Annotated in this window: 14 protein-coding genes and 1 pseudogene; 6 read left to right on the forward strand and 9 right to left on the reverse strand. The window is 60.8% G+C overall.

The genetic code is table 11. The features are described from left to right. Positions 1 to 350: 350 nt before the first annotated feature. Both KQH60_RS14265 and KQH60_RS14270 read left to right on the forward strand, forming a co-directional pair. Positions 351 to 1,757 carry an amino acid permease gene (locus tag KQH60_RS14265; protein WP_237577075.1) on the forward strand — a complete coding sequence of 469 codons (1,407 nt, stop codon included), beginning with the start codon at positions 351 to 353 and terminating at the stop codon, positions 1,755 to 1,757. Between the two features lie 149 nt (positions 1,758 to 1,906). Continuing rightward, on the forward strand, positions 1,907 to 2,674 hold the full coding sequence (locus KQH60_RS14270; protein WP_237577076.1) for a BPSS1780 family membrane protein: 768 nt from the start codon (positions 1,907 to 1,909) through the stop codon (positions 2,672 to 2,674). 2 nt (positions 2,675 to 2,676) lie between these two features. On the opposite strand, the pseudogene KQH60_RS14275 reads toward KQH60_RS14270, so the two are convergent. After that, a pseudogene (locus KQH60_RS14275) lies at positions 2,677 to 2,838 on the reverse strand (IS5/IS1182 family transposase); the annotation flags it as partial. Positions 2,839 to 3,065: 227 nt separating this feature from the next. After that, positions 3,066 to 4,253, reverse strand: coding sequence for a methionine adenosyltransferase (metK, locus tag KQH60_RS14280; protein WP_237577077.1), 1,188 nt, complete (start codon positions 4,251 to 4,253; stop codon positions 3,066 to 3,068). Between the two features lie 247 nt (positions 4,254 to 4,500). Between metK and KQH60_RS14285 the strand changes: the two genes are divergently transcribed. From KQH60_RS14285 to xerC, 4 genes are all read left to right on the forward strand, one after another. Then, positions 4,501 to 5,385: a lipid A biosynthesis lauroyl acyltransferase gene (locus KQH60_RS14285; RefSeq protein WP_237577078.1), complete on the forward strand. Its 885-nt coding sequence runs from the start codon at positions 4,501 to 4,503 to the stop codon at positions 5,383 to 5,385. 22 nt (positions 5,386 to 5,407) lie between these two features. Continuing rightward, positions 5,408 to 6,286, forward strand: coding sequence for a diaminopimelate epimerase (dapF, locus tag KQH60_RS14290; RefSeq protein WP_237577079.1), 879 nt, complete (start codon positions 5,408 to 5,410; stop codon positions 6,284 to 6,286). A gap of 138 nt (positions 6,287 to 6,424) precedes the next feature. Next, positions 6,425 to 7,228, forward strand: coding sequence for a DUF484 family protein (locus KQH60_RS14295; protein ID WP_237577080.1), 804 nt, complete (start codon positions 6,425 to 6,427; stop codon positions 7,226 to 7,228). A 29-nt stretch (positions 7,229 to 7,257) separates the two neighbouring features. Then, positions 7,258 to 8,196, forward strand: a complete 939-nt coding sequence (gene xerC / locus KQH60_RS14300; RefSeq protein ID WP_237577081.1) for a tyrosine recombinase XerC — start codon at positions 7,258 to 7,260, stop codon at positions 8,194 to 8,196. A 60-nt stretch (positions 8,197 to 8,256) separates the two neighbouring features. On the opposite strand, the gene KQH60_RS14305 is transcribed toward xerC, so the two are convergent. From KQH60_RS14305 to KQH60_RS14335, 7 genes are all read right to left on the reverse strand, one after another. Beyond that, complete coding sequence (locus KQH60_RS14305; protein ID WP_237577082.1) at positions 8,257 to 9,027, reverse strand: 4'-phosphopantetheinyl transferase superfamily protein; 771 nt, start codon at positions 9,025 to 9,027, stop codon at positions 8,257 to 8,259. Between the two features lie 221 nt (positions 9,028 to 9,248). Then, positions 9,249 to 10,649, reverse strand: coding sequence for a cytochrome P450 (locus KQH60_RS14310; RefSeq protein WP_237577083.1), 1,401 nt, complete (start codon positions 10,647 to 10,649; stop codon positions 9,249 to 9,251). 145 nt (positions 10,650 to 10,794) lie between these two features. Next, positions 10,795 to 22,542 (reverse strand): beta-ketoacyl synthase N-terminal-like domain-containing protein, encoded by an 11,748-nt coding sequence (locus KQH60_RS14315; RefSeq protein WP_237577084.1) that lies wholly within the window; start codon positions 22,540 to 22,542, stop codon positions 10,795 to 10,797. Then, positions 22,539 to 29,918, reverse strand: a complete 7,380-nt coding sequence (locus KQH60_RS14320) for a beta-ketoacyl synthase N-terminal-like domain-containing protein (RefSeq protein WP_237577085.1) — start codon at positions 29,916 to 29,918, stop codon at positions 22,539 to 22,541. The genes KQH60_RS14315 and KQH60_RS14320 overlap by 4 nt, the downstream gene beginning before the upstream one ends. Continuing rightward, positions 29,902 to 48,804 (reverse strand): SDR family NAD(P)-dependent oxidoreductase, encoded by an 18,903-nt coding sequence (locus tag KQH60_RS14325; protein ID WP_237577086.1) that lies wholly within the window; start codon positions 48,802 to 48,804, stop codon positions 29,902 to 29,904. The genes KQH60_RS14320 and KQH60_RS14325 overlap by 17 nt, the downstream gene beginning before the upstream one ends. Positions 48,805 to 48,806: 2 nt before the next feature. Further along, positions 48,807 to 57,293, reverse strand: a complete 8,487-nt coding sequence (locus tag KQH60_RS14330; RefSeq protein WP_237577087.1) for a non-ribosomal peptide synthetase — start codon at positions 57,291 to 57,293, stop codon at positions 48,807 to 48,809. 78 nt (positions 57,294 to 57,371) lie between these two features. Beyond that, positions 57,372 to 57,614, reverse strand: a 243-nt coding sequence (locus KQH60_RS14335) for a hypothetical protein (protein WP_237577088.1), incomplete at its 5' end; no start/stop codon positions are given.

Raw genomic sequence — 57,614 nt, forward strand, 5'->3', positions numbered from 1 at the left:
GCCCGTCCGGCAGGCATTGTGTCGGCGATGCGTATCCTGCAAAGCCCGAAATGAAAGCATGGAACAGCCCAATTGCGACTGATCCGTCACATGTATACAACGACACGCATCGCAGCGACCGGCCATCGTCCCGGTCCCGCCGGCGCCTGCTGCCATTGTGCCGAATTTGACGCGCCGGTGACCGCCGCCCGCTGGCGCACACTGACTGTCTCGTCGCCCCACGCAACGTACGACCAGCAACGTACGACCCATCAGCGCAACCTCCGACCGGACCGTTTGCACCAGTCAGCTAGAATAGCCGGTTTTACCGAAGTCGGTTGCGCCGCTCCCCGGCTGCCGAATACTGCCTTATGTCACTGTTTCGAAAGAAAGATATTGGTCATATGCTGGCCCGTCGCAATGCCGACGACAGCTTGCACAGGGCACTGGGCCCACTGGATCTCACGCTTCTGGGCATCGGAGCGATCATCGGTACCGGCATCTTCGTGCTGACAGGAACCGGCGCGGTGATCGCCGGCCCCGCCCTGACGCTGTCTTTCGTCATTGCGGCGATCGCGTGCTGCTTTGCGGCGCTCGCCTACGCCGAATTCTCGTCGACGATTCCGGTCGCCGGCTCGATCTACACTTATTCGTATGCGACGCTTGGCGAGCTTGCCGCTTGGATCATCGGCTGGGATCTGATGCTCGAATATGGGCTCGCGACGTCGGCGGTGTCGGTTGGATGGTCCGGCTACCTGCAATCGTTACTGTCCGGCTTCGGCATCACGCTGCCGCAAGTACTGACCGCAGCGCCCGGCACCGTGCCCGGCCACACGACATGGTTCAACTTGCCAGCGTTCCTCGTGATGATGGCCATCACATTCCTGTTATCGATCGGTGTGCGCGAATCCACCCGGGTCAACAACGTGATGGTCGCGATCAAGGTAGCCGTCGTGCTGCTGGTGATCGCGGTCGGCGCGTTCCATGTCCGGCCCGCGAACTGGCACCCGTTCATGCCAATGGGCTGGTCCGGTGTGTTCGGAGCCGCCGCGGTGATGTTTTTCGCCTTCATCGGGTTTGACTCGGTGTCCTCCGCGGCGGAAGAGGTCAAGAACCCGAAACGCGACTTGCCGATCGGCATCATTGCATCGCTCGCCGTTTGCGCAGCGCTCTATGTGACGGTCGCCGCCGTGGTCACCGGCATCGTGCCGTACGCTGAGTTCGCAAACGTGTCGCATCCGGTATCCTACGTGCTTCAAACAATCGGCGCAGACTGGGTCGCCGGCTTTGTCGATCTGGGTGCGGTGCTCGGCATGCTGACGGTGATCCTGGTGATGATGTACGGTCAGACACGCATCATCTTTGCGATGTCCCGGGACGGCTTGCTACCCGCCGCGCTCTCGCGCATCCATCCGCGCTTCCAGACGCCGCTGATCACCACCTGGCTGGTCGGCATCTTTTTCGCGTTGATCGGCGCGCTGGTGCCACTAGACGTCTTGGCGGAGTTGATCAATATTGGCACGCTCGCCGCGTTTTCGATGGTCTCTGTCGCCGTACTGATCCTACGCCGCACGCACCCGACACTGCCGCGCGCATTCCGGTGCCCAGGCGTGCCGCTCGTGCCGATGCTCGCGGTCGCATCTTGCGTGTTTCTGATGGCCCATTTGCAGGCGATGACGTGGGTCGCATTCGTGGCATGGTTGGCACTGGGACTGGCCGTGTACTTCGGTTATTCACGGCGGTATGCGAAGCTCGCATTGAATCCCGAGCACGGATAGCACTCGCGGCGAACCGGATTGTGCCTGCATACGCCCTGTTTCGTGTGTGCCTGCCGGGCGTGCGGTTATGATGCCGACCGCATCCGGCGATACGGCGGCGCGCAGGCCGAGCGCGACGGATACCCTGTAGGATTTCGCGAGGAGGACCCATGAACGACGACACGCTGAACCATCCGCTCGCCCCAGGCGGCTCGGCGTCATCCGTCGAAACGTTGAATCTGGACGCACGCATGGTCACTGTGGCGGAAGGCTTGCGTTGGATCGCAGACGCATGGACACTGTTCAAGCGCCGCCCGCTACAGTGGATCGGCCTAGCCCTGTTGTACATGGTGATCGAGTGCGCGCTGTCATTCGCGCCGGTGTTCAACCTGCTGCCGATGGTGGTCACGCCGATACTGCTGGGCGGGTTGATGTTCACGTGCGAGCAGTTCCGCGCCGACGGCGACGTGCGCATCGGCAGCCTGTTCGCCGGGTTCACGCGCAAGCTGGGCCCGCTAGCGTTGGTCGGCGTGCTCACGTTCGCGATCGTGATCATCGGTACCGTGGTGCTCGCGTCGATCATCGGCTTCGGCACATTTGCTCAACTGGTCTCGCACCAGCCAGGCAACCCACCTGAATGGGGGGCATTGAGCCTCGTCGGGCTGCTGATCTATATCGCGATCGCCGCGGTGGCTGTAGCCGCTGCATGGTTCGCGCCCGCGCTGGTGATACTGCATGACGTGGCGCCCATTCGCGCGATGCGGGCGAGCTTCAAGGGCGTGATGCGAAACTGGCTCGCTGGCATCGTCTATGCGCTGTTGTTGCTCGTGATGCTGGTGATCGGAGCGATCCCTTTCCTGCTCGGCTGGTTGGTCGTGATACCTTTGTTATTCCTGTCGGTCTACGTCGGTTATCGGGACGTGTTTATCACGCGCTGAGACGGCTGGCTATCATGCACCGAGGCGGGCGTCACGTGCGTGTCAGTGATGATCGCGTGCTTGGCCTCTACCGTGCGGTGATCCAAATAGAAAAAGCCCTTGGGCTTATCGTCGCGTACCCTGTAGCCGCTGTGCGGATCAGTGCAGCTAACGTTGATCTGCTTGCTCGGCAGCGGTAGATCGTCGTCATCGCACTTTAAGGGCTTTCGGCACAAGCCTCTCGAGCGTCGCCCTCTCGAGTTCTGATTGGGCGGGTATCGTCTTCTTGAGCATGCCCCCATAACGACAAATCCCCGGCCAAAACCGGGGATTTGTCGGCAGTCTAACCTAGCCGAGGTTTTTTATGGCGTGCCGGCGGCTCCGACACATCTGCGCGGCTATGCCTGCGCCGTCAGGCGACGGCGGCAATCGGCTCGATGCCAGCCGCGTCGGCCAGCGCAATCGCCCTGTCGGTTGCTTCCCACGAGAATTCGGGCTCCTCGCGACCAAAGTGACCATATGCGGCGGTCTTTTCGTAAATCGGCCGCAGCAGGTCCAACATCTGAATGATGCCCTTCGGGCGCAGATCGAAGTGCTGCTGGACAAGCTCGGTAATCACCGAATCCGGCACTCGGCCGGTTCCGAAGGTGTTGACCATCACCGACGTCGGACGCGCGACACCGATCGCATAGGAGACCTGGACCAAGCAGCGCGACGCAAGGCCCGCGGCGACGATGTTCTTCGCGACGTAGCGGCCGGCATACGCGGCGGAACGGTCCACTTTGGACGGGTCCTTGCCCGAGAACGCACCGCCGCCGTGCGGCGCGGCCCCGCCGTACGTATCGACGATGATTTTGCGGCCGGTGAGTCCACAATCGCCTTGAGGGCCGCCGATCACGAACCGCCCGGTCGGATTAACGAGGAACTTCAAGTTGCCCTTGATCAGCTCGTTCGGCAGCACCGGCTTGATGACTTCCTCGATCACCGCCTCGCGCAACGTGGACAGATCGATATCTGGCGCATGCTGCGTGGAGAGCACGATCGTGTCGATCGAATCCGCACGCCCGTCAACATAGCGCACCGTTACTTGCGACTTCGCGTCCGGACGCAGCCACGGAAGACGACCGTCGCGCCGTAGATCGGCTTGCCGCTCGACGAGCCGGTGCGACAAATGGATCGGCAACGGCATCAATTCGGGCGTTTCGTCGCACGCATAGCCGAACATCAGGCCCTGGTCACCCGCGCCCTGATCCAGGTTGTCGTCGTGCGCATTGTCCACGCCCTGCGCGATATCCGGCGACTGCTTGTCGTAAGCGACCAGCACCGCACAGCCGCGGTAGTCGATGCCGAAATCGGTGTTATCGTAGCCGATGCGCCGGATCGTGTCGCGCGCGATCTGGATATAGTCGACGTTTGCATGCGTCGTGATTTCGCCAGCCAGCACCACCAGGCCGGTGTTGCATAACGTCTCGGCCGCCACGCGCGAATGCCGGTCCTGCGTCAGGATCGCATCGAGAATCGCGTCGGAGATTTGGTCAGCCACCTTGTCCGGATGGCCTTCAGATACGGATTCGGAAGTAAAGAGATAGTTGTTCGCCACTTCGTTAGCTCCAGTGAGTGAAGTCGGTCGCGTTTTCACGTTGCCGGCTTCGGATCGAAGCGGCGACGCTTTAGCGGATTACCTTGTCCGGGCGCCGCTTCGCTGGATGCCGCGCCCGATATCGCCCCGCAAGTTGTCCCATTAACTCGGCGATGCTCGTATTATATCGACTTCTGTCATGTTGTATAGAGGCTGAATTGCCGTTTGCTTCACCCCACCCGCCGCTGCGGACACTGCGAGCTCCACGATGTTAGGCCGCGCCGGAACCCACCTCGCCATCCTGCTGCTCAAGCTGTTCGCACTATTGCCCTATGGTTGGATCGCCCGCTTCGGCGATGCGATGGGCTGGTTGCTGTACCGGATTCCGAACAGTCGCCGTCGCGTGGTCCACACCAACCTGAAGCGCTGCTTCCCCCAGTGGAGCGAGGCGCGGCGCGAGCAGGTCGCCGAGCAGCACTTCCGCCATGCAATTCGCAGCTACGTCGAGCGCAGCGTGCAGTGGTTCGGCTCGGCACGCAAGTTGGAGAAGCTGATCCAACTCGACAGCGCGATCGACCTGCGCGATCCGAACCTGCCGCCGACGCTGTTCCTCGGCGCGCATTTTGTCGGCATTGAGGCCGGCTCGATTTTCCTGAACTACCAGTTGCGCCGGCAATGCGGCGCGCTGTACCAGCCGATATCCAACCCGCTGCTGGACAAGGTCGCGGTCGCCGCGCGCGCGCGCTTCGGCGCCGACATGGCCAGTCGTGCCGACAGTGCACGTATCGTGTTGCGCTGGCTGCGCGAGCGCAAGCCGGTGATGCTCGGCGCGGACATGGACTACGGCATGCGCAATTCGGCGTTCGTACCATTCTTCGGCGTGCCGGCGTGCACGCTAACCGCGGTGGGCCGGCTTGCGAAGGCAGGACGTGCCCAGTTGGCGCCGTTCATCTGCGAGGTGCTGCCCAATTACAAGGGTTATCGGCTCAAGATCTTCGCGCCGTGGCAAGACTATCCAAGCGGCGACGACATAGCGGACGCGCGCCGCATGAATGCGTGGCTGGAGCAGGAAATTCCGCACATGCCGGAACAATACTACTGGGTACACAAGCGCTTCAAAACGCGCCCACCGGGCGAAGCGGGCTTTTACTGACGCTCGACTACAATACGGTGCCATGAAGCTCAAATTCACCAAAATGCATGGCGCCGGCAATGACTTCGTGGTCGTTGACGGCGTGCGCAACACGATCTCGCCCACGCCCGCGCTGGTGCGCTACGTCGCCGACCGCCACTTCGGCGTCGGCGCGGACCAGTTGCTGCTGGTCGAGCGGCCCACGCTCGATAGCGCCGATTTCAAGTACCGGATCTTCAACTGCGACGGCACAGAAGTCGAGCACTGCGGCAATGGCGCGCGCTGCTTCGTGAAGTTCGTGCGCGACACCGGCCTGAGCCAGGCGCGCACGATTCGCGTGCAGGTGCAGCACGGCGTAATCACGCTGAGCATGCAGGACAACGGCGAAGTGCTCGTTGACATGGGTGCGCCGGTGCTGGCCGCGCCACACGTGCCGTTCGACGCGTCGGGACTGACACCCGCGCGCGATGGTGACGACCTGCTATGGCCGCTGGACGTGAATGGCTCGACGCAATGGCTCTCAGTGGTCTCGATGGGCAATCCCCATGCGGTGCAGATCGTCGATGACGCCGACGCCGCGCCGGTGCTCAGGGACGGGCCGGTAATCGAGTCGCACGCACGCTTTTTAAATCGCGTGAACGCTGGATTCATGCAAATCGTCTCGCGGCACGAAATCAAGCTGCGTGTCTATGAGCGCGGCGCGGGCGAGACGCTTGCGTGCGGCTCCGGCGCTTGCGCGGCGGTCGTGGCCGGCATCCGCCGAGGCGTACTGGACTCGCCGGTGCGCGTGCACACGCGCGGCGGCACGCTGACCATCTCGTGGGACGGCCGGCGCGACAACGACGCCCCGGTCATGATGGCCGGTCCGGCAACCACCGTGTTCGAAGGCGAAATTAACGTGCCCGACGAGTTGCCCGCATGAGCGCGATCGCCGCCCTAGGCCGTCCGGCTGATTGACCCCGATGCGGCGCTGCCTTTACTGTGTGGTATCCGCGGTGCCGCCCTCTCGGCCGGCCTGCCCGACGCGCGCCGCCCTCTTGAGTTGAAGCTGAAAACAATCATGAACGATCGCGAAGTCGCCGATTACCTGCTGGCCAACCCGCAGTTCTTCGAACGCCACGCCGAGCTACTTGCCACAGTCCGGCTGTCCAATCCGCACGGCAAAGCGGCGGTGTCGCTGCAGGAGCGACAAATGGAGCTGCTGCGCGACAAGTACAAGCAGCTCGAGCGCAGGCTAGCGGAACTGCTACGCTATGGTCACGAGAACGACAGCCTGGCCGCGAAGTTCCAGCGCTGGACACTGCGCGTGATCGCCGAACGCGATCCGCATGCACTACCCGCCACCATCACGTCGGGCCTGCGCGAGATCTTCGACGTGCCGCAGGCAGCGCTGCGCGTCTGGGACGTCGCGAGTGCCTATGCGCAAGCACAGTTTGCCCGCAGCGTCGGCGAGGAAGTCCGCATTTTTGCCAGCAGTCTCGTCGCGCCTTACTGCGGCGCGAACGCCGGATTCGAGGCCGCGCAGTGGCTCAACGCCGCCCCCGCGCCACAAGGGGGGGCGGGGGTGGGCCTGTCGCTCGCCGTCACGGCGCCGGACAGGGTGAGCGGTGCCGCGGCCGCACCGTGTGCCGACGCGCAGTCGGGTAGCGCGGCGGGGAACGACACCAAAGCGTCGCAGCAGACCGCGTCGATTGCGCTGGTCCCGCTGCGCGACGCGCAGCAGGCCGATGCGGAAAACGTATTCGGCTTGTTGGTGCTTGGCTCGCCAGACCCGCGCCGCTTCCACGACGACATGGCCACCGACTTCCTATCGCAGATCGGCGCGCTCGCCAGCGCCGCGCTGAGCCGGCTGCGTGCGCACTAGCGCGACACGTTGTCACCGCAACCTGTCCGATGTCGCCCTCCCCCGATCCGATCGCGCGCTACCTCGATAGCCTCGCCCATGAGCGCCGCCTCTCGGCGCACACGCTGCGCGGCTACGCGCACGAGTTGGACATGCTGCGCCAGTTGGCCGGCACCCGCGAGCTGGCGCAACTGACGCCCGTTGACGTGCGAGGCGCGGTGTCGCGAGCGCATTCGGGTGGACTTTCGTCCCGCTCGATCGCGCATCGTCTGTCGGTGTGGCGCAGCTTCTATCGCTGGCTCGCGCTGCATCAGCCTCTGGCCATGAATCCGGTCGCTGGCGTGCGCGCGCCGAAACGGGCGAAAATGCTGCCCAAGGCGCTGTCGGTCGACGACGCTGTCACGCTGATGGAAGCCTCGTGCATCGAGACACCTGACGCGTTGCGCGACCGGGCGATGCTGGAGCTGCTTTACTCGTGCGGGCTGCGCTTGGCCGAGTTGATCGGCTTGGACATCGCCTTTGTCAACACCGCGCAATATCGCTCGGCAGGCTGGATCGACCTGGGTACGGCCGACGTCACCGTGCTCGGCAAAGGGGGCAAGCGGCGCACGGTGCCGATCGGCAGTAAGGCGCTCGACGCGTTGCATCGCTGGCTTGCCGTGCGTGATCAACTGCTCAAGCATGATCCGCATCCGCTGTTCTTGTCAGCGCGCGGCATGCGCATGTCCGCCGGCGTCGTGCGCGAGCGGGTCAGACGGGCCGCGCTCGCAGCGGGCGTTCCATCCCACGTGCATCCGCATGTGCTTCGGCATTCGTTCGCGACGCATCTGCTGCAATCAAGCGGCGACTTGCGCGCGGTCCAGGAATTGCTCGGCCACGCGAGCGTCGCTGCCACGCAGGTCTATACGTCGCTGGACTTCCAGCATCTTGCGCGCATCTACGACCAGGCCCATCCCCGCGCAAAGAAGCGCGATCCAGGACAACAGTAGCCCCAGCCGGCGAATCGCCGCGCCGCGTGCATGCTCGCCGGTGGGCTATTTGCAACGTAATCATGTTTGGGCACAATCGGCATGAACCTGCTCCAGCACAACTTCGCGCACCCAGATTGTGAAGGGCGTCGACGCGCTACGAATCGCAATGGCCATTCGATGATATGCGTCAAGCTCGAGCGATGAAAACTGCCAATCGCGCGTGTCGTCGAGCGCGCGTGGATCGAACGATACGGTGATCGACTCGCCGGATAAATCAAACGAGAAGAGATCAAGATCAATCGAAAGACCTACACCGCGTGCTTTGATGTAGGCTTCTTTGAGTGTCCATAGCGTAAAAAATCGGTCTCGCCACTGCTCGCTTGGTAGCGCATAAAACGAGCGTCGCTCTTTAGGCGAAAAATACGACGTGACAACACCTTCAAAATCACCAATGCGCGTTATATTTTCAACGTCGATCCCAACATCGGTGGAGTGTGTAACGGCACAAGCCACGATATTGCGCGTGTTTGAAAGATTAAATCGCAGCGACGACGTGAGCATGCCGGCGTCTATCTCCGGTTTGCCATACGCGTTTGTGGTGAACCGCCATTGCTCAGGACGAACGCCGGGCTCGAAAGCGGAAAGCATGGTGCGGCACAATGCTCGCGTCGCCAAGTACTCAAGCTTCAAATGATCGAAGACAAAGCGATCCAATCTTTTTAACTCATCCGGCGCCAACAGCAAGCGGTATGCGGCGCGCTGCTCAGGGGAATCACACGCCGCCGTATGAACGTACCAGATATGCGCTTCGTGCTCGCGCAACACAGTCGCAGTGGGTTTGATTACCATCTTGACACTGATACATGCTGCATATCGTCAACTACTGTCACGCCATCCTCGCAGCAGCCAGCGCGTGACCCGCACCGACTCAAAAAAGAGCTTTTAAATCAAGCGACCACAATGGCGCGGGAGCTGGACGGTCCAATTTGACTTCGACCGTCCCCCAAAGGGGCGACACAAACGCTATGCTTACGTCTAACGTTTTGACTCCCCGTCTCGCCCAGCGTCGACTAGGCCGCCTTGGCAGGCGCGTCCTGCAATGCCACCGCTTTTATCCGCAGGTTGTCAGGCACAGCAGACGTCATATACACTTCTTCAACCGCTTCTTTGTCAACGATCTCGAGTTGAAAGCTCTTCACGAGCATCGCAATAACAATTTTCATTTCAAGGTTTGACAGCGCTGCACCTGGACAAACACGGGGCCCGTATCCGAAAGGAAATTGCTTTTGCCGTGCATCCCCCAGACTGATCAACCCTCCGTCGTCGTTCAACCATCGTTGCGGGTTAAACACCATGTCAGTCTCGGGATCCTTGATGCCGTCCACCCGCGTCAGCGCGAAAATACGGGTGCCTTTGTCAACCTGAAGATGGTCAACGGCGGTATCTTCGAGCGCTTCCAGTACGAGCCCTGGAACGGTTGAGCGGATACGGAACACTTCCTCGATCACGGCCTCCGTAAGCGGCAGGTTTTCGAGCGCGTCGTAGTTAACGGTCTCGATATCGAAGCCACTGACTTCATCTCGCAGCTTTGTCTGAAGCGCTTCAGACTGACTCAGATAGAAGCAGAGCCAGCTCAGCATCGCTGCGGTCGTCCCTTCGCTGCCCAACACAAGAATCATCATGTTGGCAAACAGCTCTTCGTCGGTAAGCACCCGGTCTTCGCCCTCGACCGCTTGAAGCATCGTGTGAAGGATGCAGTGTTCGCCGACATCTTCTTTCCGTTCCATTTTACTTCGAACGTCGCGTGCTATGCTGATCACCATGTCCTTCAACTCTTGGATCGATTCGTCGAACCTTCGGTCAACAGGCAATTTTACAATCCGCCAATAGGGCACAATCTTTCGCAAACGTTTGTTCATGGTATCCACGACGTTATGGAACGTGTGGAGAACATGATGATCCACTTCTTCAATATTCTTCAGATCGATGCCAAAAACGAGTAGACAACCGACATCTACTGAGAAACGTCGGAAATCGTGTCGAATTTCTATCGGCTCACCCTTATAATTTTGTAGTCGCTCGCGTAGACGAGCTGCCTTTCGAGCGATTTGTGGGATAAATGAGGTGAGGCTCTGCTTCGTGAACGCAGGCACGATCATGGGCCGCTGACGTCGCCATTCTTCGCCCTCTTTGGTAAAAACACTGCTGAATCCCACTTCATCAAAGATCTTTGACATTTCACGCATACGGCGAAAGTCAGACGGCCGTTTTTTCAGCACGTGTCGCACATGATCTGGTTTACTGAGCACCACAAACTTCAAACTCCCAATCTGGAACCGATAAGGTTCAAAATTGTATTCTCTCGCCCATTTTTCCAGCGACAGATGCAGCGCTTTCTTGTTGAGCTTGTGCGCATGGCCCAGTATGGGCAAGCTAGGCGGCATGGGCAAATCTTTGAATGTCTTCATCATGGCGTTTCAGCTCCTATCAGGGTTAAAGCACTCCACGCGCTGATCCGGTTCTTCAGATCCATGGAGATCGTTAGCAGTTTAACTTTTTACATCTCTTAGTATATTTATTTTAATTTCCTCCACAATAAAATATGAATACAGTCACCTATGAAAGCGACATCGTAGACACGTCCGTCAGCGTTTCGCTGACAAACGACACGACATCCTTCATGCATTGATTCGCGTCCATGAAAAGGTGGTTTCCGTCAAAGCAGCGCAGCGTGAACCCGGCGCTGCCCAACTGATGCCATGCACGCACGTCGCGTTCCAACACTTGAAGGTCGTGCCTGCCATGAAGACCCGATATCGGAATAGGCAGCGGCTCGACCTCTCGCATCCTGAACGATTCAACCATCTCGAAGGTCGAGATGAGCGCGGGCAACTGAGCATAAATCAGGTCCCGGCTGAAACTGAACAAACCGGCCTTGCGCATCGCGTACTCGAGCGCGTCGATGAGTGTCGTAATCAACGGCCCGGCATTCGGATCACAGATGTCGTCGAGCACAGGTAGCCGCTTGATTCCATAACGGCGATAGGTGCCTCGCATATCACGGATCACCGGATTTTCGCCCGTGCCAGGCGCCGCATAGGCGGCTGCAAAAAGATGCTTTGGTAACGGCAGGCCGCACATTCTCAAATGCAAACACCAAACATAAGCCATCAGCGCGCCTGCACTATGCCCGTAGAGCGCGAACGGCCGGTCCAGCTCGTCACCAAGCAATTGCGTGAGCGTCGAAGCGATAGTCCATACATCATGCAGCGGCCGTTCACGCCACCGATCGCCTCTGCCCGGCAATTCGATCGGCCGTACCTCGACATGGTCGGGCATGTTCGCCTGCCAACCTTTGAATACCGACGTCGACATATGCGCATACGGAAAACAATAAAGCCGCATACTTGCCCGCTTACGCGTCTTTCCGCGAATCCAAGCCGCTTTGTCACGCGACCAGGACTGCAGAGCGGTGAACGGCGCATAGTCGACAGCCGGCGCATCGACACGCGAAGGCTTTTCGTCGGATGATGACGCACCCGTTGCGGGGGGCTCAATGAGATCACGCAGCTTTGCCTGAAACAGATTGTTGATTTTCAGGTTGTGGTGCTCCAACTGCTTTTGCAGCTTCATCAACATGAGAGAATCCATGCCTAACTCAAGCAACGCCTTGTCGACATCGATGTCCTCTGGCTCACAATCAAGCAGGTCCGCGACGCTTGCAAGCAAGCGGTCTTGCGTCAGTGCATCGGTGTCGGCAAGCAACGCGTCAAGCTTTTGCGACCTCGCGCCGTTACTGTCGCCGAGCTTGCGCAAGTCGGCGCGCGAGCATGCGAGTACGCTCTGGCCTTGACTGTCGACAATTGACCATGCGGTGGAAAAGCACTGCGGGTCCTCTTTCGCGCCAGCATCGCGCGGCAATAAAATATTGACGAGTTGATAATCGCCTCCCCGCGCGAGCTTGCCGTAGAGCCGAACATCCTCCATCACTGTCGTCATGTAAGGCGTAACGCCGTCAGTATCCGCGAGGAGGATCGACGGCTGCAGCGCTGCATCGATGAAGCCGGGGTGCGCGCCCAGCCCATAGTCGTCGCGTTCAAAATCGAGCCGTAGCGACGCAATGCTAAATCCGTCATAGAAACGGCAATCGTGTACCGCCCGCACAAAACCGTTTGCCGGAAAGCCCATTTCCGTGTAGCGACCGTAGAATGCTGCTTCGTCGAGCCCGCGACGCAGCACACCGGGGCTGCTCAGGATCGACGCCACCTGTGCTTGTTGTGGCTCCGGTTGCTGTGTGTGTGGTGTGGCGTCGACGAGCGCAATGGCCGTCGTCGTCCACGATCCACTGGCCGGGGCGTCAGCATCGGATGCATCCATGCGATATTGGAATGTCGCGCGATAGCACTCAGGCCCGTCGTCTTCGACAATGATCTGAATCCGTGTATCGGCGCGCAGTGAAACGAACAACGGCAATCGAAACTCGAAGCGCCGCACGATGACTTGAGTGCGCTCGAAGTAGTCGCTAAACATGCGATAGATCGCATCCAAATAGAAACCCACGTGGAAATTGCCCGTATCGGCAATCCCCGGATCATCGGGCCGCACGATCAACTCGACACATAGCGCGTGGGACACCGAATTTTGTCGGGACAATGCAAGGAACGGTTTTACGGTAACCTGCGATGCAGTGGCAATGCGCACCGGCGATTGCATCGCCGCTTCTTGACGCAACCAATACGACTTGAGCGTCAGGTCAAGCGGCGGATACGACGCCAAAAAGCACTGCTCCCTGTCTTGGCCGCCGGCTCGACCACCACCCTCTACTTGTGCCGGCTCGTCATCAACCGATGTCAGTACGACGTGGCCGTTCACGCCACCGAAACCAAATGAACTGACACCCGCGATCCGCTCGGGCCCGCTCCAGCGAATCGACTCATCAGGAAACTTAAAGCCTGGCTCGACAATCTTGAGCAGCGGATTGATCGTATCAAGATGATTATTGGGCGGAATCGCCTCAAGATGCAAACATAGCGCCGCCTTAATCACGCTTGCGATGCCAGCCGCAGGTTCAAGATGGCCAATATTAGTTTTCAGGCAACCGAGCACGCACGGCTTGTCGGCACTTCGGCCTACATTGACCACGTTGCCAAGCGCTTCGATCTCCACCGGATCACCGAGATAGGTGCCCGTTCCGTGCGTCTCGATGTAGCCTGCCTGCGACGGCGCGAGACCGGCGTGCCGGAATGCGGTGCGAATCACCGCTTCCTGAGCTAAGCCATTTGGCGCGGTCATGCCGTTGCTCTTGCCATCTTGGTTGATCGCCGATCCCGCGATCGCCGCATAAATTCGACACCGTGCATCGCGAACGCGACGCGCGCGGGCTTCATCTAGCCTCTGCAATACGATCACGCCAACGCCCTCGCCCGGTACGTAGCCGTCAGCCCGCTTGTCGAACGTATGACAGCGGCCGGTAGCGGACAACATACCGGCGTCCTGAAGCAGGCGGGTCGAATGCGGATTTAAGTTAAGACTGACGCCACCAACGAGTGCAAAATCAATCTGTCCGCTGCGCAAATACTGGCAGGCGATGTCGAGTGCAACGAGCGTTGACGAACATGCGGTGTCGAGCACGAGGCTGGGACCATTGAAGCCATAGTGATAAGACAACCGGTTTGCCGCGATCGAGCTTGCGTTGCCGGTGGCAATGAAAAGCGCATTATCCTGGTTGTAATCGTTCGCGAACTGCATATACTCGCTCGCGTACTGCGCGATGAATACACCCGTGTTTTCAAACTTAGCGTCGCCGCGAATGCCCGCATCTTCGATTGCGATATGAGCATTCATCATCAACAGACGCTGCTGTGGGTCCATCAGGCGCGCCTCGCGGGGCGATATGTTGAATGCGCCTGCATCGAATAAGTCGATGTCATCGAGATAGCCGCCCCACACGGTCTTGAGGTCATCGTCGCTCAATACATGTTGAAGCCCCAGCAAATCTCGTCGAGCGCACGGATAATGCCCGATGCCGTCAAAGCTTTGCATCAAGCGCGACCAGAACTCGGGCAGGTTCCGGGCCTGCGGAAACTGGCCGGCCATCCCAACGATGCCAATACGCTCATCGGCGATACGCGCAGCCGGTTCAGCACATGCCGCCACCTGCGCTCGCGTGAGCGCGCCTACCGTCGTCTCGGCCGCGGCCGATTTGTGCACCACCGATGCGTTGACCTTCGCCGCTGAAGCCGGCGCGCTGCGATGCGCATCGATAAAAGTCGCGAGCCCGCGGATGGTCGGATAGCGGAAAATGGATGAAGGCAGGATCTCAAACGACAGTCTTTCGGACAGGCTCGAAAAAAAAGTCAGCGAGTTGATCGAATTTAAACCGATTTGATCGAACGTTTGATCCGGATGCAAATCGTCGTGTCCGAGCAGCGCGCTGAGTTCGCCAAGCAATAAGGACATGACATCCACCTCACCCGCATCTCCCGCGCGCGCGCGCGAGCACGCCAATGGTGCAGAGCCTACGGCCGGCTCAAGCGCGTTGGTACGCTTCGCATAATACGCAAAAACCGGCAGCCGTTGGACGCCTCGATTGACGCGCGCGTACTTCGCCCAGTCCGCATTGAATACGGTCGCCTCTCCCACATCGTCGGCAACGATGCGCTCGAGAAAGAGCACACCTTGTCGCGGCGTAAGCATTGACATGCCAAGCGCATCGAAGAATGCGCGGTGGTCGTGTTCGACTGCCATACCTGCACCGTCCCAATCCGTCCACTGTACGACTTGCGCGCGACGACCCGATTGTCGCCTAGCGGCTGCCAGCGCAACGAGCGCCGCATTGGCAGCGCCATACGCGCTCAGCCCATTGCCCTGCATACCCTCAACCGACGAAATCGACGAGAACAAGCAAAAGTATCGGATCGGATCGTCACGCGTGAGCCTATCAAGCAAATGCGCGCCAATCAGCTTTGGCTGCGAGACCTCGGCAAGAATCGCAGCCGTCGTGTCGCGGATCGGAATCGCGTCAGTGGTGACGCCCGCTAGGTGAAATACCCCTGTGATTGGCGAGCCAAGCCGCTCACGCAGCGCGCCGACGCGCTGCATGAGCGCCGCTTCATCGCGCAAGTCGGACTGGATATAGTGAAGCGCTACGCCGCGCGTGCGCGCCAGTTCATCAGCAAACGTGCCAATCGTCGTCTCAGCGGACAAACTTGGATGGCGCAGCGGCGCGGACATCGGCTTACGACCAATGACAATCAACGATTTCACGCCTTTGTCGATTAGCCAGTGCAACACCGTGAAGCCCACGCCACCGAAGCCGCCCGTCACAATCATTGTGCCAGACGGGTCAAATGCACGTCGCGCACTGTCCATTGGCAATGGACGCAAGCGCTGGCACAAACGCCGGCCCTCTAGGAAGCGCACGCGCGTATCGCGCTGCGCGCAATGCAATTCCCGATGCACGCATGCCAGTGCTCGCGGTTCGAGTGAATCGACGTCGACGACCAGGCTACCGAGTTCCGGCACCTCGAAACGCAGGAAGCTAAAGTACTTTGACAAGGCCTCCTGCATCGGATCGACTTCGCCGCGATCCGTGACGTTGATGAGCACAAGTTTAAGCCCGTTGCGCTTGTCCGCCGCATCCACTGCACGTACGACCCATTCGACAAGCTGCTCCGCGCGCTCACGAAAGAGGGTATCAAGCGTCGTACCATCCAGCACCGCGTCCTTTTGCACAAAACGCAGATGTGGCTGGACAAACACGAAGGTATCGTATTCGCCGGCTTCGAACATCCGGGACAGCTGTTCGCCGAAAACACCATCACGCTCTTGTGTGATCGTGACGTAGCGATGTGGCCAGCCTTGCGCCCAGCGGCGCAGCACCTGTTCGTCACCGCACCATAATGCGAGGTGTTCGGGCACACGCCGTTCATCCTCCGCGACACCTTCGATTTCGTCCCAACACGTTTGCATCAACCATTTGTCGAGGTCGACTTGCGTAGCAGCATCGTACTCCGGCACCGGCGCTGACACACGCGGCAACACATCGCTGATCCAATGCCGCTTGGTGTCAAACGGATAGCCGGGCAGCGGCACACAACGTCCAACGGGCAACTCGCCAGCACGCGTTGTTGCACCAGGCCATTCGAGCAGCGCGCCTACCGACCAGGCTCGCGCGCATTCCTTCAAATTTGCCTGTTCCGAGATCGTGAGCGGCTTGCTAACAGCGTCGAGGCTGTCGCCTTGATACGGACCGTCCGGATACGCCGCATCCGGCTGCGCGAGCCAGTCACGCAGTTGCCGCACCGCGTCAGCACGATCGCGTGCGACGAGTGCAAGCCGGTGGCGAAATGCCGGTCTGCGATGCTGAAGCGTGAAAGCGACGTCGCGCAGCGAATAAAGCGTCCCGGCTTCGCTATCGAGGAACTCGGCGAGCCGCCTTGCCTGCTCTGGCAATCGCGCACGCGCCGGAGCGCAAATCGGCAGAATCTGCGCATGGACATCATCGGCCGCATCAGGTGCGCCGCCGTGCGCGTTGAGCACCGGCGCCTCTTCGACAATCACGTGCACATTGACTCCGCCCGCGCCGAACGAGCTAATGCCCGCGCGGCGTGGCAACGCCCGTCCGTCACGCTCAATCTCGGACCAGTGTGTTGCGCGCGTTGACACATGGAACCCGGCCTTGGCAAACGGAATGTCCGGATTAAGCGGACCGTGCAGCAACGTCGGTGCGAGTGTCTTATGCTGCAATTGAAGAACGGTCTTCGTCAATTGGGCGATGCCGGCCGCCGCCTCGCTGTGGCCAATGCTCGCCTTGACCGAACCGAGCGCACGGGTCTTGCCCGGCTGCGCCGGATAAGCGTCCATCAACCCTTGCATTTCAATCGGATCACCGAGCGCTGTGCCCGTACCGTGCGCCTCAACATACGTAATTGTGTCAACTGGCACCCTTGAACGCGCCAGCGCGGCCTTGATTGCTTTTGTCTGACTGACCGGGTTCGGCACAGTGAAGCCCTGAGTCTTGCCATCGTGGCTCACGCCTGTGCCGCGAATGAGCGCAAGAATCGGATCGCCGGATTTGAGCGCATCGGCATAGCGCTTGAGCAGAACGACCCCTACGCCCTCCCCGGGTACATAGCCGTCGCCACCCGCCGCGAACGCATGGCAGCGGCCGTCGCTTGCGGCAAAGCTCGACGCGCACAGCGTCAGATACTTGCTTGGATGCAGTGTCAGATTGACGCCACCCGCGATCGCCGCCTCGGTTTCGCCACGCCACAAACTCTCGCATGCCAAATGAAGCGCATAGAGCGATGACGAGCACGCGGTATCGATCGCAACGCTTGGACCCGTAAAATTGAAAAAAAACGATATGCGATTGGCAACCGAAAACGTTTGGGACCCCGCTGGATAGAAAGGTGCGCGCAAAGCGAGCGCGTCCGCGCCGACGAGCTGATAATTATTGAAACTCACACCGACGAACACACCAACGTCACGCGGCTGCGATTGCCAACGTGGGCCAAGATAGCCGACGCTCTCCAAGCATGTCCATGCTGCTTCGAGGAACAATCGCTCTTGCGGATCCATCAGGGCCGCATCCTGCGCTGACAAGTTGAAAAACGGTGCATCGAATTGCGCAATGTCGCCAAGAAAGCCGCCCCACTTACAGTAGATTGAATCAGTCTTTCCCTTTGCGCCCGGTTGATAAATGTTGCGATAGTCGAAACGGTCGCGCGGAATCTCCGTGACGCAGTCGACACCTGCGACAAGGTTCGCCCAAAACGCGTCGAGCGTATCGGCTTGTGGATAGCGTCCGCTCATGCCGACAATTGCAATGGCGTCGTCGTCGGCACTGTTTGTCCCGCTTCGCAGCAGAGCCGGCGCGGCGATGTCAGCACGAACGTGCGGCGAAGCATTGCCGGTGACGCCGGACAACTCGATAGGCTGCTTAACGATTTGGGTATCGAGATGCGCCGCAAGTGTAGCGAGTGTTTTATATTTAAATAACAAAGCAGCGTCGTGCTCCCCCGTCCACTCTGAGATCCGCTGGTGCAGCTTGGTGATCATGACAGAGTCGAGCCCCAACGCTTCGAAATCCGCTTGCGGATCGAGGCGATCGGCCGGAAAGCCGCAAATTTCGGCAAGTGCGCCAGTCAACCGAGTGAATGCCGTATCGCTCAGCGCATCGCCTTCCCACGTACGAGCAAGCGCCGCGCACGGCTGAAATGATTCAGACGATGAAGCGGGCACTGCCGGTGCAAGTGAAGAAAGCGGCATCGACCGCATGGACGCGTCCACGCGCGACGTGGCGCGCTGTGATGGCACCCAATGTCGCTCATTTGCAAACGGATAACCTGGCAAGCTCACACGCCGATGCGCACGCTCGCGCGACTGCTCCCTCGGATATAGCCAACGCCAGTCCAACGCGCCACCCTGGCACCAGAAGCGAAGCAACTGAGCCGCCTTACCGTCGCGAATCCATGAAGACACCAAAAGCTCGACATCGCCGGCAGCCAGCTCTGAGAGCGCGCCGCCATGCTTGGCCTCACCCGCGTAAATGCCCTGCTCAGCCAATTGCCGTAACGCGGCGGCCTGGTCGCGCCAATCGACCATCACAAATGCATTGAGCTGATCAACAAACGCTTCAAGTGATGCTACAAGCACGCCGAGCCGACAGCGGCGCGCTTCACGCCCAACCTGCAGCGTATAGCCGGCATCGGCGAGAAGCAAACGACGTTCGTCCTTGTTGGGTGTATTGTCAAGCCAACTGCCAACGCGCGCGGCGGTGGCTCGCGCGAGCTCGTGCACTTGCTCCCAACTTTCCGCGGACAACGGGAGCATGACGAGATCGTGCAAAGCGGGCCGGCGTACCGACAGCGTCGGCTGATATTCTTCAAGCACGACGTGCGCGTTGGAACCACCCGCGCCGAAAGACGACAGGCCCGCAATGCGCGGTGCGCCGTCTTGGCCAGCAGGCCACTCGGCAAGGCGGCGCTGGACCACAAAGGGGGAATGCTCGAACGCGATTGCGGGATTGGGCTCGTCCGCATGTAATGACGGTACCAGCCTACGATGTTGCATCTGTAACAGCACCTTGGTGATACCGGCCACGCCAGCGGCACTTTCGCAATGTCCGATATTCGACTTCACCGAACCGATCGCGCAAAACTGTTTGTCGCCGGTGGCACCGAATACCGTCGAAAGTGCGGCAATCTCAATCGGATCGCCAAGCGACGTTCCCGTGCCGTGCGCCTCAACGTAGCTGACTTGGCGCGGCTGCACGCCAGCGCGTACATACGCACTTTCGACGACGTCGGCCTGCGCTCGCAAACTCGGCACGGAATAGCCGGCCGAGCGACCACCGTGATTTATTTCGCACGCACGGATCACGGCATAAATATGATCGCCGTCGGCTTCGGCGCGCTGACGCGGCTTGAGCAAAAGCGCGCCTACACCTTCACCCGGCACATAGCCATCGCCGCCCTTGCCAAACGCCTCGCAGCGGCCGCGGCTCGACGCAAAGCGCCCTTGCGCGAGCATCAAATACTTGTTTGGATGCAACGACAAATTCACCCCGCCCACGAGTGCAAGCGCACAGTCGCCTCGTTCGAGTGCGCGGCAGGCCAACGCAAGCGCAGTCAACGACGACGAGCACATGGTGTCGATCGCCATGCTCGGTCCGGTGAAGTTGCAGAAGTACGACACGCGGTTGGCGATCGTCGACGCGCTGCCTGACAACGCGATGGGATCGCCCTGCGCAGCCTGCTCGACGCCATACAGCTGATATTCTTGATACATCACGCCGACATACACGCCGACCGACGCGCTTTTTTCGTCGCGGCTAGGCGCGCACTCGGCAAGGCCAGCGCGCGTGTAGCCGGCGTCTTCCAGTGTGTGAATCGCACATTGCAGGAAAAGACGCTCCTGCGGGTCCATCAGTTGCGCCTCACGCGGCGTGATGCCGAAGTAGTACGGATCAAACCGATCAACGTCGTCGAGAAAACCGCCCCACTTGCTGTAGGTCTTACCCAGTGTGTCCTTGTTCGGATCAAAGTAACGCGCATGATCCCAGCGGGAAAGCGGAATTTCGATGATACTGTCTGTGCCGCTCTCCAGGTTGCGCCAGAATTGATCGAGCGTGGCCGCGCCCGGATAGCGGCCCGCGAGCCCGATGATCGCAATGTCATTGCGTTGATTGTCTGCGCTGCCCGCTGGCACGCTTCGCCGCTCGGGCGTACCTACGACCTCCACGGACGGCCCGAAGCAGGCGTTTGCAAATGTCTTTGGATCATCGACTGCACGAATCGATGCATTGACGATCCGGCCAAGATGCGCTCCGTCAATCGACACAATATCGGCGTCGAACGCTACATAGCCTGCCTGCTTGGTCCGTATGCGATTGATGACATATACATCGGTCGGCAATGGTTTTGCGATATCAATCCGCTCAATCATGAGCGGCACGTATATTGGCGACGGCTCGTCGCCAGACGGCGGATCAATGAAAAAGCAGCTGTTCAATAACAACGGATCGAACGCATAGTGAATCCGTCCACCCTTGCACGCATCATAGGCAACACTGACGCGACTCACCAACAAACCCGCCCGGTTAGTGTACGCGGCGCGTACAGTTCGCAGCATCGGCCCCACCGAAAACTGCGGAATACGCGTGTACCAGGCTTCAATTTCGGCAGCGGACAACTGCGTCAAACCAGCGACAAGCGTTTTGACGTCGTGGTACTCGGGCGTGAAAGCGTGTGCGCTTTCGACCAACCCATGACAACACATTGGATCACTGCTGTGCCCATCGCGCTTGAACCGAACCTCAAACGTACGCGCGTTATCGTCTTCAGGCAGCGCGACAGTGAGATCAACCCCTTCGCCCGCTTCGAGCGTGATCGGCCCACCTTCCATTCGGATTCGGGACAACACAAGCGGAAAACAGCGCTCACCGTTGCGCGCCACGCAAGCTTCAATCACAAGGCAAGGATGAGACACCCCCATTAATGCCGGCTTGCCAAGCACTTTGTGGTCCTGAAGAAATGATTCTTCAGCGACAAAGCGGTAGCGTTGCGACGCGCGGCTGGACATGGGTGCCGCGCTCCATGCGGATGTGCCTGAACTGGGATCAGCGGTCTGCATGGGCGGGCGTTCGGTCCCCACGATACTCGTGCCGCTGCCGCTTTGTCCCGCGACAAAGTCGTCCAGTTCAGCCAGTGTCGGATATTCAAACATCAAGGTCGGCGATAAATCTTGCGCAAGCATGCGTGTCGCCGCAGCAACAAGATCGAGCAAGTCCGCCGATTCCAAACCGAGCTCGTAATAGCCTTTATCGAGCGGGACTTCGGCGATGGGCACGCGCAGTTTATCGGCGACCATCGAGCGCAAACTCTGGACGACGGTGCTCAGTGGACGGCCAGCACTTAGCGCAGGACGGGACGGTGTGTCTTTTTGTGGCGGCAGCTTTCGTACGTCGAGTGCGCTCGCTTGCGTCGCACCGTTCGTGACATGTCCCATGCTGGCATCAGCGTGCACCCGCGGCTTAAACGATTGCTCGTCGCGCACCCGCTTTGCTGCGAAACCACGTATCTGGGCAAGCTTGCTGCCGTCCGGCGCAAAAAACTCAAGCGGCATCGTGACAATTTCACCGCGCACACTCACCGCATCAAGCGGGATGCGAACAACGCAAGCGCGCGTGATCGGTGCAATTGCGCTGAAAGACTCAATTAACAGCGGCAGGTACAGATTGCTGTCGCGCGAGGCTTCGTCCTCGACTGCGCGAGATGCGATGGCCGCTGCGTCGAGCAGCGACGGGTGGAACATGTAGCGTTCGGCGTCCGGTAGCGCACTTGCGCCAAGCGCTAAGCGGGCAACGAGCTCTGCGTCGCCGACCGCAATATCCCCTTGCGCCCGCATATAGTCGCCATGCACGAGTTGGCTATCGCGGCAGCGCGCATATAGGGCATCCATCGACAGTGAATGTCCGTTATGCGGCAACTGCACAAACGGCGTCGCGGAGCAGGAATGAAAAGTGGTACCACCACGCTCGAGTGTGGCACTTGCATATGCTTTTCCATCGTCAGCGCCGGGATCGTCGATGAAGACCGCATAGCGACCGTCAGCTGGACTCAAAACGCGTATACGAACCGGCAAGCCGTCATTCGGGTGCACAACAATGAGTGGCCGGTGAATACGCAGCGTATCGAGTGCATACTCGCGAAAATCGATACCGTGCTGGCCACAAAATTGATAGATCAGGTCGATATAGGCCATGCCGGGAAATACCGGATTGCCATAGACTCTGTGTTCGCTGACAGCTGGGTTGCGAGAAGATAACGTGATGATGCGCTCGGCGATCAGCTTTGTCATTGGAACTGCTCCCAAATCATGGTGGTGGCGCGCATGTTTGGTGTATGCGCGTCGCGCGCGCGCGCAAATTCGATAAACGGCGTGTGCACGGCCTGCGCTTGCCGGCGTAATGGCGGCGGCGTGAGTGGACTGTGCAGTGGCGCGTGCGCAGGCACGTCGGCGCGCTGCAAAATCGCGTGTGCATTGGTGCCACCGTCGGCGAAGCAATTGATCGCGATGGTCAACTCTTGGCCATCAGGCAACACGGCCATGTCACGCGGGAAATAGAATGGCGACGCATCGAGATCAAAATGACGCAGCGCTTGCTGGCCCGACAAGAACGGTACGACACGTCCGTGATACAACATCAGCACGGCCTTGATGAAGCTTGCGATGCCTTCCGCGCACAGCGGATGACCAATGTTCGGCTTGATCGAGCCGAGCGCGCACGGTGGCCGCCATGCAGCGCTCGCTGTAGCCGCGCCCCGTCCGTATATGGCATCGATTGCTTTGAGCTCGAGCAGATCAGTGACCTTCGTGCCCGAGCCATTGGTCTCAATGTAATTGATTTGGCTTGCGGTCAGGCCCGACTGCGCGAGCACCTTGCGCATCAATGCCATCTGCCGCTCGAGATTGGGTGTGGCAGGCCCGGCTGTGCGACCATCGTTATTGCATGACAGCGCCGAGATGCGTGCGTAAACGGTATCACCGTCGAGTCGCGCTTGCTCGGCGGTTTTCAACAACACGAGCCCGACACCTTCGGAAACAATGATGCCGTCCGCCCGCTCGTCGAACAAATGAAATTGATCACCCGCGCTCAATAGGCCGCGCTGCTCGAACACCCCATGCGTGCTTTGCACGTCGAGCAGATGAATGCCGCCCACAATCGCCGCGGTGATTTCACCTGCACGCAATGCCTGAGAAGCAAGCTGCATACCAACGAGTGCGGACGAGCATGCCGTATCGATCACAAGGCTTGGTCCGCTCAAATCGAAAAAGTGCGAGACGTTCGCCGCCAGGTAGTTCTGACCTGCAACGACGATTGGGTTGCGCGCGGCCTGCAACGCGACCGGATCAAGCGACGCGCGGGCGCGTCCACCCAGAAACACGCCTGTCGCACTGCCCTTCACGTCGTCGTGACAATAACCCGCGTGCGCCCACAGGTTCACACATTCCTCGAGCACCATCAGCGCCTGCGGATCCATCGCGTCAAAGTCCTCGACCGGGATGTGAAACGTCTCGCGGTCAAACTCTCCCCGATGGTCAAGCGCACCGATGAAGCGCGACGGACCGGCTCCGCCCGCGCCAGCCTGCATAAGAGAAAACGCGCTGTGGCCTTCCGACAGTAGACGCCAGTATTCGGTCAAGTTCGGCGCGCCCGGAAAACGCGCCGACATGCCCACGACGACAATGTCGTTGACAACTTCCCGAGGCGGGTTGCCGGATGCAACCGGCCGGCGTCCTACATCGCTTTCGGGTAGCGCATTGCGCGTTGTGTGAACCGCTGCGGCTCGAACCGCGTTGTCTATCGCGCCGGGCACATGATCAAGCGCATCCAACGACGTCGCGTCAGGCGCCACATCGGCCGCCGTTTCCGGCACGTCTGCGCCGGTCTTTGTGCTGGTCTTTGTGCCGGCAACAGCATCGGCGAAGTAGCGAGCAAGCGATGCTTGCTCGTTTTTTAAAAACCATGCGCTCAGCGCAGCGAGATTGGGTTGCTCGAGAATCAGCGATGGCGCGAGATCAAGCTCGAGCTCGACATTGATCGTGTGCAAAATCTGCGCCATCAGAATCGAGTCAAGGCCGTAGTGCGAAAAGTCAACGCTCGTGTCGAAATCAGCCAAACTCATCTTCAGTTCAGCCGCAAATAGCGCACGCAGCCATGTCTTGGTGCGCTCGGCAAGCGCGTCATCATCCGCTGCGGACGCGGGCAAGTGCACCACCGACGGCTCACCGGCGCCACCATTTGCAGCGCGCACGACGCCGCGCTGGAACGGTTCGCTCGCATTTGGCCACATCGCGGGATCAACGAGCGCGGGCATGACGACCGCGTGGCGCTTGAGCGCCAGTGCACGGTCGAGTAACGCAAGACCTTCTTGATTTGTCAATCCCACGAGGCCCGTCGCACGATAGACGTCGGTGTCCATCGCACCCATGCCGGTCTGCGTCCAACTCGGCCACTGCAAGCTCATGATGCCGAGCTCTGGCCGATGCTGCGCGAACGCATCCATGTATGCGTTCGCCATCGCATAGTCGATCTGCCCCGTAGCAAGGCTCGGCAGTGCCGCACATACCGACGAGTAGACAATAAAGAACGACAGCGGCTGTCCGCGCACCGCGCGACACAGACCGTCTAGCCCCGCAACTTTCGGCGCGAACACCGCTTGCATGTCGGCCGCGTTTTTCCGAATCCACGCCGGATTCGCATCGCCCACGCCGGCGCAATGAATCACGCCGCCGATCGGCCCAAGTTCACGGACGATCGTTGCGCACGCGTCATCCATCGCACGCCCGTCGGTGAGTTCGACATTGAGCGCCAACACCTTTGCGCCGCGTCGCCGCAACGCGTCAATGGCAGCAATCTTTTCACGCACAGCGGGGGACACGCTCGCATCATGCGGATTTGCCAGGATCTGGGGCCAGCGATCGGTAGGTGGCAACGACTCACGCCCGCTCAATACGAGCTTGCGCACGCCGTAATGCTCGACGAAATGTTGCGCACACAGCAAACCGAGCCCGCGTGTTCCTCCTGTGATCCATAACGTGTGCGTTTCCGGGAACTCGAACGATTGCGCACTTTCACTCGCCTGCAGTGGCACGAAGCGGGGTAGGTATGTGAGGCCGTCGCGCATGCATACCCTCGGCTCGAGCTCATCGCACTCCAGTTGCGCAAGAATCTGATGGGGCAATGCTGACGCATCGTCATGCAAATCGATGTCGAGATGGCCACTTTCCAGCCTCGGGTATTCAAAACCGAGCGAACGGTACAGGCATGCGACGAGTGCCGCGTGCGGCGTGGGCTCAGCTGATTCAGGCCGTGCCAGTGCCTCCAGATAACGGGTCACGCTAAGGAACCGCGCGCCGCTCGAGCGCAAATGTTCAACGAGTCGCTGCAGACCGGGCAGCCAGCGTTCAACATAGGTCGCGCCGCGCTGCGCATGCGCAGCGTCAAGCGCGGTAAGATCGACCACGTATGCAAGTGCGTGGCTATTTGGCTTGCAAAGCTGCTCGACTTGCTCCGCTAAGTGATCAATATGCGCGAGCCGTGCGCCTGGCCGCAACGCCGCAATGCGTTCGCCCAACGCGCGCGTGTCGTCCGTCGTCAAGATCAGAATGAAGCCATGCTGTACGTTATGGCGCGGTGAGCGCGCCACTTCCGGCACCGAGCAAGGCCGCCACTCGGTCATAAACAGCTCGGCGAGGGGCGAGTGCGACTGTCGCGTTGCCGATGTGCGTGTCGAGGCGTCGGCAGGCGCGATCCAATAGCGCTCCGTCTTAAACGGATAGCTTGGCAACGACATGCGCCGAGGCGGCTTGGCGAAGCCAGCGGCGGGCCGGTACAGTCGACGCCAATCCAGCGTTACCCCTATTATCCACACCTGCGCGAGAGCATGCAGATTCGCCTTATCAAGCCACGCGTGAAGGAGTGCCTGCGCATCGGCATCGCCATACAGTCGGACAGCGTCTCGGTTCGCGCTTGCGACGCCACAGTACCAGCCCTTGCCAGTTTGCGCGTCGGCAGGCAGCGAGCGCAACCTGTCGCACAGCTCTTGCATGGACCGCACGACCGTGGCAACGCGATGCTCCATCGCCTCGCGCCCAATTTGCAGCGTATAAGCCAGGCTGGGCAGCGCGTCGTCTTTCAGCTGCCGGCGCTCGATCATCGCCAGCAAATCAGCTGCAATCACTGGCAGCCGTGCCCATTCGCGCGCTGACAACGGAATCAGCCAACGGGCGTCAGCGGATACACGATGCTCATCGACCGGCATCGAATAGGATTCAAGGATCGCATGCGCGTTCACGCCGCCTGCGCCGAAGCTGCTCACGCCAGCCACACGAGGCCGCACGTTGCCGTCCGAGTCGCGGTCGGGCCATGGGATGAGCGCCTGGTTGACTGTAAACGGCGCTGCGGAAAAATCGATCGCGGGATTCAGCGAACGCGAATGCAAGGACGGCACGATCACACCATGCCGCATTTGCAGCAGCACTTTCAACACGCCCGCTACGCCCGCTGCACCCTCGCAATGGCCGATATTGGATTTGACTGAACCGATCCGGCACGAGCCCGCTGGTATCGCGCGACGCGCATCGTCTTCGTGAAATGCCTTGGTCAGACCAGCGATCTCGACTGGGTCGCCAAGCTTCGTGCCAGTGCCATGCGCTTCGACGTAGCTGATGTCGGCCGCATGGACACCCGCCTGCTCGATCGCGCTGCGAATCACTTGCGCCTGCGCAGCTGGATTCGGTACGGTGTAGCCGCTTGCTCGCCCGCCATGGTTGACGGCGACCGCCCGAATCACGCCGTGGATCATGTCGCCGTCGCGCTGCGCATCGTCAAGGCGCTTCAACATCAGGACGCCAACGCCCTCGCCCGGAATGTAGCCGTCGCCACCCTCGCCGAAACTCTCACAATGCCCTTTCGACGAGATAAACTGCCCGCGTGACAACATCAAGTATTTGCTCGGATGAAGGCTCAGATTCACGCCTCCCGCAAACGCGGCGTTGATTGCGCCCGAGGCGAGCGCTTGGCACGCGGAGCCAATCGCCACGAGCGAACTTGAGCACATCGTATCGACAGCCATCGCAGGGCCGTTGAAATCGCAGAAGTAAGACATCCGGGTCGCCACCGACGACGTGCCGCCGCCCAGCCCCATGCGCTGCGGCGCCTCGAGCGCGAAGAGCGGGTACTCCTGACCCATCACGCCGGCATACACACCGACCCGGCCGTTTGCACCGCCGTCTTTACACGGTGCCCGCAGCGTGTCCCGCGTGTAGCCGGCGTCCTCCATCGCCATCCAGCAGTGCTGGAGAAATAGGCGTTCGAGCGGATCCATCACTTCGGCCTCGCGCGGCGAGATCTGGAAGAAGAGTGGATCGAACGCATCGGCGTCGTCGATAAAGCCGCCCCATTTGCTTACGATCGTACCGGGTTCACGACCCTCGCTATAGTAGTCACGCCAGTCCCAGCGCTCGGCAGGAATTTCAGTGATGCAGTCGCGACCTTCACGCAAGTTGTCCCAAAATGCGTCGAGGTCCCGCGCCTGCGGAAAACGGCCCGCCATGCCCACTACCGCTACCGCGCCCGGATTCATCGCAACAGGCCGCGCATGCGTGCTGTGCACCATGGCGCCTTCCCGGCGCACGAGTTGACACAATGACGCATTCGTCAGCGCGGCGACGCACCGGCCCGCATCATCGTAAATCGTCGCATCGAGCGTGATGAAGCTGGAATTGAGCTGCCTTGGCCGGGTCACCACGACCGCGCGCTCTGTCATCGGACGCCAAAGTGCCAGACGCTCGATAACGAAAGGCACGAAAGTCGGCGCCGCATCGTGCGAAACGTCGCCCGACAAATCGAATTGGTAACAAACGTTCAACAGCAACGGATCGAGATACAACCCCAGTGCATGCCGCTTGCCCGTCAAATCGACTTCGCTGACGAGCGCGCCGTCGTCAAGGACAAAAGCACGCTGAATCGAGCGCAGCGCGGGACCGATCGTAAACGCCGGCACGGTGTCAAACCATCGTTCGATTTCGCCGCGCGGCAGCTCCCGCGCGTCTTTGACGATCGCGTCCCAATCCAGCGGTGCGGGCTCGGCTGCATGCGCGTACCCAATCTGCCCCTCGCAGCACGGCGTCCAGTCCGTCGTGCCGTCAACGCGCTGCTGCGCCAAAAAGCGCAGCTGCCCGTTCGCATCGCGCTCAAGACGAATCTCGACCCCGACGCCTTGTCCGGATTCAAGCCTCAGCGGACCACCGTGGAACCGGACTTCTTCCAGGCCGACGGGGTACTGTTGCTCAGCGGCCACGCAGGCTTGCAGCGCAAGACACGGATAAGTCAAGCCCATCAGCGCGGGTTTGCCATCAACGAGATGATCCGCCAGATGGGGCTCGACCGCGTCAAATCGATAGCGCGCGGGTTCAGCTGCGCCGCGCGCCTGCGTGAGCGGTGTGGATTCGGATGTCGAGGCGGCCGTCCAATTCTGGTCCGCACGTACGGGTACAGTATCCCGGAAATGTTGAAGCAGTTCGTCGATCGTGTTGTACTCAAACAGCAGTGTTGGATTGAGACGCCGGGACAGCAAACGCTCGACGTCCTTCAAGATCATCAGCATCTGCGCGGAACTCAAACCCATGTCGAAAAAGCCGCGATGCACGTCAATCGATTGCGGCGCGACGCCAAGATGGACAGCGAACACGTCGCATAAATGCTGCTCCAGCCCAAGCGCGTCACCCTCATCGGCCACACGCTCATGCGAAGGCGAGGTGGCCGTGCGTGCGCTGCGAATAGACGCGTCGCGCGCGCGGCTGGCGTCGCTATGGGCCTGCAGTGGCATCGGCGACGCACCGATCCCACCTCTCACACGCTTGCCGGTAAGCTCGGCCAGCGATGCGAGCCAATGCCCCGCTTCATCGTAGAAATCAATATCGAGCTTGCGGATGTCGTGGCTGACCTGGATACGATCGAGCCGCACCCGCGCAATGCATGCGTCGCGAAGCGGCGCGCGGGCGCGAAACGCACCGTAGTGCAACGGCAGGTACAGCGCGTCGTCTGCAGTCACTTGTTCATCCGCAACGGATGCTGGAAGCGCCGTTTCAAGGATCGACGACGCAACGGCTGCGCCGTCGATGAGCGTTGGATGAAACGTGGCGTGTGCGAGCAGATGTCGCTGCGCCGGCGGCACGCTCAGCTCAATCAGGCAGCCCCAATCGAATCGGCGCGCAACGCCGTGCGCATGCATTAATCCATCGTGTGACAATCCGCGCTCACGAGCTCGCCTGTAAAGTGTCGCAAGATCGAACCGGCGTTCAGGCGCAGCACCAAACTCGGCGAGGTCGAGATCAGGTTCGGTACGCGCCGCGCTCGGATGCAGCTCGGCCGTGCAGTAACGCTCAGTGGGCATGCCGTCGGGCGCGACGTCGATTGCATAGGCGCCGCCATCGAGGCGGCTCACACCAATCGTCAAGGGCACATCGTCACTAGCAACGATGAGTGGCCGATAGATGACCACGTCGCGCAATTCCGATCCGAAGCAATCGATCTGCAATGCATCACGCACGACGGTCATGAGCAGATCGATGTACGCGAGGCCAGGCAGCACCGGCTGGTCCTGCACCCTGTGATTGGCAATGACTGGGTGCGAAGCAGAGATAACGAGGTTAAATTCTTTTTTCATGAATCGCGCCCCAGCTCGACTGAATCGGTAAGTAATTGGCATGCATTGCGCTGTTCCGAGCGGCTACACGATACAGCGGCGCATGCGTGTTTGGCGGCTGCGTTCTGGCAAAGGTCTGACGCCGCAGTTCGGGTGGCGGCAGCGCGTGACGACGCTGCACATACCCCGCATTCGGCACGAATTCCTCGACGATAACGTGGCAATTCGTTCCCCCATCAGGAAAGCAACTTTGTGCAGCGACTCTCGGTGCGCCCGCTCCTCCTTGCCAGTCAAGCGGCTCACGATTGAAGCGCACACGCGACGAACCAAAGTCGTAATGCTCGAACGGTTGCTCGGCGCATAAACTCGGCGGAATTTGGCCGTGATGCACACTCAGTGCGCAGCGCACGAAACCGGCAAGCCCCGCCGTTAGAAGCAAATGACCGACGCTCGGCTTGACCGAGCCAAGCAGACACGATGCAAGCCGCATGTCGTCGAGCTGATAAACTTGTGCGAGCGCCTTGATTTCAACCGCATCGACAACCGCCGACCCACCGCCGTTAACTTCGATGTAGCCGATGTCCGTCGCGGACTTGCCCGCCACTTCGAGCGCTCGCCGCATCACGTCACGCTGCGCATTTAAGTTCGGTGAGCCCGGGCCGAGCGTACGTCCGTCGTTATTGACCGCCAGCGCCTTAACGACCGCATAGACGCGGTCACCGTCCGCTTGCGCCCGCTCAAGCGATTTGCACACGAGCGCGACGACACCCTCGCCGAGCACGTCACCCGCTGCATCGCGGTCAAAAATGCGAAACACGCCGTCGGGGCTCAGGATGTTGCGCGCTGCGAACAGGTCATGCGCTTGTGATGTCGTCAGCAGGCTTGTCGCGCCGACCAACGCCATGTCGATCGAGCCACCGCGCAGCGCATCGAACGCGAGCGACATCGCCGTCAAACCAGACGAGCACGCGGTATCAACGACCATGCTTGGGCCCGTGAAGTTAAAAAAGCGCGAAATGTTGCTCGCCAGATAATTCTGGCCCACACCGAGAATGGGATGTGCGGCCGCCGCAAGACCCTGCGCATCTGCGGTAACCTGCAGCCGCCCACCGATGTATACGCCGACTGGTCTGCCAGATAACTCGTCGCGCGCATAGCCAGCGTCACACAGCGCTTTCAGGCTTTCTTCCATCATCAGCCGCGCCTGTGGGTCCATTACCGCCGCATCTGAGGCGTGCAACCCGAAGTACGTCGAATCGAAACCGCTAATATCGTCGAGCCAACCCGCGTAGATTGGTTTCCCATGGCCGCTTGGCCAACGAGCGTCGCGCATCGGCGAGATCGCCGAGCGTCCACTCGTCTGCAACCGCCAAAACGCATCGACGTCCGATGCGCCAGGCAAACGAAGCGCAAGACCAATGATCGCGATATCACTCGTGCGCACATGGGATTGTGCCGAGCTCGGACTGACGACTTCGACTGCCGCTTTCTCAGCTGTCTCGGTTTGGGTGGCGGTGGTCCGGGCGTTCAACGCTGTAGCATCGCCCACCTCCTTGGCATCACCCACCTCCTTGCGTACGCCGTGCTCGAGTACCGCACCTGCATCACCAAAGTGGTGAGTAAGCGCCGCCTCATGCGCGCCGACCAAATGCTCGCAAAGCGAGCCCAGCGTTGTGTACTCGAGCATCAGCGATGGATCGAGCTTCTTGCCCGTTAGCGCACTCATCCGTGCAATCAACTGCAACACCATCACAGACTCAATGCCGTAGTCGGCAAACGACACATCGCGGTCTGCCACCTGCTCGGCAGTGAATTTCAGTTCGTCGATCAGCATCTCGCGCACCCAAGCTTCCGTCGCCACAAGCAAACGTTCGCGCGCCGCGGCATCGGGTGCTGCGACATCGGGTGCTGTGACATCAGGCGTCGGCTGTGGCCGTACGGCGGATGTAGCGGTGTGCGCAAGAACGGGGAGTTCAGCGATGAGCGCGTTCGGGTCGAAGCGATCCGCATCGACTCGGCACGGCGCCAGGACAGCCGGCCCGTCAACGCTCACCGCCAGGGCGACGCAACGGTCAAGCAGCGCCAGCCCACTGCGTGTCGGAATCGGCTTCAGCCCACTCATGTCGAACGCGGGCATCGCATTGCCCACTGCCATGCCAGTCTCTGCCCACGCGGGCCACTGCAGCGAACGCACACCTACGTCCCCTAGCGCATGACAATGCTGTGCAAAGCAGTCCATGTACGCATTCGCCATCGCGTAGTCACTTTGTCCGGCGGCGAGCCGCGGCGCCAACGCGGACACCGATGAGAACATCATGAAAAAGCGCAGTCGGTCGCCCTTGACGCGCTCATATAGCGCCGCAAGACCTGCCATCTTTGGCGCACAGACGGCCGCGATCTCCGCTGGTGGCTTGCCGACGAACGCCGGATCAGCGCTCGTCAAACCAGCACAATGGAATACGCCCGTAATAGGACCCAGCGTACCTTCGATCGATGCAATGGCGGCAGCAACGCCAGCGTCGCCGTCGAGCGCACAGGCTGCGTAATGCACACGCACTCCGCACTCAATGAGCGCTTGCAATCGCGCGACTTTCTCAAGCGTGCGCACACCGACTTCGGCCACGTTGTGCGCAGCGAGCAAACGCGGCCAATTGTCGGGAGCAGGCAACACTTCGCGGCCAATGACAGCAATGGCGCCCACGCCTGCGCGCGCGACATGCTCTGCCACCGCCGCGCCGAGACCGCCCGTGCCACCTGTGATGAGTACCACATCGTCGGACCGGTAGACGGTCGCTGATTCCACGTGCAATGGGGTGAGCGTACGCATCGCTGGCATAAAACGCTCGCCGCCGCGATAACAGCACTCGGTGACGGGCCCCGTCCGAAATTCGCGCTCAATTTGAGCAACAAGCCGGTCGGCCGTACGCAGGTCTTCGTCGGTGTCCATCATGCCAGAGCGCACAGACCGGTACTCCGCCGTCAGCATCCGATAAAGCCCCGTTATACGCGCGCCCTGCAAGGTTGCCGAGCCGCGCCACGCCGCCAACTGATACGTCACCTGCAGCAAGCTCGGGCCGTGCGTGCGGTGCGCTTTCAAGAAAGCCTGTAAAAGCGCGATTTTGCCGAGCTCGGGTACAGCCGACGCTTCGTAGCCAGCATCGAGGGCGGTCACATCAATCACGCCCAACGGCCGTCGCGACAGCCGCATCGAGAACGACTGGTAGGCAGCCAATCCGCTGTCTTCGCTGTCGAAATCGACGTCCATTGCCGATGCGTCGAGGGCGTTTGCGCCATGCACGGCATAATGCTTTTCGATGTGCTCGCCGGCTCGCACGAAGAGCGCGCGCGCCAAGTCGTACGTCGCAGGCGTGCAAAGGATCAGCAGCGCGCCCTCCTCCGGTCGAGGACCGGACTCCGGTACGAGGTTGTCCGGCGTACGCCGCCAGGTGCGCGCCAGGATCGTGTTGTCGTCGCTCGTCTGCGAAGCCGCGCGGTGCACATGGGCGTCTAAGTCGACGGGCGCCCAGTAACGCTCCTTCGCGAACGGATACAGCGGCAACCTGACCCGGCGTGGCGCGGCGCCCGTGCGATACTCGGCCCAATCGACGGCCGCACCGCCGACCCACGCGTGCAACACCGCATCATGACTAGCGTCGGCGGGCATGGAAGGACCGCCCACCTTGGCTTTCGCGCGATACAGCACCGCATCGGTAGGCATACGCCACGCGAGCACGGCGCCTGATCCCAGGTCGGCAAGCGCAGCCTCGATCTCGTGCCAACCGTCGCGCACGGCGCGCAAGCGGCGTGCTAGCTCGTCAAGTGAATCAGCCGAGAAGGCGAGGCGCTCGCGCATCGCTTCACGTCCGACCTGAAGCGTGTACGCGATACCCGCACAATCGCGCAGCGTTCCTCCATCGATGGCCGCGATCAATTGCTCGACGTTCGTGAGAAGTTGTACGGCGGTGCGCGCTGATAGCGGCACGAACCACGGCGCACTCGCGTCGGCACGTGCTGGCGGCACATCATCGATGTGCTCGCGCACGATGAGATGCGCGTTCGAGCCTCCCGCTCCGAATGACGAAATAGCCGCGATGCGTGGCTCCCCTATCGGGGTGGGCCAGTCGGCAAGTTCGCGCTGCAGGCGAAACGGTGTTTGATCAAAGTTGATGTTTGGATTCGTCACGTCCACGTGCAACGACGGCACCAGCGTGCGATGTCGCATCTGCAGCAGGATTTTCGTGAGCCCAGCCATGCCGGCAGCACTTTCAGCATGCCCAATGTTGGATTTGACCGAGCCGATCGCACAACGCGCCGATGCAGGGTCGCGGCCCGCGAATGCACGCGTCAGTCCCGAGATTTCAATCGGATCACCCAACGCCGTGCCCGTGCCATGCGCCTCCACGTAGCTGATCGCTTTGGGCTCGACGCGTGCGCGCCGCAATGCATCCGCGATGAGCGCCGCCTGCGCGTTCGGATTCGGCACTGAATAACCATTGGTCTTGCCACCGTGATTGACCGATGACGCGCAAATGATGCCGTGAATCAGGTCGCCGTCAGCCAGCGCATCGTCCAGCGGCCGAATCAGCACAGCGCCAACGCCTTCGCCAGGAACATAACCGCTGCCGCCTTCGCCAAAGCTGCGGCACCGCCCGTCCTCGGACAAGAAGCGCCCCTGTCCGAGTACAAGGTACTTGTTCGGATGCACAGTAACGTTGACGCCACCTGCGATCGCGAACGCGCACTCACCGGCCGCAATGCTCTGGCACGCAAGATGAATCGCGCTCAGTGATGACGAGCACATTGTGTCGAGCGTGACGCTCGGCCCGTGAAAATCACAAAAGTACGACACGCGGTTGGCAATCGACGCGATATTGCCCGGAATCGCGAGCGGCTGGCCAAGCGCAGTCTGCTGCGCACCGTATAGCTGATACTCGTTGTACATCGTGCCGACAAATACGCCGACGGCCGCCCCGTCAAGTCCTTGGACACCTCCGTGCGGCATACGCCGGCGCGCCGCAGCGGCAATCGACGCTCGCGTGTAGCCCGCGTCCTCGAGTGCGTGATACGCGCACTGCAAGAACAGTCGCTCCTGCGGGTCCAGAACTGCTGCCTCGCGCGGTGAAATGTTGAAGAAGACCGTGTCGAAGCAATCAACGTCGTCGATGAAACCTCCCCACTTACCGTACGTCGTGCCCGGCCGGTACTCACCCGTGTGGAAATAGCGATCGTGATCCCAGCGCGCACGCGGAATCTCCGTGATGCAATCACGGCCCGCACATAGATTTGCCCAAAATTCGTCAAGATTGCCGGCTTGTGGATAGCGGCCACTCAGCCCAATGATCGCAAATGCGCCCACCGATTCTGCGCCGTTCGATGGCCCGTTGGCCCCAGCAGCAGGTGCGTCGTCTCCATCGGCCGCTTTCGGCGCGACCGCCGTACGCCCGGCACGCGTCGCTGGTTCGGATGATGCCTCGCCCGGTGCAGTGGCAACGTACGACGGCGCGAGCACGCTTGTCAGCTGCTCGGTATGTTGCTCAACGAAATAGCTGCATAGCGCGCCAAGTGTGCGGTACTCAAAGAACAATGTCTTTGACAGCGGGCCGAAAACCGTTTCCAGTTTGCCGGTCAGCCGGACCACCATAATCGAATCGATTCCGTAGCGCTCGAGCGGCTCGTGCTCGTGAATCCGATGGGGCGGCAACCCAAAGATATCAGCGAGCAGTTGCTTAAAGTAATCGATCGTCGCCACCAGAAGGTCACCGGCCGCGTGCGGCGACGCAACGTGCGTGTGACTATCGACATGCGCTGGTGTGCGATGCTGACTGGATGAGCGTGCTGGCTCGACCGGTTCGGCAAGCCCAAAGCGCGCGAGCGCCGCGCGACGATCGCCTTCGGCAACAAGCATCTGTGTCTCGCCACCGTGCAACCCCGCATGAAGCGCCGTCAGCGCTGTACGCGTGCCAAGCGGTCGGATCCCATGCTCGCGCCACAGTCGTGCCTCGGTTTGCGAATCGGGACGCATGCGCCCTGCTTCCCAAAGCGACCAGTCGACAGACAACGTATGGCCACGCCGCTCGCCGCGCGCCACAAGCGCGTTGCGGTAATGCGCAAAGCCGTCGAGGAACGCGTTGGCGGCAGCATAATCCGCCTGGCCAACGTTGCCCGTCACGCCACTCGCTGATGCGCACAGCACGAACCAATCGAGTGCCAGATGTCGGGTCGCGTGATCGATGCACGCGACACCCGCGACTTTTGGCGCGAGCACACGCGTGAACTCGGTCGCACGCTTGTTGACGATGAAATTATCCTCGATCACCCCAGCACAGTGAATCACGCCGTCGAGCCGACCGTGCGCAGCCTCGATCGCAGCAACGAGCCCCTGCGCCTCATCGAGCCGGGACACATCGGCTTGCCGGTATTCAATGCGGCCGCCGAATGGCTCGAGCGCGGCGCGCTCCGCCTCGCCAAGTGCGGCACGCCCCGCAAGCACGACACGCGCCTCGGGCGCCGCCTCGACAATATTGCACATCAAGAGGTGCCCTAGCTTACCCGCGCCGCCCGTGATGAGATAGCACGCGCCGTTACGCCACACGGGGCGCGCATTCTCCTCTATCGCGGCAACGGACCAGACTGGAATTTTGCGGCGTGTGCCGTCAAGCCAAACGACCTTGTGCAGGGAATCAGCCGCCGCCCGTGCAACCTCCTGTAACGCCGCTCGATCAAGGACATCCACCGCGACGACCTGGCCGCGCAGCCGTGGATTCTCCTGCTGAGCCGTCTTCAGTAAGCCGTCGAGCGCGAGTACGAGTGGATTGGCGGGCCAACCGACCGCGACAACCTGTAAATGAATGGGCGCCCGCCCACCCCCCTCGGCGAGATACGTGCGAATACGCTCAAAGACAGCGACCGCCGCCACCTCAAACGCTTTCGCGAGTGCGAAACTGTCCGTGCCGTCCACCGGCACCGACAAAACTTCCGAGCGCGTATCGGGTATCTCGCGTGCCCGCTCGATGAGCTCACGCTCGTCGCCGTTTGCGGCGACGATCAACATGTCGCGACGCTCTCCAGCAATGGGCGCCCCTTCGTGCGGCTCGGCATGCGCTTGCTCAAGCCAGCGGCAAGACAACCGGATTGGCTCGCGCGCTGCGTCGCCTGCTGCCGTGCCAACCTGATACTCGGGTGCAATCTCGCGCGCTGACAAGCCACTGAGCCGAATGCGAAGCTTGCCATCGGCATCGTATAACTCAGCATTGAGCTTGCGCGTCGCTGCCTCACCCGACATCGTCAGCCGTGCCCACATGCGCGCACTCGTGGGACCCAAAACGTCGGCCCGCTCGAGCGCAAACGGCACGTGCGACGGTACCGCACCCTCGCGCTGCAAGAACCATCCGGCGATAGCCTGCAACGCGCCATCGACAAGCGCCGGATGCATCACGTGACGCAGCGTGCGTTCACCGTCTGTCACCGCCTCCCCGACGCGCCCCGATCGCGCGAGCTCATCAGTCGACACCCCTGCGGGCAGGTGCAGCAGCGCAAGACACTCTACCTCGCCGCAATGCACCCACTCGATCGCACGATAGCCGTCCCCGTATGCGAGACCGGCCACGCCAAACGCGTCATAGCATGCGGCGGCATCGACAGTACGCGGGCAACGCGCCTGAACAGCAGCGAGGTCGAGCGTCTCGACCAACATGCCATCGTCGTCCGCCGCCATTCGCGCAGAGATGACGCCCTGGCAATGGACCGTCTCGGCCGACATGCCACCCTCGTCCGGCCGGCTCGCGATCGTAAAAGAAAAGGCATCTGTCGCGCCGGGCGCGTGTGCATCGAGCCGTTCGACGCGGGTCTCGAGCGTTCGATGCTCGGTGTCATTCGATATAAAAGGCGCTATCCAGCCGATTCGGCTAAGCGATACAACGGAAACATTCGCCCGCCGATGCGGCGGTAGCGCCCGCACGGCCGCTACGAGCGCCATTTCCAGATAAGCAACGCCCGGCAAGATGCGGCGGCCGTGGATGAGATGGTCAGCAAGCACGGACTCGCGGCCGGTAAAAGACGACACGAAGCTCGGCGATCGTGCATCGTCGCGCCCTGGTGCATGGAGTAACGGATGCAATGGCGTCTGCGTCGGCTGTTCTGGCACGGCCACGCGAACCCAATAACGCTGTCGCTCGAACGGATAAGTCGGCAGCGCATGGCGATCCGGTACGCGATCCCGGTAACGCAAGCGCCATGGGATCGTATAGCCCTGGCGATAAAAATCGGCAAGCGCGTACAGTGCTGCTTCGTGGCCGTCGGCGGTCAGATCACCGCTGTCGTCAGCGAGGTCGTCACCGAGCTGCTGCACGAGCATCTCGACCATCCGTTCAATGGCCGGTTGCCCGACATCGCGCCCGTCGTGCTTGCCGATGAACGCGCGGCCCTCAAACACTTCAGCGTGTAAGTCATCACTCAAGTTCGAACGCGCGTTCGCAGACGCGAGACGCTCGGCCAACAACCGCTGTAACAGTGCCGCTGCGGCAACGCGATCAGTCGTGACAATCGCACAGCGATACTCGAAGTGATGGCGGCCTTCCAGCAGCGTGTACGCAAGCGCCGACATATCGACCGGTACATCACTGTTCAGGTAGTCGATCAACTGCCGAATGCGCTCACACAGCGACGCAATGGAGCGCGCCGACAACGCGAGCAGGTAGGCCGGCGCGGTTTGAAAGCGCTGCACCGCGCGCTGCTCGTGGGCAGCAAGATCGCGCATCACGACATGCGCGTTCGTACCACTCATGCCGAATGCGCTAACCGCGCCGTAGCGAAGCCGCTGCGTGTCAGCGGGCCAGGCGCGCGCTTCGGTGTTCACAAAGAGCGCGCTCTCGCTCCAGTCGACGAACTCATTTGGCGTATCAAAATGTAGGCTAGGCGGAATCACGCCATGGCGCAGCGCCGACATAAGGCACAGCGCACTGACAAGGCCTGACGCTGCAAGCGTGTGCCCGAAGTTCGTCTTGGTCGACGTGAGCGCGCAATGCGGGCCGTCAGCGCACTGACCGAATACCTCGGCAAGCGCATTGACCTCGACCGCATCGCCAAGCGATGTGCCCGTTCCATGCGTCACGATATAGTCGATTTGCCGTGGCGATAACCCACAAGCGGCATAGGTGTTCCTGAGCAATTTGACTTGCGCAGCGCCGTTCGGCGCAGTGATGCCGTTGGTCTTGCCGTCGTAGTTGATTTGGCTGCCGGCGATCACGGTCAGGATCGGATCGCCATCCGCACGCGCAGAGGACAACGGCTTGACGACGAGCGTCACGACCGCCTCACCCGGTACCATGCCGTTCGCGCGCCGGTCGAACGTGCAGCAACGGCCGTCTGCCGACAGCATGCCGGCTTCGTCCAGGCGCGTGAATGCGTCCTTCGTCAACATTAAATGCACGCTACCCACCAGTGCGATGTCGCACTCACCCAGCTGCAAGCTTTGGCATGCTTGATGCAGTGCGACGAGCCCGGACGAACACGCAGTGTTGATCGTCATGACGGGACCGTCGAAGTTGAGCAGATACGCGAGATGCGACGCGGTGATTGCGCTGTGATGCGCGGTAATCGAGCCGCCGCCGCCCAAACGGAAGTACTCGCCTTCTTCCAGACCGACGAACACACCAACGCGCTGCGATGCAAGATGCCCCGGACCGATCGCCGCATGCTCGAGCGCGCGCCACGACTCTTCAAGGAGCAAGCGCTGACGCGGATCCATCTCCTCGGCCGCGCGTGGCGAAATGCCAAAGAAAAGCGGATCGAAATCACCCGGGCCACGTAAGGAGCCGCAGTGATAACCAGGCGGCGCGTTCTCGCTTGTCACCGCGTCGTGGCCGTTCAGCAAAATTTGCCACATTTCATCGACCGAGTCGGCTTGCGGGAAACGGCCACTTACCCCAATGATTGCAATAGGCTCACGGGCAGCGCCCAACACGCGTTTTCCCGTGGGTGCATCTTGTGTGGCTTGTGTGCCTTTGCCGTGTGTGCCTTGCGCGCGCTGATCATCGGGTGTCGGCCGCAAACCTTGAGTGTCGCGCTCACTGTGCGCAGCGGTAGACGACGAAACGTAACGCGCCGTCAAATGTGCATGATGCTCATGCGCCAAATGCGCGGCAAGCTTGTCGAGCGTCGGATAGCTGAAGAACAGCGCGGGCGTGACCGGCACGGTGAAACGTTCATGCATCTTTCTCGCGAGCCGAGCAAGTCCAATAGAGTCGAAACCATACGTACTCAAGGCCGCATGCGACGCAATGTCCTCGACTGGAATCTGCGACAGCTCGCTCGCCAACACCTTCAACTCTTGCAGAAGATTGCGCGTAACGCCGCGCACGTCATGACCGCTTGTCGCCACGCGCGCGGCGTCAAGCGCTTTCTCGACGCGATTCGGCATCGCGTCCTCACGGGGCGGAATGGAGGCCACCGGCGCCGCGACAGGCTCGCCGATGGCCGGCTCCAGCGTGAGTAAGCGATCGATGCGATGCGCGTTGCCATACAACAGCGCGACCTGCTCAACGCCGCTCTCCAACACAGCCTCAAAGGCGGACAAGCCCACATCGGCTGTCAGCAACGCAAACCCGCTGCTCTGCAGATAGAGTGCGAGACCACTCGCCTCGTCCGAATCAGCTGCGGCTCGCACAGCGCCCATGCCGCCTTCACGCCATAGCGGCCAACCGATGCATACGGTACGCCCGTGCCGCTTATGTTGTGCGACCAACTGGTTACGATACGCTGCATGCGCCATCAGGAAACGGTTAGCGACACTGTAGCTACCCGCCCCCATGTCGCCGAGCAACGCCGCCGTGGAACCGAAATAGCACGCGTAAAGAAGCGGATCTCCCGCCGTCAACGCATCGACGATCTCAATCCCCGTTGTCTTCGCAGCCAACACACGGCGAAACTCATCGACACTTGCTTCCAAAATTGGGCGCCCTTCTTCAACGCCCGCCGCATGCAGCAACGCGCTGAACGGACCCAAAGCCGCTCTCGCCTCGTGCACCGCCGCCTGCATCGCGACGCGGTCTGTCACGTCCGCTTGGAAGTAACGCACTTGTGCGCCGTGCGCGCGTAATGCATCGAGCCGTGTGCCGAGCTGCGTGGTCAGCGGGGAGCGGCCCATCAACGCTAGCCGGACAGCCGCGCCATGCGTACGCGCAAGATAGTCGGCAAACAGCATGCCGAGGCGCCCATTGCCTCCCGTGATGAGCCAGGTTCGCGCGCGCGCCGATGGCAGTGCCTCGCCCGCCAAAGAGGCGTCCCAAACGGGCAGTGCGACGCGTGCGCGGACGAGCTCACAACGCGCATCGCCGTCGTATAGGACACTTTTCGCATTCGACGCAAGCCATTCGCTCAGCACGCGTTCAAGCGCCACGCGTGTCGTGTGGGCGTCGAGCGGCACACTGCCTTTGAGGATCACCGCGAATAGCTCACTGTCCGGCATTGACTGACGCGCCGAACGCTCGAGTCCAACCCACGCTTCTACTTGACACCGCTCGAGCGCTGTTCGGCACGCGCCCGCGGCAAGCACCCGCGCGGGCGGACGCTGGACTTGGCAAAGTCCTTGAAGCACCGTGGCGATCGCGTCCGTGCGAGCCGTGAACGTCGGCTCCTCGAGCGGCCACAGAAACAGTATCCCGTCCACCTCGCCGTGTGTGCGAACGACGTTTGCACAGCTCGTCGCCATCTGTTCCGGATCGTCAAGATCCACGACATAGCCACCGTCGGATGTACTCGCGTATCGTGAGAGGAAGACCAAGCGGGTCTGCGGCATCCACTCAGCGGCCAATTCAACAAGCTGCGTCTGCCATTGGACATTTGAAAGGCAGCAAAGCACGACACGACGCGCATTCGCAATCAGCGCCGGCGGGCGCGCATTCGCAGCGGTCCAATGCTCAGCGACACCCACGAGCATCGGCTTGTCCCTAGGCGCGTCGCGCGACTCAATGGCCCAATGGCGAACCCGTGCAAACGGATAGGTGGGCAACGGCACACGCCGCACGTACGGCGCGCGGGGTAACGCACGCCAGTCCATCTTCTCCTCGGGTCGCGCAGTCCAGCGCTGGGCGAGCGCGGTGAGATCACCCGCAGCAAGTGCATTGCGCCCGCCGACATCGCTGTCCGGCGCGTTGCCGGCGTCATCGTCCGTCGCATCTGACGTATCGCGGCTGAACCACACGCATGTCGGCGGGAACGGACGGCCCGCCAACACATCGTTCAAACGCTCGGACAGCGTGCTGATGCTGTCGGCGACGATCGCGATACGCTCGCTGTGTTGATCGCGGCCGACCTGCAACGTATAGGCGACATCGGCGAGTGATAGCTCGGGGGTCGTTTCGAGACACCGCGCGAGACGGCGCACCGACTCCATCAAGCGGTCACGGCTGCGCGCCGATAGCACGATCAATTGCGCCCCATGCGGTACCGCGCGTGGGCGCCGCTCAACGTATTCTTCCAGCACGACGTGCGCGTTAGCACCGGAAAAGCTGAGGCTGCTGACGCCGGCGCGGCGCGGAATCAGCTGGTCACCATCGTGCAATGCATTCCACGGCTGCAAACGATCGACGACGTAAAAGGGGCTATCGTCCAGCCGCACATAAGGGTTTACTTCATCAAAATGCAGATTCGGTGGCAATGTGCGATGCTGCATCGACAGGACAACCTTGAAGAGGCCCGCCATCCCGGCAGCGGCTTCAAGGTGACCGATGTTGGTCTTCACAGAGCCGAGACCACAGCGATGCGCATGCTGCGAGCCGCCATACTGCGTTGCAAGCTTGGCGAACGCGTTTTTGAGCGCGTTGACCTCGATTGGATCACCAAGCGGCGTGCCAGTACCGTGCGTCTCGATGTAAGTGACCGTGGCAGGATCAACACCCGCGCGGGTATAGGCGTCGATGAGCAGCGCCGCCTGCGCGGCGGGGTTAGGCGCCGTCAGTGACGACGCGCGGCCACCGTGGTTTTCCGCCGTCGAGCGAATGATCGCGTGGATCGTGTCGCCGTCTTCGAGCGCCTTCGCAAGCGGCTTAAGTAGAACGGCTCCCGCACCCTCACCGCGCACGTACCCATTCGCCCGCCGGCTGAACGTTTTACATCGGCCATCTTCGCTCAACATGCCCGCGTTGCTGAACGACAACGTGAGAAACGGGCTCAGCATCAAGTTGACGCCCCCCGCAATGGCCATCTCGCAACCGTGATGGCGAATCGCCTCGACTGCACGGTGCAGTGCAATCAGCGAGCTCGAACACGCAGTATCGATAGGCTGACTCGGCCCATGAAGGTCGAGCAGATAGGAAATGCGATTTGCGAGCACCGAATGAGACAATCCGGTCGATGAATAGGCGCTGACGCTTTGTCCAGATTCAACGAGTAAGTTCAGGTAGTCAAGCGCACCGACACCCATATACATCGCCGTATGGGTGCCGGCAAGATCGGCCGCCGCGTAGCCAGCGTTGCCGATTGCATCGAACACGACTTCCAGCGCGATGCGCTGTGCCGGATCCATTAACTTCGCTTCATGCGGCGAGATGTTGAAGTAAAGACTATCGAACTTATCAACGTCTTCGATGAAGCCGCCCCACTTCGCGCGTGTCTTGCCGCCTTCGCCCGGGTCGCCGTACAACTGCTGCCAACTCCAACGATCAGGCGGGACTTCAGAAATCAAATCGTCACCCGCCTCGAGATGCGCCCAAAACCGCTCGAGATCAGGCGAGCCCGGCAATATGCCCGCCATTCCAATTATCGCGATCGCTCCATCGTCTGGCACAGGCGGATACCCGGAGCGCACGCCGACAGGGGACGGCGCGAATGCAGGCTGGGTCGGGTCAGCCGGCGCTGTGCGATCCAAATCGTTGTGATTGGACTCAGCGGCCGCGTCGGTGCGCGCGGTGGCCTTGGCGGATCCGAAGACGACGGCCGGCTCACTAGACGCGCTCGATTGGGCACCTTCGGACGTATCTTCAGTGTGATGCAATGCGCTGGGCACCGTTTCGACCAACGCTTGCTCCACAGCGTCGCGATGCGCGTCGGCGAGAAATGCGCCAACTGCGCCGAGCGTCTTGTGTTCGAAGAACAGCGCCGGCGTGACGTCAACGTCAAAACGTGTGTTCAGCTTGTTCGCGAACTCGACGTATGTAATCGAATCGAAACCATAATCAGCAAGGGCGATTGCCATATCGAACCGCTGCGCGTCGCGCTTCAGCACTTCGCCCGCCAGCGCCTTGAGCGCGGCATCGAGTTGAACACGCACGTTTGCTAGTGCGACAGGCGCAGCGGCGGCCGCCGCGTCGCGTTCGCCCGGCGCCTGGCGCCACTGCGCGAACTCGTACGCCTCATTGAGATGACGGATAAGCGCCGCTATCGTCTTATGCTCAAAAAATAGCGCGGGCGTGATGTCGATATCATATGCCCGGTTGATGCGATTTGCGAATTCGACATAGGTGATGGAATCGAATCCATAGTCGGCGAACGGCGTGTCCACCAAGATCGTACGCGGCGCGCGTCGCAAAATCTCCCCGGCCATCGCGACCAGCTCGTCGTCTAACTTCGGCACAGCACTCGTTAGCGCCGTACGAGGCGCAGACATGGGTGCACTGGCGGCCTCAGCGGTTACACCGATCGTCTTCGCGATCTTCGCAAAGTCGCCTGCCGCAACACAAAACGACGACGGGTCCGTCTCGGACAAGTCAAACAAAACCTCAATGCCCTGCGCAAGTGTCAAGGGCTCGACCCCCATGACGGTTTTCATCAGCGTCTGGCTCTGCTCATCGAGGCGCAGACCACCGTCTCGCCAATAAGGCCAGTTGATCGAAAGCGTTTTGCCCGCACGCCGCCCCTGTTCACGCAACGCGTTGCGCCAATCGGCGAAGTGGTCGAGAAACTCGTTCGCGTACGCATAGCCACTTTGCCCAATCGTGCCAGCAAGCGATGAGATCGATGAAAACAAGACCAAGACATCCAGTGGATCATCTTGCGTCATCTCATCAACAAGCATTGCACCACGTATCTTCGGATCCGTTACCGCATCGAGCAACGCTGGGTCCTGCTTCGCGATCAAGCTATCACGAATACCGCCCGCCGCATGCAGGACACCGTTGATCCGTCCGAACTCCGCGCGCGCGACGCGGCACAGGCGTTCGACATCCGCGGCGTTGCAGACGTCGGCCTGTACATAGCGAAACGCGCCCGGCAGCCTCGCCAAGCCCGCCCGTTCGATTGCGTGCTCGACCCTGTCGGGTGCTGATCGGCCACATGCAACGATCTTGGCTGCGTAGCGGCGCTGCAATTCAGCGGCAATCTGCAATCCGAGCCCACCCGCACCGCCGGTGATCAAATAGACGCCGCCGTCGCAGAACAATTTGCCATGGGGCGTGGACGCCGGCCGGTGCCAGCGCTCGATGCCCCTGACGACGCGCACGCCGTCGCGGTACTGTGCAAGCACGTCGGCCAGCCCCGGCGTGTGTTCCAGCTCCTGCACAATCCGCTGCGCCGACTGGACCGCATACGGATCGCGCAGCGCAAGCACACTGGCGACGAAGCCCGGCTGCTCGCGCTGCAGCACGCGCGCGAAGCCAGCGAACGCGAACTGGCTGGCACGCGTCGCGTACATGTCGTCACGCGCGACGAACAATATCCTTGCGCGCTCCACATGATTGCCGCGCAATGTTTGAAACAGCCTATAAAGTGATTTGAGCAGCGCCGTGCCGTCGCCCGGATAAGCATCCGGCAAAAATACCAAACGGCAGCGCGCATCGGTATCCAAACGCGCCGCCAGGCCCTCCCATGCGGCGTGTGATTCAGGACCAATGTAAATCGCTTGCCCGTCGGCATCATGCGCCGCCTGATGCTGAACAGCATCGGACAGAATGACATGCAGCGGCTCATGGCCGATCGCTGCCGCAAGCGCCGTAATAGACGTGCGGTGTGCTGCAAACACGACAGTCTGGATACGCTGCGCTCCGGCACTCGAGGAAGCGAGCTCGGCTGCCCGCCACGTCGGCGCAAATCGGTGCAAACTGGGCTTATTGCGCCTGGTGTAGGGACGGTACGAAAGTTCACGTAATGCGGCGAGAATACGCCCTTCGTCATCGACGATATCGATATCAAAACGTTTTTCCGCAAACTCCGTCGCCCCATGATTGCCGGCCACACGTGCATACGCATAGCAATGCGCGATCAGCGGTGCATAGACCGTGATCTCGCTAAGCGCGTACGGAATATAAAGTCGCTCATCACCCGACGGATCACCGAGCAAGCCAAGCAGGCTTTGTAATGCGCCATCCATCAGCGATGGATGCAGCGTGTACGCGTGGAGATCGGCGCGCAACGGCTCGGGCAGGATAAGTCGCGCGAGCGATTCGGCTTCGTTCCACCATAACGTTTCGACGGTGCGCAACCCCGGCCCATAGCACAGCTCATTGCGCTCGAAGATCCGATAGCAGTCGGCCGCTGTCCACACGTTGCCACACCGCGCCTTGACGGCGTGCAGCTCCACAAAGGGTGCACGCGCTGGCGCTGGCACAAAGCGGATGCGCCCCTGCGAGTACAGCTCAGCACGGGTATCGTCGCGGCCACTCACGCGATACGCGAGGCCGCGCGACGTCATCTCGCACTCGATCTGCATCGGCTTCGGCTGGTCGGTTACGATCAGCGGCTTGATCCAAGCGACATTGTGAACTTGTATCAACTGGTCCGCCCGCGCAGCGCGATCCTCGCCGCGTGCGCCGCGTGACAATGCCTCCGCCACAATCGCCATTTCCAAATGCGAAACGCCGAGAAGCGTCGGTGCGCCGGACACGACATGGTCCTTCAGATAAACTTCATCGCCCGTGAAGCGATGGCCGAAGCGTGGCTGGCCCGCCACAGACAAATCAACCGACAGCAGCGGATGCAACGCGCTGTCATTGTGCGCACGCGCATTCGCCGCGTGCGATGTGACGACCGTCTCCGATCGCTCGCGCGCCGTCCCGTCCGCTTTCGTAACCGACGGCCAATATCGATCACTTGCGAACGCATAGCCAGGTAACGGCACGCGTTTTCTCGCGCCTACGTCATGGTAAGCAGCCCAGTCAACGGCCGCGCCTGTCACCCAAGCACGCGCGATGCGCGCAGCGCCGTCGCCGGTTTGCGACCGAAGCGAAGATGCGAGCGCATCATTCGACGAGTCCTGCTGCGCGGACGAGCTGCCGACAAAGAGCGCATCACCATCGTGCTCACCGGCAATGAAACGGCGAAGTCCGAGCTCGAGCTCGGCGACAGTACGACACACAATGGCAAGGCGTGCAGACATCGCTGTGCGCCCAACTTGCAGCGTATAGACGATATCGGCAAACGCGGGCGGTTCGCTCGTCGTGCGTATCCAGTCGAGAAGACGTGCCGCCTGCGCGCGCAAGCGCTCAGGCGTGCGTGCGGACAGCACGGTGAGCGTCTCGCCTACCATCGCGGGCGATGGAGATGCAGCACGTACGGCATGCCCGTCAACGTATTCTTCAAGCACAAGATGCGCGTTGGTGCCGCTGAACCCGAGCGAGGTCACCCCGGCACGTCGCGGATAAGCCGCTGCGGCAGGCCACGACTCCAGCGCCGCTATGGTGCGAAACGGGCTGTTCTCAAAATCGATCAACTGATTGGGCTGCTCGAGATGCAGCGATGGCGGCAATTGCTTGCGATTGAGACAGAGCACCGCTTTGATCAGCGATGTGATGCCAGCTGCGATCTGAGCGTGGCCGATATTGGTCTTGACCGAGCCGATCGCGCAAAACTGCTTTTTCTCGGTCTGCCGACGAAACACGGCCGTCAGTGCTTCGAGCTCAATCGGATCGCCAAGCCGCGTGCCCGTGCCATGTGCTTCGATATAGCCAATCGTTTCCGGGTGAATGCCTGCGCGCGTCTGCACGTCAGCAATCAACGCCGCCTGCGCGTACGCGCTCGGCACGGTGATGCCCGGCGTTTTGCCATCCTGATTAATGCCCGAGCCCCGAATCACCGCGTGAATGGTGTCGCCGTCACGTTGCGCATCCGCGATACGCTTGAGCACAACGACACCCACGCTCTCGGAAAGCACGATACCGTTTGCGCGGTTATCGAAGGTCTTGCAAAGCCCGTCTGGCGACAGCATGCCCAGCCGCGATGCCTGCACAAACAATTCTGGCGTGCTGAACAGCATCACACCGCCTGCGATCGCGATGTCGCATGTGCTGCTCAATAGACTCTCGCATGCCATGTGTACGGCGACGAGCGACGACGAGCATGCGGTGTCGACTGCGACGGCCGGGCCCTTTAAGTTGAGAAAATAAGATAGCCGCGCGGCAAGAATCGACCCCGTGTTGCCCGTCAAGTGATAGGCATCGACCGGCACGGCTTCGTCTCGCAAGCGAGTCAGGTAGTCGCCCGCAACACAGCCCACAAATGCACCACACTTACGGTCCGACAAACTATCAGGCGCATAACCCGCGTGCTCGATCGCACGCCATGCCTCCTGCAAAAAGAGGCGCTGCTGCGGATCCATCAGCAGCGCCTCACGCGGACTGATGTTGAAGAAATCAGCATCGAAGCCCGCAATGTCGTCGATGAGACCCGCCCATTTGCTGTAACTTTTATTGGCAACCGTGCGGTCCGGATCGTAGAAATCGGCGCAGTCCCAGCGAGTCGACGGAATCGGGGCGACGCTATGCCGCGCGTGCGCGAGATTGTCCCAAAAGGCGGCTATGTCATTCGCGCCGGGAAAGCGGCCCGACAGACCGATAATCGCGATATCCGCCCCTCTGGGCGAAGCGTTGGCCAAGCGCGCGGGCGCGCGGCTGGCCGACGTCGCGAACAGTTCGCGCGCATGCTGTGGCGCGAGTCGACCATCCTGAACGAGACGCAGGATATCAGCGGGGGTAAAGGTCATGTTCACTGGATCTCATCAATTAGACGGGTGGCATGATCGACACTCAGATGGCCGTGTCGGACGCGCTCTAAAATTTCAAGGAGCGGGTCGTTCGCGTCGGCCGCAGGCGGCACGGCAGGCATCAGCACGCGCACCTGTCGCGAGAAATCAGCCAGCGTCGGATGTTCAAACAGCAGGCTAACTGGAACGGTGATGGCCAAATCGCGACGCAGCAGATACATGAGCCGCGACGCGCTAAACGACGTACCTCCCGACACAAAGAAATGGCTGTCGGCCGGCGCGTTATCCAGTTGTAGAACTTCGCACCATAGTTTCTCGATGCGCGCATCGTTTTCCACGGTACCGTCACGGCCAGCGGGCTGCGCATGGGATGCGTGCGTGAACTGCACGCTCAACGCATTGGATGGACTCACCGCATCAGGCTGTGGCAGTGCCTTGCGGTCAACTTTGTTGTTAGGCGTGAGCGGAAAGACGTCAAGCACGACGAACACCGACGGCACCATATACGCAGGCAGCGCGTGGCCAATGCGTTCGCGCAACTGCGCTTTGATTGCATCCGTCCAAGACGTGCGCTGCTTCATCACAAGATAAGCGGTCAGAATCCCCTCAACACCGCTTTCGGCAGAACGGTTCCAGACTGTCACCACGCAATCGGCAATGCGTTCGTCCGAGCGGATCAAATGTTCAATTTCGGCCGCTTCAACGCGAAACCCGCGGATCTTGAGTTGATGGTCGGTACGCCCGTGAAATTCCAGCTTACCGTCATGCGTGAGCCGCACAAGATCACCCGTACGGTAGAGTCGCCCCCAGCGCGTCTGGACAAACTTTTGCACGTTCAACTCAGGGCGGTTCAAATAACCTGTCGCGACGCCGTCACCACCAATGCACAGTTCGCCGATCGTCCCAGCCGAGACAGGCTGTAGCGCGTCGTCGACGATATGCAGACTCGTGTTACGGATCGGCTCGCCGATCGGCTCGACCGCCTGCTCGCCATCGTCCACGACAAGACCGATGCATGACCAAATCGTCGTTTCGGTCGGTCCATAAAGATTCCACACGCGTGCGCCGCATCGTGACAATCGCTGCGCAAGCACACGCGGTAGCGGCTCCCCACCGCAGAGGATCGTGAATCCAGGCGCCCCCTGCCAACCCGACTCGACAAGCATCTGCCAGGTGGTCGGCGTTGCTTGCATCATGGTGATCCGATGTTCAGCCAATCGACGCTGCAATGCTAATCCGTCCATCGCGTCATCGCGCGACGCGAGCACCACGACCGCGCCCGACACGAGCGGCAAATACAACTCGAGCCCAGCGATGTCGAACGAGATGGTGGTCACTGCAAGCAACCGATCTCGCGCGGACATGCCAGGCTTATCGCGCATCGACAGCAAGAAGTTGGTCAACGCCGAATGTGGAATCTGCACGCCTTTCGGACGCCCGGTCGAACCCGACGTGTAGATGACGTACGCGATACTATCCAAGGGCACCGTGACGGATACAGGGGTCGCCGGACAAAGGGAAATTTCGTCCGATTGCGCGTCGAGGTCAACAAGTGCCGCACCGCCGAGTGTGAGGCTGTTAGGCAGCGTTGCCTCGTGATCGGTAACAACCAAAGCTGGCGCTGCATCATCGAGCATCAGTTGCAAACGCTCAACCGGAAATGCCGCATCCATCGGCACGTAGGTTCCGCCCGCTTTCATTACGGCAAGAAGTGTCGCGACGACATCGGCCGAGCGTCGCATACACAGCGCCACTCGCCCCCCGGGCGCAAGGCCGCGTGCGCGCAAATGGTGTGCGATCCGGTTCGCACGCTCGTTTAGCATGCGATATGTCCAAGCCGTGTGGCCATCAATGACCGCCTGTGCATCGGGCGTCTCGGCCGCCTGCTGCTCAATGAGCTCCATTACAGTCGAGCGCACAGACGGTCCACGAGGTCCCTCAAGATGCGTCAAGCCGCTCACCCTCCCTTTGAGCATGCCAATCGGCAGCGCGTGGATCGGTGTGTCGGGATGCGCGACAGCGGCGGCAAGAAGCGTCATGAAGCCATCGCGAATGCTTCGCATCGTGGCCGGTGCAAACAGATCCGAATTGAACTTGAACGATCCGACAAAGCGCTCATCAATCTGCGTCATCTCAAGGCAAATATCGGTCTGCCCTTCCTGCTGCGCAAACGGCACCGACTCAAGCTGCAAGCCTTCGTATTCAATCGCGACGCCTGCCTCCGGCGACAGGATACGGATCAACTCGCCCGTCTTATGCGCCTTCTGATAGACAAATTCAGCCTGGAACAGCGGTGTACGCCCACCTTCCCTGCTAGGGTTCAATAGCTCGACGAGCCTCGAAAACGGCACTCGCTGATGCTCAAGCGCATCGACAACAATACGCTGTTGTTGCTGTATGAACTCGCTGAACGCTAAATTTGCGCCAAGATCCGCCGTCAGCACAATGGAGTTGATGAAATAGCCGACAAGATCGGCGTATTGCTCGTCAATACGACCGGACACAGGCGAGCCAACCCAAATGCTGCGCTCGCCCGAATAGCGGCCGAGCAAACATTGGTATGCGCCGAGCAACACGGCGAACGGCGTCACTGCCTGCTGCCGTGCGAGCTGCCTCAGTGCGTCACTCATGCTAGTGTCGCAAACGACCGGCACTGACGCACCGTTGAACGTCTGTACGCGTGGGCGCGGATAATCAGTCGGCAGATTCAACACTGGGATCTGGCCGCCCAACTGGCGTTGCCAAAATTCGATTTGACGCCGTCCCGCGTCGGATGCAAGAAAGCGGGCCTCGTCGTTTGCAAAATCGGCGAAGGTGTGCTTGAGCGGCGCAAGTTCAAGCGCTTCGCCACGCCGCCGCGCGGCGTATCTAGCGAGCAATTCGTCGAGCAGGACCCACTGGCTCCATGCGTCGGACACAAGATGATGGACCGTCCACAGCACGAACGCATCCGACTCGTTGCGCACAAACACACGAACCCGGCTCAACGCGTCCCGCGTCAAGTCGAACGCACAACGGTGCGCATCCTGCATCGCCTCTAGAATTGCATCGGTCGACATTCCCGCGCAATCCACACGACGTAGGTCTGGCTCAATCGTCTCACGAACAAGCTGTTCGGCATGTCCCTCTTTATTGCGGAAATTGGCACGCAACGCAGGGTGGCGACGCAACAGCTCGGCATAGCTATGTTCGAAGGCCGCCATGTCGAGCGGCGAACGCAGACGGAATGTGACCGCAATGTGATACGCTGAATTTGCACCGTTGAGTTGATGCAGAAACCATAACGCGTGTTGACCGCGTGTCATTGGCCACGGGTAAACGGCCGCCAGCCCTTCCGACGGCGTGACAATCGGAGCAAGATACGGATCCGGATAAGCGAACTTAGCATCCGCGTCTCCCCGCTCTTGAACAGCGACATCTGCCTGGCGCACGTCGAGCGCCACATCACCGTCGTGCTCAACTACCGACTCAGCTGCCAAGCTCGCCACGCTCGCGTTCGGGGCATCGGCATCGCCGCATTCTGCCCAATGTTCCGCTTGCAGATGCGCGACAAACTCGTTGAGCGTCGGGTGCCTGAGCAACGCAGCCGGCTGAACGGAAATATAGAAAGCATCGTTGACCTTGTTAATCAGCACCATTGCGCTGATCGAATCGAGGCCGTACTGCATTAGATTTTTATCCGGATCGATGTTGGATGCTTCAAGCTTTAACAATGTTGCCAACTCGGCGAGCACCTGATCCGCGAGCGTACCCGCGCACGTCGGCTTTGCGCGCGGCGCCGGCGGCGCATCTTGATGTTCACGCGTAACGCATTCTGGCCAGTTCGCCTCAATCTCGTCGGCACGCCCTCGCACCACAACGACATGATCCGCAGACACGTTGGCGTTATCGACTAAACAGGCCTCGAGCGCGTTTAAGCCACTGCTCGCATCGAGCGGAACGAGCCCATGCAAGCGCTCGAGCAACTGCACCTTCGCGTCGTCGAGCGTCATTCCCCCGTCGCGCCAAAGTGACCAGACGACGGACAATGTGCGGCCGTTGCGCAAACCTTTGCGAACAAGCGCCTGCCGATGTGTGGCAAAGCCGTCGAGAAAGCGGTTTGCGTACCCATAATCCGTCTGACCGGCGAAGCGCATGACCGACGCGATGGATGAATAGACAACAAACAAATCGAGCGCGTCATCACACGTCGCTCGATCGAGCAGGATTGCGCCGAGAATCTTCGGCTCGACAATTCGCGCGATCGCGTCCGCCGTCTTGTCAGTCACGGCGGCATTGGCCATCGCTCCCGCGCAATGGAACACGCCGTGCAATCGCTGAAAACGTGCGCGTGCTGCGTCGACAAGCATGGCGACGCTTTGCTCGTGCGTGACGTCGGCCACGATATAGTGCGCATGCGCGTCGCCGAGTGCGCAAATACGCTCACGGACTGGGGCGGCCAGCGCCTCGAACACGGTCCGTCCGGTGAGCACGACGCGCGCGTCATACCGCCGCACGAGCGCTTCGGCCAGCATCAGCCCCAGGCCACCCGCTCCCCCCGAAATCAAATAAACGCCGCTCTTTCGGAGCCGCGCTGTCATCTGCACGCCACCTCCCACGCCGAGTGCCTTTGGTGCGCCCGATGCATCGTGTTCCAAGCCAGCGTCGGCCATATGGCGAGCGGTCAACGCGAGACGCTGATCTCCCGCATAACGGATTTCGATCGCCTCACCTTGCAGGTGAGGAATCGCAAGCTCACGTTGCACGAGCGAGTCGAGCGTTAGGGTGTGCGCATTTGTCGACTCATAGCCAACCGAGCGTATGAGTAGATCAGGCTGCTCGACAGCGAAGCTACGCAACAATCCACTGACTGCAAGATGCGCGGGTGCTGCATAACCGCCTGCGCAGCGATGCACGCATAGCAGTGCGCTTTGCTTGAGCGCGCGATGCCGGACAAGCTGCTGTGCGAGGTACGTCAGCGAATACAAGCTGCGTCCAAGTCGATCCGCAGTGCGCTCGACAGCTGCCGCTTCGTCGTGGGGCGATGGCTCGTCCGCCAGCGCCCACGCATGCACGATCTCAAGCGGCTGCATCGGCCGTACGACCGCTTCCCAAAGTTGGGCATAATCAGCGGCTGAGCGCGGGTCAATTTCGTATCGGCGCTCTCCAAGCACGCCGAATCCCTGTCCTGGACAAACGACGATATCCTGCTCGCGCGCGTTTCCGGTCATCGCAAAGCCTGCGGGAAGGAACACCAGCCGCCGCGCGTCTTTGCGCGCTCGCTCTCGAGTCGCGGCACCGACGTATGACGCAGCGTCGGTCCAGTCCATCCGGTACAGATGAATGGGATGCTCCGGCGCATAGGCTGGACGTACCGCGTTGACAGGACGCAGCATTAGATCGTCGATCCGCACGAGCGGCACGCCTGTGTCGTCGACCATCTCGATCGAGAAATGCGCGTTTTCATCATCGATGTGCTTGAGCGTCGCGATGCTGTAGAAGCGCGCCGGCAGGCTGTCGAACACGGTGATGTCGGAAAGCGCGTACGGAATGAACGTGCGCGTCGGATGCCGCGCCTCGCAAAAGCGAATGCACGGCTGAAACGCGCTGTCAAGCAGACCCGGATGCAATACAAAACCATCGAGCAACGTATAGTGATCCGAGAGCACATCGCCGCCACGCTCGTACCGCATGCGCGCATCGTGCTGGTATTCGATGCGCGCAATGAGGTCGGCCCCACTTTGGTATAGCGCACGAATACCTCGAAACGCAGGACCGTAGGCAAAGCCTTGCGCGTCGAAACGCGCGTAGCAGTCGTCGGGGCCGCCCACGAATGTTGCGTGCAAAAGTCGCTCATCGAGTGCAACGAAGCCTCGCGTGCCAGCGTCATCGAACGCAAGTTCGCCCTGCGCGCACAACCGTTCCTGCTGCAGCGCACGCTCAACGATTTCAAAAGTCATCCGTTTGCCGTTGCGCTTCACACGAATGACGAGCGTCGCTGATGTCGAATCGATTTGAAACGGTCTGAGCCAAACCACGTTTCTCAGTGCCGAAACTCGTTTACCAGTCGCAATGCATCCGGCGATGCAAGCAATTTCGAGGTACGCGACGCCCGGCAAGGTCTTGCGCTCGACAATGACGTGATCGTCGAAGAAAAACTCAGTGCCATCAAACGTTGAGCTAAAGGCAACCTGGTCGAACGTGGAAATGTTCGTATGAACGAGCGGCGACACGGCGTCTTGCGCTATGCGCTGACTGGCAAGCCCGAACACGGGCATCTCGCATAGGCGAGGCTCGAACGGATAAGTCGGCAAATCGATCCGACGCGCGATGCGCGCGCGCCACGTCTGATGACCTCGCCAGTCGAAGCCATACTTGACCCAGCACTGCGCAAGCCTGTCAAGCTGACCGCCTGCGATCCAGCGTTCGACTATCGTCGGGATATCATTCGTGTCGATCAGCGTATCGTCGCCATTCGCCACGCGGCCGTGGAACACTGTCGGATCGTCGTTGCGTCCCGCGATAAACGCAGCCAAGCTGGCCGCCAGCTCCTGTATGGAACCGGAGATGATTGCGAGCCGTGCATCAAGCGTCGCTCGACCCACCTGCAACGTATGTGCGATGTCGTCGATGCGTAGCGGCTCGCCGCCATAGCCCGGGCGTCGAATCGCGTCGGCAAGCGCCTGTGCGTAGACACGCAGGCGCTCGTCGTCGTGCGCGGACAGGACGATCACCTCGCGCGCAGGCGGCTGCGCCGACTGCTCGGCGCGCGGCGCGGCCTCGTGCTCTTCCAACACCACGTACGCATTGGTACCGCTAAAGCCGAACGAGCTGACAGCCGCGCGCCGCGAACAGAACGCATCGGCAAGCCACGGCCGCGCGGTCGTGTTGATGAAAAATGGCGAGCCGTCGAGCTTGATATGCTCATTTAGCGTCTCGAAATGAATGGACGGCGGCAGCGTCTGGTGCTTGAGCGCGAGCAATGCCTTGAAAAACCCCGCGACGCCCGCCGCCGCAAGTAAATGCCCCACGTTGCTTTTCACCGAACCCAGCGCACAATAGCCAGTGGCGTCGGTGAATGAGCGAAACGCGTCAACGAGCGCTTCCACCTCGATCGGATCACCCAGCTTCGTGCCGGAGCCATGTGCTTCCATTAGGCCGATCGAGCGCGGATCAATACCAAATTTGCGAAACACCATCTGTTGCAATTCGCATTGCGATGCCTGGCTCGGCGCGGTGATGCCGTTTGTTTTACCATCTTGGTTGATGCCCCAGCCGATCACCTTGCCGTAGATGTGGTCGCCATCCCGAAGCGCGTCATCCAATCGCTTGAGTGCAACGACACCCACACCTTCTCCCGGCACGAAGCCGTTCGCGCGCTGATCGAAACTGAAGCAGCGGCCCTGCGGCGACAACATGCCAGCCTGACTCGCCATGATGTGAATCGACGGATCGGCCAAGATCGACACGCCGCCTGCCAGAGCAAGATCGCTATCGCCGAGCATAAGGCTATCGCATGCTTGCGCGATCGCAACGAGCGACGCAGAGCAGGCTGTATCTAGCGTGATGCACGGACCGCGCAGATCGAGCAAGTACGCAATCCGCGCAGCGAGAATCGACGGGCTTGCGCCGAGAAAACCCGCCGCGCTCAAATCCTGCCCGTTCTGACTTTGGCCGTAGGTGCCGCAGCCAATGAACACGCCGCAGCGACGACCTGCTAGCGTGTCGACACGCAAGCCCGCGTCTTCGAGACAGCGCCATGCCTCCTGCAAAAGCAGCCGTTGCTGCGGATCCATCCGGTCTGCATCGGCAGGCGAGATGTTGAAGAAAAGCGGATCAAACCGATCGATGTCGTCGACTGCGCCGAGCCATTCCGAATAGGTCCGCCTCGGTTGCGGAGTTGGACTGTACACCGAACCCATTTTCCAGTATGGCCGCGACACGCGGCTCACGCAATCTCGCCCCTCGACTATGGCTTGCCAAAACTCCACCTTGTTGCGCGCACGCGGAAAACAGCCGGACATGCCGACGATCGCAATCGCCGTGTCACCGCGCACAGTCCCGCGCCCGGAAGACTTTGCAAATGTAATGGCACGACGCGCTGAAGACGCGTTTGCGGGGCGCGTGTCACGACCGTGATGCACCGCCATGCTGTTTTCCGCCGGCTGCACACCCACCCCTTGACTGCGCCCACCGGCATTGCCGCGCTTGCCAAACATCGCCGGGACCTTGCCTGCCGCCGTCGCACCCGCTGCGCGCGCGGCAAGCTCCTCCTGAATCCTGCCGGCCAGCTTCTCCAGCGTCGGATAGTTGTACGCGCGCACTGCTGGCATCGAGAGGCCATAGACCTTGTTGATGCGCGCCATCCATATCACACCGATGCGCGACGTAAGACCCAGTTCGAAAAACGTCCTTTGAGCACCAATCTGAGCGGCTTCAACACCGAGTGCTTCGGCCAGCAAGTTGCGAATGACATCCACAATCGATCGAGCTTCTTGGGTAGCAGACATCGACGGAATCCGTAATAGAAGGTTGGAAGTCGGGCCGCCCCACGTCGGACGACACAATGCAGCAAGACAATGCAACGCCTAACACATCGGCTTCACGGCAATCACGCTTGCATGCTCGAGACCACCACTACCCGCCACTTCTGCATCGTCGATCGCGAGCCCCTCGAAACCGGCTTCTTCGATTTCAAGCCCTGCGAGCCTGCATTCGCGCGTGAGAATGTCTGGATCGACGAGATTGATCAGCGTTGAGCCGCCGAGCGCGTCCATCGCATGCGTGCCCGTGTCCATTGCCCCGCCCGCGCCCGCCCCGACGCGTTGTCG

This window comes from Mycetohabitans sp. B8, from assembly GCF_021991875.1.
GTDB lineage: Bacteria > Pseudomonadota > Gammaproteobacteria > Burkholderiales > Burkholderiaceae > Mycetohabitans.

Excerpts from the sequence above, each read along its gene's own strand:
- KQH60_RS14265 (WP_237577075.1), top strand. The coding sequence starts at position 351 with ATGTCACTGTTTCGAAAGAAAGATATTGGTCATATGCTGGCCCGTCGC.
- KQH60_RS14270 (WP_237577076.1), top strand. The coding sequence starts at position 1,907 with ATGAACGACGACACGCTGAACCATCCGCTCGCCCCAGGCGGCTCGGCG.
- KQH60_RS14285 (WP_237577078.1), top strand. The coding sequence starts at position 4,501 with ATGTTAGGCCGCGCCGGAACCCACCTCGCCATCCTGCTGCTCAAGCTG.
- dapF (WP_237577079.1), top strand. The coding sequence starts at position 5,408 with ATGAAGCTCAAATTCACCAAAATGCATGGCGCCGGCAATGACTTCGTG.
- KQH60_RS14295 (WP_237577080.1), top strand. The coding sequence starts at position 6,425 with ATGAACGATCGCGAAGTCGCCGATTACCTGCTGGCCAACCCGCAGTTC.
- xerC (WP_237577081.1), top strand. The coding sequence starts at position 7,258 with ATGTCGCCCTCCCCCGATCCGATCGCGCGCTACCTCGATAGCCTCGCC.
- KQH60_RS14305 (WP_237577082.1), bottom strand. The coding sequence starts at position 9,027 with ATGGTAATCAAACCCACTGCGACTGTGTTGCGCGAGCACGAAGCGCAT.
- KQH60_RS14310 (WP_237577083.1), bottom strand. The coding sequence starts at position 10,649 with ATGATGAAGACATTCAAAGATTTGCCCATGCCGCCTAGCTTGCCCATA.
- KQH60_RS14315 (WP_237577084.1), bottom strand. The coding sequence starts at position 22,542 with ATGACAAAGCTGATCGCCGAGCGCATCATCACGTTATCTTCTCGCAAC.
- KQH60_RS14320 (WP_237577085.1), bottom strand. The coding sequence starts at position 29,918 with ATGAAAAAAGAATTTAACCTCGTTATCTCTGCTTCGCACCCAGTCATT.
- KQH60_RS14325 (WP_237577086.1), bottom strand. The coding sequence starts at position 48,804 with ATGACCTTTACCCCCGCTGATATCCTGCGTCTCGTTCAGGATGGTCGA.
- KQH60_RS14330 (WP_237577087.1), bottom strand. The coding sequence starts at position 57,293 with ATGTCTGCTACCCAAGAAGCTCGATCGATTGTGGATGTCATTCGCAAC.